Raw genomic sequence first — 57,671 nt, 5'->3', positions numbered from 1 at the left:
TTCGGCTGTATTCCGAACCTGATTTTCTGTCACGTCCTGAATTTACCGACCCTGAAATCCTGCGCACCAATTTAGCCTCGGTTATCCTGCAAATGACCTCATTGGGATTGGGGGATATCGCGGCCTTCCCATTTGTGGAAGCGCCGGATAAACGCAATATCCAAGATGGCGTGCGGCTGCTGGAAGAGTTGGGGGCAATACAAACGGCCAATAACGGTCATCAACAATTGACGCCATTGGGCCGTCAGCTCGCGCAATTACCGGTCGACCCCCGCCTGGCGCGAATGGTACTTGAAGCACAAAAAAGTGGCAGCGTGCGCGAGCTGATGATTATTACCTCGGCATTGTCAATTCAAGACCCTCGTGAACGCCCGATGGATAAACAGCAGGCCTCGGATGAAAAACATCGCCGTTTTGCTGATAAAGACTCTGATTTCCTTGCATTTGTTAACTTATGGGATTACCTGAAAGAACAACAAAAAGAATTGTCATCGGCACAGTTTCGCAAATTATGTCGCAGCGATTTTTTGAATTATCTGCGTGTCCGTGAATGGCAGGATATCTATACCCAATTGCGCCAGGTAGTCAAAGAACTGGGTATTCCAGTCAATAGTGTTCCTGCGGATTATCGCAGTGTGCATACCGCTATTCTGACTGGATTACTGTCCCATATTGGTCAGAAAGACGTAGATAAACAAGAATATACTGGCGCGCGAAATGCGCGGTTTGCCATCTTCCCTGGCTCTGGCTTATTCAAAAAACCGCCTAAATGGAGCATGGTAGCTGAATTAGTTGAAACCAGCCGCTTATGGGGCCGCATTGCTGCCCGCATTGAACCGGAATGGGTAGAACCCTTAGCGCAACATTTGGTTAAACACCATTATAGTGACCCGCATTGGGAGAAAGCGCAGGGGGCGGTCATGGCCAGCGAGAAAGTGACCTTATTCGGCTTACCGATAGTGGCTGAACGCAAAATTAACTATGGCCCTATTGACCCACCGCTGTGCCGTGAACTGTTTATCCGCCACGGCTTGGTGGAAGGGGATTGGCAGACGCGCCATGCATTCTTCCGAGCCAATTTAAAGTTACTGGCTGAAGTAGAAGAACTGGAGCACAAATCCCGTCGGCGCGACATTCTGGTGGATGACGAAACCCTGTTTAACTTCTACGATCAACGCATTGGTCGTGGGGTTATTTCTGCTCGTCATTTTGATAGCTGGTGGAAGAAAACCAGCCAAACTCAACCCGAATTGCTGAACTTTGAAAAAACCATGCTTATCAAGGATGGGGCCAACAAAGTTAACCCGCTGGATTACCCCAACTTTTGGTATCAGGGGGCACTAAAATTACGGCTTTCCTATCAATTTGAGCCGGGAACGGACGCCGATGGGGTCACGGTACATATTCCATTACCGATCCTTAATCAGATTCAGGAGCAGGGCTTTGACTGGCAGATCCCCGGGATCCGCCGGGAATTAGTCATCGCGCTAATCAAATCATTACCGAAACCTATTCGGCGCAATTTTGTTCCTGCCCCTAATTATGCAGAAGCTTTTCTGGCCCGTGTTACACCGCTGGAAACCGGCCTGCTAGAGGCATTAGAACGCGAACTCAGACGCATGACTGGCGTGACGGTGTCACGTGAAAGTTGGCAATTGGAACAAGTACCCGATCATCTGAAAATGACCTTCCGCGTGTTGGATGATAAAAATCGGACGCTATGTGAGGGCAAAGACCTTGCGGCCTTGAAGTTACAATTGCAAGAAAAAGTGCAGGAGACACTTTCTGCTGTGGCTGATGACGGCATCGAGCAAAATGGCTTACATATCTGGAGCTTTGGCACACTACCTGAATGCTATGAACAACGCCGTGGTGGCTATGAGGTCAAAGCCTATCCGGCACTGGTGGACGAAAAAGACAGTGTGGCAATCCGCTTATTCGAAACTGAAGCACAGCAACAACAGGCGATGTGGCAAGGCACCAGACGTTTACTCCTGCTGAATATTCCTTCTCCAATCAAGTATTTGCATGAGAAATTACCGAACAAATCTAAACTAGGCCTCTATTTCAATACTTATGGCAAAGTGATGGATTTGATTGATGATTGCATTGCTTGTGGGGTCGATAAACTGGTGGCGCAGTATGGCGGCCCGGTATGGCAAGAAGCCGATTTTGCCCGGCTACAAGAAAAAGTTCGTGCTGAGCTGAATGACACTGTCGTGACAATAGCCAAGCAAGTTGAACAAATTCTCACCACTGTTTTCAGCATTAATAAGCGGCTGAAAGGCCGGGTAGATATCTCGCAAGCATTAGCCCTGTCAGATATTAAAGCACAACTTGGTGGCCTGATTTACCGAGGTTTTGTCACCAATAATGGCTGGAAGCGTTTGCCCGATACGCTGCGTTATTTGCAAGCAATTGAACGCCGAATGGAAAAACTGGCGGTAGATCCACACCGTGATCGTGCTCAAATGCAACGAATTGAACATGTGCAACAAATGTGGAAGCAATGGCTCAATAAGTTACCGCCTAAACGGCAACAAGACGATGATGTCAAAGAAGTCCGTTGGATGATTGAGGAATTGCGTGTCAGTTTATTTGCCCAACAATTAGGGACGCCATACCCCATCTCAGACAAGCGTATTTTCCAAGCGATGGAACAACTTTCTTCCTGATGCATCTCACTGCGCACTTGAAGCCAACAGCGCTTTAAGTGCGGGTGTTACCCCGTACCCGCCCGCCTATATGCTGTTTTGAATTCAATATGTATATGATTAATAGCCTCTATTTTCATTTCTGATATGCAACTGCTGTCATATTTCAACTCAGATGCGAAGCTCTTCGCGAGTGGTAAATTAACGCTAAATTCAAGCGGTGGTGTTATTGCCCCACACCGCTATCTGCGGGTATATCTGTCCTGGCAATCAGCGGGCTTGTCCAAAGTTTGTCTGATTATGGGTCACCATGTTTGATTACATTTGGTGGGTTTGATAGAGTTTTTCCGGAGCAGGGATTGCTTATGTATGTCATTAGTTTGTTGAGGTTAGCCCAACGAGAGTTGTTTAAATTACCCGTGGGTATTCAGGCTGCGCTCATTAAAGCCATAGAAGAGTTAGAAGCTTATGGGCATGATTTAAGAGAGCCAGTGGTGCGGGATATCGGGCGGGGCCTAAAAGAGCTGCGGGTCAGTGCGAAAGAGGGCATTGGGCGTGGTTTTTTCTTTTACCAGGCTGAGCAGCAGGTTTACATCATTCATTTTTTACAAAAGAAGACGCAAAAAACCCCAAGACGGACACTGATGTTGGCGCATCAGCGAATAAAGGAACTCAAACGGAGATTGCAGTCATGAAGAAATATGATGATTTTGACATTATCCCCTTTTCTGAGGTTAAAGCAGCGGCGTTGCATCATCCTCAGGTAAACGAAGCGTATTCAGATATACAAATCCGCCAAGCCATGATGACTGAGTTGAAAGCGGCCCGCCAGCAATGTCACCTTACTCAGGAAGATGTTGCCCAACGGGCGGGGCTGAAAAAACAAAATATCAGTCGAATGGAGAAAGGCATTATCTCACCAAATCTCACTACCTTAAGCCGCTATGCCGCAGCACTGGGCGGCACATTTGTTTTTAAGTTTAATCAAGAGCCGCAAAGTGCCAACAAGGAATAATGCGCGGGTAAATATCCTGTTGGCAGACACCTTAATATATCACTGAAATCCAAGTGTTTTATTTGGATTTTTTGGCGGCCTTGTTCGCCAGTACTTTTAACCGCTCACTGATGGCTGTGACGGCCAACGCGCGATTATCTGCCAGGTACCTATCTTTCGCGGCGGGAGCTGAACTTTGAATGGCTATCAAAGACCAGTTGTCGCCATCTTTTAGCAGTAAGGGAGAACCACTGTCACCGGGCAATGTATCGCATTGGTGGGAAAGCACCCCTCGCTGTGCCCAACCAGTAATCAGGCAATCTTCATGGCGGTATAATGTGTCTAAATGATCAAGAGGATAACCTGCTTGAGTTATTTTTCGCTTAACCTGCTTGAGTGCTTGTGTCAGTTCATTTGCATTGCCGTTCCATAATGGTAATGGCTTGATCGGTAGAGGTTTAGTATTAGTTAACCGAATAAGTGCAAAATCATATGCAGCGGCGGCGGGGGGAACTATCCAGCCGTCGCCATCAGGTTTAAGTTTTTTACCTAATTTAGCATCGACCAGTGTTTCCAGGTGGGTAACTTGGTATTTCCAATGCCCCTCGTGAGAAATAAACCGCAAGGCAACCGCAGCATCAATTTTCCCCGGAGGCGACAGTACGCAATGACCCGCAGTTAATGCCAGGTGAGGGGTGATTAATGTTGCGGTACAGAGATTGCCACTGGCCGTTTCAACTTGTCCAATAGCTTGCCACGGCCATTCGCTACTATTGGTTATGGCCGTACGCTCATCTTCACCAAAGAATAGGGCGGTTTTATCCGCAATACTGATGTCTGCTTCTGGTGTGTCAGTGGCTGGCTGGGCAATAGCGGAGGAAAGAGGTAACAGACCTAAAAGAAATAATGAGGATAAACGCATAAATAGTTAGCCTTGCCTTTATTTTCCTACCAGGAGGTTGTCCAAAAGAACGTTTGATTAAATTGCTAACCATGAGTCCCACCTGAACTAACTATAGACAAAATTAGTCATAGGGTGAGTTGTCACTGATTGATTTTTCGATAAATTTTGAGCTGCATTCACCATTATTACTATAAATAAAAAAATAATGTGATCAGACCGCAAATGACTAATGTGGTTAACATGATTTCAAATAAATAACGGCGCAGCATTTTTAGCACTCCTGATAAAAAACACCCGGAAAACCGGGTGTTGAGTGAATCAGCTGTTACAGGTCTATCGTAGATAGCGGATGCAGAGAGCAAACATCCGCCGTCTTTAGCGCATTATGGCTATTTTGCGGCCGGAACGGCGGCAGGGACAGATTTACTGTGGGTCGCTTTTTTATGGTGTTTTTGGGTCGACTGAGCTTTTTGCACCGGTGCAGTCTTATTCATCTCTTTTGCCGCATCAGATTTCATCGGTTTCTTAGCTTTTTGGTGATGCATGGTTTTAGCAGGAGCGGCGTGGGCCATTGGCGCATTAGCCATTGGTGCGGCTGGCGGCGCAACAGTATCTGCGGCAAATGCGATAGAAGACATACCCAAGCTTGCTGCAACAATCAGAGCTAATACTGTTTTCATGATAAATTCCTCGGTGTTCTGTTACTAGATCGGCCCTGTTGGGTCGTTGTAATGAGAATAGAGGAAATAATTGGTGGCTTCCGTGAGTCATTGGTTTCGGCTTGTAACCGATTGTACATACAGGATTCGAGGGCCAGCAGAACAAGATAGAGTGCGCCTTATTTTATTCAGTGGCAGATTTTAAGCGAAATAATTCCCTATATTGCAATAACTCATCCACACGAACTGGGGCGAAATGCCCCAGACTGCCTTTTCTGTCCTTGCGACGTTGTCACAACGATGTGACTTTCGCCATTGCCTATCACCAGGCCACGCCCAAAAGAGGGCTCAGCCTGTTTGAAATAATAGATTTAACCTACAAAGTTACCTCGCCAAGTTTGCCTCACACTGAGTTATTACAAACTAAGGCAACCACGAATAAATCATCAATTTTAGTTACAACATACAGTGTGTTTTGTTATTAAAAATAGGTGCTCTATATCTGTATTTACACCTTTGAAATAACATTGTTATTAAAGCCTGCAGAAAATAGTGCCGCTTAAGGTGAGGGCAGTATCCGTAATTTTACCCCAGGGGCAGTGAAATATTACCAGTAATGTTGTTCTAAATGCGGGCGGGGAAATGCGTATTAAGCTGCTCGCCAGTGGCTTTCCTTATCAGTTTTCCGATTAAAAAACCGAGGCTACACTGTCAGGAATACCTCTGTAATATATTGATTTTTATTTATAATCCGGTTGCGGTTCTCTGGGGTTGGTTGTTTTTTTCGTGCAGGCTCCACTGTAACCGTACATTAAGGAGCCTGCATAGTGACGCAATCTGCCAGGGAGCAGATTGAAAATTTCGTGGTCTGAAAATGGCCTGTTTTACACAAATGCGCGGCTATTAGCTCATATTTCCCGTCAGTCGGCGGTGGAAATCGCTACTGCGCATATCTAAACCTTCAATAATTACCTCGGCACCATATCGCTGATAGCGATATTCAATACCATCCAAAGCGGCCACCGTGGAAGCATCCCAAATTTGGGCATGCGTCAGGTCAATGACAACCCGTTTGGGATCGTGCGCGTACTCAAAATGCTCGAAAAGGTCGTTACTGCTGGCAAAGAAAAGTGGCCCGCGCACGATATAACGTACTGATTCGCCATCATCACTTAACACTCGTTCAGCATTAATTACGTGAGCAATCCGGCGAGCAAAGAGAATCATAGCGACAATAACCCCCGCCAATACACCCAGTGCAAGGTTGCTGGTCCAAACGGTAATGGTGACCGTTAACACCATCACCAGAGTTTCAGACCAAGGCATGCGTTTAAGTGTCGCTGGTTGTAGGCTATGCCAATTCACTGTTTTCACGGCGACGACCATCATTATTCCAGCCAATACGACCATTGGTATTTGGGCAAGCACCTTGCTAAGGCCGGTAACCAGCAACAGTAATACCACTGCTGCGGCCACTGTAGAAACACGGCTACGTGCTTTGCCCAATTCTACGTTGACGATGGTTTGGCCTATCATGGCGCAACCTGCAATACCGCCATAGAATCCCGCCAGAATATTACCAACACCAAGCCCCCAGGACTCCCGGCGTTTGCTGGATGGGGTATCGGTAATGTCATCAACCAACTTTGCGGTTAGCAACGATTCCATCAAACCGACAAATGCGATGCTCAATGCGGTCGGCCATATGATGTGGAGTGTTTGCCAGTCAAGCGGTACAAGCAGAGGGGTAAAACCGGGCAAGCCGGCACTCATTGGCCCTTCATCGCCAACGTTTGGCAATCTATAGTCCATAAGAAGTGCCACAGCAGTGACCACGACAATGGCAATAAGTGGCGAAGGCACACTTTTGAGAATGCGCGGCAGCAGTAAAACCAGCATAAGTGTCACGATAAACATGACCCAGACCAAATTTGATTGCCCCCAGACATGTGGCACTTGGGCGAAAAATATGAGAATACCCAGCGCGTTGACGAAACCTATCATGACGGAGCGGGGGATATAACGCATCATGCGGGACAGGCCTGTTAGGCCGAAAAGTATTTGAACTATCCCCCCCATAACCACTGCGGGCAGGATATATTCTACGCCGTGGGCATGAACCATTGGCCCAATCACTAATGCCACTGAACCCGCCGCCGCTGAAACCATCGCAGGCCTGCCGCCAAGAATGGAGAGTGTAAAACACAGAACAATAGAGGCTATCAAACTCACTTTCGGGTCAACCCCGGCAATGACAGAAAATGAAATCACTTCAGGTATCAGTGCCAGTGCGGTGACCACCCCCGCGAGACATTCGCGGGTCATAAGTCCGGGTGATTTCAATACCTGTAAGACGCGCAATTCATCATCCGGCTTTGCGATGGTAGATAGCTTGGTGCTATTCATGTTTTTTTCAGTCTCTGTTGATCAGACTCAGATAATCTATAACTGAGTTTTTGGGTAATATATAAACGGTTAAGACCTTGGAAAGGGTTAAATGGGTTATCCAAACATCCTCATCCTGCGGGGCTGTAGCGGCATTAAAATCCTAAACGAACAAAACGGTAAGTGGGCGGCAAAAAAATACTGCCACTCAAGGCGAGGGCAGTATCCATAATTTTAATCCGCCTACAACGGAATATTACAAATAACGTTGTTCTAAATGCTGGCGGAAGAAACGTGGGTTTAGTGATTCGCCCGTGGCTTGGGTTATCAGTTCTGCGGTGGAATAATGGCTGCCATGTTGCCAAATAGTAGTCTGTAGCCAATTGAATAGGGCACTAAGGTCACCATTGGCAATATTCCTATCTAATTCTGGTATCTTGCTTCGGGCGGCGTGAAAGAGTTGGGCGGCATACATCGCACCTAATGTATAGGTCGGGAAATAACCAAATGCGCCATCCGTCCAATGAATATCTTGCATACAGCCGTTTTGGTAATTGCCTTCGGTATTCAGCCCAAGATACTGCTGCATTTTTTCATTCCACAAGGCGGGGATATCATCGACCTCGATTTCGCCATTAATTAAGGCTTTTTCAATCTCATAACGTAATATGACATGAGCAGGATAACTGACTTCATCAGCATCAACACGAATAAATCCGGTCTTAACGCGTTGGTTTAAGGCGATGAAATTCTGCATTTCAAAAGCGGGTTGCTCACCAAATTGCTCAACGACCAAGGGCAGGATGAGCGGGAGAAACTCTTTACTACGCGCTAATTGCATCTCGAATAATAAGCTTTGTGACTCATGAATTGCGGTTGAGCGCGCATGTGAGATGGGTTGCCCCAGCCATGCGCGAGGTAGATTTTGTTCATAACGCGCATGGCCGGTTTCATGCACTATCCCCATCAATGCACTGAGAAACTCCTGCTCATTATAACGGGTAGTGATACGAACATCTTGGGGCACACCGCCACAGAATGGATGCACACTGATATCTACTCGCCCGCCATCAAAATCAAAACCGAGCAGGTTCATGACCTGTAGCCCCAGTTGGCGCTGTTTTTCCAGGTCAAATGGCCCTTGTGGAACCAAACAGGCTTCACCGGCTTGTTTTGCTGTCACTTTTTGCAATAACTCAGGTAGCCACTGTTTCAGGTCACCAAAGATACTGTCCAGACTGGCACTGTTAGTGCCCGGCTCATATAAATTCAGTAAGGCGTCATAGCGCGATGTCCCGGCGGCCTGAGCACGAATTGCCGCTTCTTCGCGACTTAATTTGACCACTTCACGTAGATTTTCTGCAAAGCCATTCCAGTCATTTGCAATACGTTGCTGCCGCCAGGCATGCTCGCAACGAGCACCTGCCAGTGATTTAGCCTCAACCAGTGCTTCCGGCAATAACACGGCATTATGATAATGGCGGCGCATTTCGCGCAAATTTGCCTGTTCAATCTCATTGAGTGTTTCTGATTCGGCTTGCTGCAACCATTCACCAACCTGTGGATTTGTCAGGATCTGGTGTTGCAATACATTGAGCTCAGCCATTGCTTCTGAGCGAGCAACATTACCTTTTGCCGGCATCATGGTCTGCATATCCCATCCGGCAATGGCCGACAAATGCTCGAAGCGCGACAGGCGAGTGAAAGTGGTGCACAGGTTGTGATACGCGTTAGTCATAGAACACTCCATAAGTCTGATATATCAGTTTGTATTATTCATTTGGTTATTGTGTAGGGCTGTTGTGATCAGCAGACGGGGAGTCAAGATTTTTTACTGGCCAACAAAATCTGAAACTGGCGCCGCCCAATGAACTGGCATCAACAGAAATACTCCCTTGATAAGCCAAGGCGATAGACTGAACAATAGCCAATCCCAGGCCACAGCCGCCCGTGGCACGATCACGGCTTGGGTCCAGGCGAACAAAAGGCTCGAAAATCCGGGTTCGTTCCTCGAGTGGAATGCCTGGCCCGTCATCTTCGACTTGTAAACACGCATTATCGCCATCAAACCACAGCCCCACGCGCAGTCTTTTGTTGGAATAGCGCAGGGCATTATTGACCAGATTATCCAGCACGCGCTCCATCAGGCGCAGGTCAACCGCGCCAAAATCGCCACGATGAGGAATATCCAGCTCTATCTCGCGTTCACTATGGATAACCCGCATATCCATGACTTTGGTGGTTAACCAGCCGGGTAAATCAATGGGTTCCAAATTGAGAGAGACTTGCGGGCGATCCAGCCGAGCATAGGTTAATAGCTCATCAATTAAGGCTTCCAACTGGCCAATGTCATGATTTAATGCCAATTGTTCACTCTCGGTTAGATTATCACTCATGGCCAAACGATAACGTAAACGTACTAATGGGGTACGCAACTCATGAGCAATCCCATCAATAAGCAGCTTTTTACTGACAATTAGTGTGCTGATATTATCTGCCATCTGATTAAAGGCCACCCCCAAGCGACTTAAACTCGACGTGGGGTCAAAATGTGTTCGCTCATCAAGATGGCCAGCCCCCAGCCGTTGGGCGGCATTTTCTAACTTAAGCAAGTCTTTCCAGTGAGGGCGCATCCACAAAAATACCGGCAAAGCCAAAGACAGCCCAATCAGGATCAGTAAGGATAAGTCCAGTAAGCGCATTTGATGCAGATAAAACAGATAAGGTACCGGGCCGACGGCAAGCACATAGTGGCTGCGCGGGATGCGTTGCAGGAAAGTATATTCATCATCCAAAGCAATGATTTCACCGGCTCGCAGGCGTTTATTTAGCTGCTCACCGAGGTCACGTTTATCAAGGGGTTCAATATGTAATTGAAAAGAAAGATTTAAATCCAATGTGGCGATGGTTTTGTTCCAGTCTTTTAGCGGGATTTCACGTAGCTCACTGCGCATCAATGATAATGAGCTTTTCATCAAATCATCTAATGACTGGCGACCAGCGCGCTCAGCTGTGACTTTATAAACCAGCCCGACGAGCATCGCCATCACCATAAAACAGACGAAGAGCAATAAGAAAAACTGAATAAATAGCTTTCTCATTGCTGCACAAACTCCCAGGCATTGGGAGCAAAAAGGTAACCTTTATTTCGCACAGTTTTGATTCTAAAAGGTTCCAGCGTGTTGTCATAAAGTTTGCGGCGCAAACGTGAGATGGCCACATCTATGCTGCGATCCATCCCGTCATAACTGACACCCCGCAAGTTTTTTAACAGCGCCTCTCTGTCCATGATGATGCCGGCATGGGTTGCCAACTCCCACAGGAGATCAAAATCTGAGGTCGATAAAGTAATTTCTTCATCACTGAGATTGACCTGCCGATTGACGGGGTCAATACAGAGTAAACCGAAATGAATCGCGTTATGGCCAGTGAGTGGCGGGCTGATGGTTTCCTTGGCTTGCTGTTGATGGTGTTGACGTAGATGCGAACGTAAGCGAGCTAACAATACCGCTGGCGGCGTGGTTTTCAGAATATAGTCATTCGCCCCCATCTCTAGAGAGAGGATGTGGTTCATATCACTGTCCAAAGAGGTCAGCAGCACGATCGGGCCGTCGTAATGTGGCCGCAGATCTCGGCAAAGTGTCATCCCATCTTTTCCGGGCAACATGACATCGAGTAACACCAAATCTGGTTGTTGCTGCTCAATCACAGCTTGTGCCGTGTCGCCTCGGGGTTCTACCCAGACATCAATGTCATGCTTACCAAGATAGGCGGCAATCAGTTTTCCGACTTCCGGGTCGTCTTCAACAAAAACAATTTTGGTCATGTTTTTCAGTTTATAAAAGTGCCGAATTCCAGCATAGCGCGCTGTTGAGAGCAATGCTATGCACCTTACCTTATCTGCTTGTTATTAATGTTTTTGACTGATTGCTAGACAACCAGCAAATCATTATATTAATGAAAGTGATTGTATCGTCATCTCTGTTTAGTTGCGCCTATCGTTTATATCTCAATATCTATGATTAATGAATTGCTGTGTCGATCAACGGGGGACTGAGGGATGAGTGGCGAAGAGCTTAGTGTGCCTGCACACAATGAAAAAGTCTGTTTCGACTACACGGAGTTTTTGGCTGTTTCTTGTAAAAAGCAGTGGAGTTTTATTGAGGCGATTTATGGTGTTATGCCAATATTTGGTATGGTTGTAAGAAACCCAACTGAATGGGAACAAACGCCTCAAGAGCGGCTTACTGAGTTGGCACTGCAAGTATTATCAACCCAACTTAGTGATGAGATTAATATTATTCGGCTGATTCAGTTAGCAGCACAACAGGGGATAACGGCATTAGATATCCAGTTGCCTTATCCTTTGGAAGTGGCTCAGTTAGATGAGATTAAGCAAAAATTGCTGACAACCATGGCGTTAAGTCAGCAGGGCGAATGTTTATCTGTGACATTATCAGCAGCAGATTATGAGTTATCTTAACAGGAGACTCAAATGGATAGCCCGTCTACCCATTTGAGTCATTATTTTTTAGCACTAATGCATAATCAGCCAGGTTGCCGGCAAAGTAGCCACCAACACCAGACAGACCGCCGCACGTTCCACTGTATTGAGTAATCTAAGCCCGTCATGCCCTTTACGCGCATAAATAAACACCAATAATCCTGGGGCATATAATAGGACGGAGAGCAGCAAGTACAGCAATCCAGCGGCATAAATCAACCACAAGCCATATAAACAAGCCCCAGTAGCGGCAACAATCAACCGCCAGTCTTGACGTTTTAACGCCACTTTAAATAAGAAAGCACCAACCAGAAAGTAGGGTATCAGAATCATTTCTGAGGCAATGGTCAGCAAGGTATTGTAGTTACTGCCGGTTAGCCAGATAAGGATCAATGCGGCTTGTACTGCACAGTTAGTCAGCCACAGTGATTTTGCGGGCGCATTATGTTTATTTTGCTGGCGGAAAACTTTAGGGAACGCGCCGTGATTGGCCGCCAGCATTGGCACTTCAGCCGCCATAATTGTCCAGCTAAGATAAGCGCCACACACTGAAATAATTAACCCGGTGGCAATAATGACTTCACCCCAAGGCCCAATCATCTCAACCATAATGCCCGCCATAGACGGATTGCGCATTCCCGCTAATTCCGCGCGTGGCACCACACCGAGCGACAATAAAGTAATTAACAGATAGACGCAGAGCGCAGAAACCACTGCGAGCATGGTGGCTCGGCCGACATCTTTTTTATTACGTGCTCTGGCAGAAACCACCACCGCACCCTCGACACCAATAAAGACCCACAAGGTTATCAACATGGTGTCTTTGACTTGCTGCCACACCGGTGTATGCAGCGCGACCCCGGTAAAATCAAAGCTAAAAGTATCAAGGCTAAATGCCAGCCCTGCCAGCACAATAAAGCCGCCAATGGGTAACAGTTTTGCCAGTGTCGCGGCCAGATTAATACTGGCGGCCGTTTGCACCCCACGTAACACCAAAGCATGAACCGACCACAACAGGAAGGAGGCCCCCAGCAGGGCCTGCCAAGTATTGCCTTCACCAAAAATAATGTTGCCCGACTTATCAGTGAAAAAACTCAATGCAGCAAAAACAATCACCAGGTAAGAGACATTGGCAATGACGGCACACAACCAGTAACCCCAGGCAGAGAAAAAGCCGACGAGATCACCGAAACCCTCTTTGGCATAGGTGAATATTCCGCCATCCAGATCAGGGCGCAGCCGTGTCAGCAGCAACATGGCAAACGCAAGGAAAAGTATCCCCACGCCGGTAATGCTCCAGCCAATAAGCAATGCCGCCGGGCTGGCAACTTCGGCCATATTTTGCGGCAAACTGAAGACACCTGCACCCAGCATAGAGCTGAGAACCAACGCGGTTAGCGCGGTCAGGCCGAGTTTTCTTTCCAATTGTGGATCCTGGTTTTTTAAGTACGAATGAGTAGTTACTGGCCATTAGGCAGCATTATATGAGGTGAAATTATCGCTATCTAACAGATAATAACCCAAAATTTTTTGGGGATTTTACGGAGTGAAAAGCACAAGTGCAATGATTGGTTATGCGATTTGATTAAAAATTTATTCAATCCGAAGTAAGGCGTAGATAACAGTGGTGCACGAATAAAAAAAGGGCAGCTTATCGCTACCCTTAGGTTGATTTTCAAACAATTTTATTTGAACAAATCAGCGCTGACACTCAGGTTACCGCCACTTTTGTTCTGCCACTGGCGAGTGACGTGGTAGTACTTCGCCCCTTTAGCCGCTGCGCGTTTCGCCACTTCGTGGGAAACGTCTGTCATGCTGTTAAAGTGACCGGTAAAGCTAACAGAATCAAAAGGAACCATCTGTGCTGCTGTGGTGTTGTTCAATTCTTGAATCTGCGTGCCATCAGGTAAGGTTACGGTGTAACGCTTGCCGGTTGATGACTGAGTTTCAAAGAAACGACCCACATCAGCACTTGGTGTTGCAGAAGATGCCACGCCAGGAATTTCAACATTGGCCGCCGCCGCGCCGCCAGCCGCCAGTGCAGCACGGCCCGCATCTGAATCGGCAGGAATAACATCTGGGCTTTGTACCACACGTTTGGCGGCATCTTCTTTATAAATATATGCCGTCACAAACTGATTGCCGCCTTGGTTAGCATCGACCTGACGGATGATGAAGAAGGAGTAAGCGCCTTTTTCTTTTGCCGCCTGGGAAATGGCTTCACTGATATCAGGTTGGCTGCGGAAGAAACCACTGATAGAAACAGTGTCAAAAGGTTGCAGGGCATAGGCTTCTGCTTTTGGTAATTCTTTAATGCCGTTAAAGACACGGTACTTGGTCTCTTTATCCACTTCCGGTGCATCGTTATGATAAACATCGGCCGTTACACGCCAGTTGCCGCCATTATTGTTGCTATTGATATCTTGAATATAGAAGGAGTCGGCACCTAATTTATCAGCTCGGCGGGATACCGCATCAGCTGCTTCATTGATTGCATTAAACCGGCCAGTAATAGTAATGCGATCAAAGGGCTTGATGGCTGCTGCTTGCTCTGGTGCGAGTTCTTTAGCTGCTTGTGCAGTAGAAAGCGCGGTGAGTGATAGCAATGCCGATGCGATGATCGTGTATTTCAGCTTCATAAAAAATCCTTTCGCCTTGCGCATTAACGTTGATACGTGCGGAACAATTGATGTGTAACAGAATAGCAGATGATTATTACATGTAATAATGGCGAGTGTCTCCGCAATTTATATGACTTAGCATATCAATACTGAGGTTTGACTCATCAGTAGGGTACATTAAGAATCAGTATAAGCTTTAGTAATAAGAGTTTTAACGTCATAAGTGCTTGTTATTTACATTTTTCTAACCTGATGCCGCATTGTGACTGGGTTACATCATATTGAGAAAACAGGTTATTTTCGGACAAAGTTGCAGGACAAGCCGCTAGTAAATATTATTTTTATAGTGAATTATACAGAGTTCTTTCCACCTGCCAGTTTTAGTGCAAAAACTGTGTCTGAAGCGCACACAGATATGGATCATCGGTCACATTTTCAGTAGGTTATAGGGAGCTATAGCGAAGCAGGTTTTGCCAGCGACTAGGTAGCACTGAAACTATGTCCAAAATAATTGAAATTGTCGTTAGTGAGTATACCCAACAGATGCCGGGTTGCCGCTCACACCGCTGCAGCTTGCAACTGACGGGGATAACTCATGGTTTCAAATACGGTATATAGGCTCATCATCAAAGACAGGTAAAAGGGAATATTATGCGTATTGGTGTACCAAAAGAGCGGTTGGCCAATGAAGCCCGTGTTGCAGCAACGCCGAAAACGGTAGAACAATTGCTGAAATTAGGCTTCACCGTGGCAATTGAAAGCAAAGCAGGCCATTTGGCCAGTTTTGACGATGCGGCGTACCTGGAAGCAGGTGCCACCATTACGGATACCACTGATGTGTGGCAATCCGATCTCATCCTCAAAGTGAATGCCCCCCTTGAGGAAGAAATTGCGCTGATGCGCGCCGGGAGCACATTGGTCAGCTTTATTTGGCCAGCTCAAAACCCTGAGTTGTTGCAAAAACTGGCAGAGCGCCAGGTCACTGTGTTGGCAATGGACTCAGTCCCACGTATTTCTCGTGCGCAATCCATGGATGCCCTGAGCTCCATGGCCAACATTGCGGGTTATCGCGCAATTGTTGAAGCCGCACATGAATTTGGCCGCTTCTTCACCGGCCAAATCACGGCAGCGGGTAAAGTGCCACCGGCCAAAGTTGTGATTATTGGTGCCGGTGTTGCCGGGTTGGCTGCCATTGGTGCGGCAGGGAGCTTGGGTGCGATTGTTCGCGCGTTTGACACCCGTCCAGAAGTAAAAGAACAAGTCCAGAGTATGGGCGCTGAATTCCTCGAGTTAGATTTTGAAGAGGAAGCGGGCAGCGGTGATGGCTACGCGAAAGTGATGTCTGAAGCCTTTATCAAAGCCGAAATGGAGTTGTTTGCCGCGCAAGCCGCTGAAGTCGATATTATCGTCACTACCGCCTTGATCCCCGGCAAACCCGCGCCACTCTTGATAACCAAAGAGATGGTGGCATCAATGAAACCGGGCAGTGTGATTGTCGATCTGGCAGCACAGACGGGCGGTAACTGTGAACTGACAGTGGCTGATAAAATCACTGTTACCGATAATGGCGTGAAAATCATTGGTTATACTGATTTACCCAGCCGTTTACCGACTCAGTCATCCCAGCTTTATGGTACCAACCTGGTTAACTTGCTGAAATTACTCTGCAAAGAGAAAAACGGCGAGATTAACATTGATTTCGACGACACGGTTATTCGCGGTGTTACCGTGGTTAAAACCGGTGAAGTCACCTGGCCGGCCCCACCGATTCAAGTCTCAGCCCAACCACAGGCGGCTAAATCTGCGCCAATAGCCAAAGAAGAGGTCAAACCTTCATCTCCGTGGCCTAAATACATCATTATGGCGTTGGCTATTGTGCTGTTTGGTTGGTTGGCCAATGTCGCGCCGAAAGAGTTTTTATCACACTTTACGGTCTTTGCTTTGGCCTGTGTGGTGGGTTACTACGTCGTGTGGAATGTCAGTCATGCGCTGCATACTCCACTGATGTCAGTCACTAACGCCATTTCGGGCATTATCGTCGTGGGCGCATTGTTGCAGATTGGTCATGGCGGCTGGGTGAGTTTCTTATCCTTTATCGCCGTATTGATTGCCAGTATCAACATTTTTGGTGGTTTTACCGTCACCCAGCGCATGCTGAAAATGTTCCGTAAAAACTAGGTTGATAGAAAACCGAGCTTGCCGAAAGGGCAAGTGGGTAAAGCTGAGTTGATAAAAATGTTGATAAAAACAATGTCATACAAAAATAAAGGGGTAACTGATGTCTAGTGGTCTTGTTACAGCTGCGTACATAGTTGCTGCGATTTTATTTATTTTCAGTTTGGCTGGGCTGTCGCGCCACGAAACATCCAAACAAGGTAACACTTTCGGTGTCACCGGGATGGCCATCGCGTTGATCGCGACCATTCTGGGCCCAGATTCTGGCAATATTGCCTGGATTATCATTGCTATGGTTATTGGTGGGGCCATCGGTATTTATCTGGCGAAGAAAGTCGAAATGACTGAAATGCCAGAATTGGTCGCAATTCTGCATAGCTTTGTGGGGCTGGCAGCGGTTCTGGTTGGCTTTAACAGCTACCTGGATCACGGCCCAGTGGTCATGGATGCGGTGATGACCAACATCCACCTGACTGAAGTGTTCTTAGGTATCTTTATTGGTGCAGTGACATTTACTGGCTCTATTGTTGCTTTCGGTAAATTGCGCGGGATTATTTCATCCAAACCTTTAATGCTGCCACAGCGCCATAAGTTGAACTTGATTGCGCTGATTGTTTCATTCTTGCTGATGGTTATGTTCGTCAAAACTGATAGCGTGGCCGTACAAGTGGTCGCCCTGTTATTGATGACCATCATTGCGCTGGGCTTCGGCTGGCATTTGGTGGCATCCATTGGGGGTGCAGACATGCCGGTAGTGGTTTCAATGCTGAACTCTTACTCCGGTTGGGCCGCGGCAGCAGCAGGTTTCATGCTGAGCAACGACCTGTTGATCGTCACCGGTGCCTTGGTCGGTTCTTCAGGTGCAATTCTGTCATACATCATGTGTAAAGCCATGAACCGCTCATTTATCAGTGTGATTGCCGGCGGCTTTGGTACTGATGGTTCATCTACCGGTAATGCGGAAGAAATGGGCGAATACCGTGAAACCACCGCGGAAGAAGTGGCTGACTTGTTGAAAAACTCAAGCTCAGTCATCATCACCCCAGGTTATGGTATGGCGGTTGCACAAGCACAGTATCCAGTGGCGGAAATTACCGCAAAACTGCAAGCTCGTGGCATCAAAGTGCGCTTTGGTATTCACCCGGTAGCTGGGCGTTTACCTGGTCATATGAACGTGTTATTGGCTGAAGCCAAAGTCCCTTATGACATCGTGTTGGAAATGGACGAAATCAATGATGATTTCCCAAGCACGGACGTTGTATTGGTCATTGGTGCTAACGACACGGTAAACCCAGCCGCACTTGAAGATCCACGCAGCCCGATTGCCGGTATGCCGGTGCTGGAAGTGTGGAAAGCGCAAAGTGTTATCGCCTTTAAACGTTCAATGAACACCGGCTATGCTGGCGTACAAAACCCATTGTTCTTTAAAGACAATACTCAGATGTTGTTTGGCGATGCTAAAGATAGCGTAGAAGCAATTTTACGCGCGCTGTAATCATTAGCATGCTGTGAAAAGAGCCACCTCGGTGGCTCTTTTTTATGATGATAAATCAATATTATCAGTTACCAATCAATAGGGGATTGACCGATGGGTACTCCTGCGGCTTACACGGCGATGCCCCATTTGGCACATTTCCCCGCTTCAACCTTGCCAGCAAAACCTTGTCAGCAAGTTAAAGAGCCACCTTAGTGGCCCTTATTATGGACTCAATCGTAACATACCCGCGCAGTGGGTTATTCAACTGCCTCTGGGTCTTCATTACATTCAATCGGGCAGGTAAATCCTTCGGGTTTAATCGCCAATAAATCACATTTAAGATGGTCGATCACATGTTCTGTCGTATTACCGATAAACGCGGCAGATAGCCCGGTACGGCCCAACGTTCCCAGCACCACCACCCCAGCGCGTAAATGTTCAGCCAGATCAGGGATCACCTCTTCAGGTAACCCTTTCTCCACATGAGTGAATTTTTCATCAATGCCAAACTGCTGGCGCAAGGCTTTCATTGCCACCAAATGCTGACCACGAATAGCATCGTTATAGATGCTCGGGTCAAAATCTGGCAATTCAATAGCGATATTGATAGGCGTTACCGGATAGGCGCTAATCAAATGTACCTGAGTTTGGTTGACATGCTCGGCCAGTTCTCGGGTTTCTTTGACTAAACGTAAATTCAGTGGGTCATGCAGGGGGTCTTCACTGGAAAGGTTGACGGCCACCAGCGCGGTGCCACCTTCCGGCCAAGGTTGGTCTTTCACCATCCAGACCGGGCAGGGACATTTACGTAATAAATGCCAATCAGTCGGAGTGAAAATAATAGATTCCAAACGATCGTGTTGATGGGCCATTTTCAGCAGTAAATCATGCTTGAATTTCAGCACTTCCTGAATAATGGCTTCATAAGGCCGATTGTGCCATACCACTTTAATTTCAATCGGGACGCCAGCTTCAATATAAAACCGACATTGCTCGCTTATCCATGCCGAACGTTGGCTGATAACCCCTTTACGCATTGCGGTGCGCTCATCGGGAGAGAGCAGGGTAGTCATGTCATATGACAGATCGTAAATAGCTAAAAATGCCTTAATGGTGCCGCCATTACGCTGAACAAGATAAACAGCACGTCTTAATGCAGGTTGATCATCCTGATTGGGGTCAATAGCAACCAGAATATTCTGATACTTTGCCATAGAGTCTCCTTACAACCGTGAATTAACAGTATGTTAGTTAAAGAGTAAACCATGAAAGTGAAAGAAGACAGGTGGTGAGCGAACCAGACAAACAAATATCCTTCACCTTTAAAGTTGCAGGCGCGTTCTCCGCTTGCCTGCAACTTGAAGTCTGTTGGATCTTATGGGGCAAATTTTTGATTTAGAGACTCGGTTTTGGGTTACCCGCCAACAGCCCCAGCGCTTCCGTATTTTCAATCGTGATGTATTTGCCTTTCACACTCAGAATTTCACTCTTCTGGAAGCGGCCCAATAAGCGGCTGATGGTCTCTACTGTCAAACCTAAGTAGTTACCGATATCACCGCGCGTCATGGTCAGACGAAACTCACGTTGAGAAAAACCACGTTGGGCAAAGCGGCGTGAAAGATTATAGATAAAGGCGGCCAGACGCTCTTCTGCATTCTTTTTGGAAAGCAGTAAAATCATGTCTTGATCACCTTTGATCTCGCCACTCATCAAGCGCATCATTTGCTGGCGCAAATTTGGCATTTTACCGGATAAGTCATCCAGTGTATCAAATGGAATTTCACAAACCATTGATGTTTCCAGCGCCTGCGCAAAACTTGGGTGCTGCAGATTACAGATAGCATCAAACCCGACTAAATCGCCCGCCAGATGGAACCCGGTAATTTGTTCATCACCTTCTTCGGTAATGGTATAACTCTTAATGGTCCCGGAACGGATGGCATACAGGGATTTTAGCTCATCACCCGCTTTAAACAGCGCCTGTCCTTTCTGGATAGGTTTTTTCCTTTCAATGATATTGTCGAGCTGATCCAGCTCATTTTCATTTAAGGTAAACGGAATACAGAGCTGGCTAATACTGCAATCCTGACAATGAATTGCACAACCACCAGACTGAATACGTCGGATTACACGTTTTTCCGGGATCATCGGGTATTCCCATTAATATTGATATGCGTCAATTTTAACATCTTTTTTTGCATCTGATAAGAGTAACAATAGTTAGTGGGCTAAAAGATAACCCTCGTGCATTAATAACCAACGTTTTCTTTCTACACCACCGGCATAACCCGTCAAGGCACCTTGCTGCCCAATCACGCGGTGGCAAGGGACCACAATAGAAATAGGGTTCAGGCCATTGGCCATCCCAACGGCCCGTGAAGCGGTCGGGCGATTAATTCTTTTGGCTAATTCGCCATAGGTAATTGTTGTCCCGCAGGGGATTTTTCGCAGTTGATCCCACACCTGACGTTGAAAATCAGTACCGGCTGTTTTAACCGGCAAATTATCAATAACACTGAGTTCACCGGCAAAATAACGTTGCATACTGTCGCTCAACCCACCGGGATTACGTTTTTCGACCAACGTAAAGCTATCCACACCATAATGATTGCGGAGCAACTTCATCAGCCGCTCATAATGATCAGTCCAATCAATGGCGCGCAGTCGATGTTCTTCATCGGCAATCAGCAGCAGTTCCCCTTGAGGGGTTACCATGCGATCAATTAAAAACGTTTCCATAAATCTCCGTTTCCTTGAAGCCTTTGGTTGACGAGAATAAGGTTGATGAAAAATTTCGCGGTAATTATGACATGAAAAATAGCATCAAGAGATATCTAACCGGCCAGAAAGACTAAACCGATGCTTAATTGCGGCAGTCATCGCATAACCGCAATGCATCTGGCACAGGCCTGGGGGGCAGCGCGGTTATTAACATGCCGCAAAATAAGTGACGCAGTATTCATTAGTGCGAAAAATAGCCGTTTTATCCTCATTATTAGGTTGGGTTTATGACTCGCGATGATTAATATGAAGTTATTCAGTTCCGAGTCCGTCGGGGCGACTGCACCTATTAGCTCGCTGGGCGCTTATGTGGCCAGGAGCCATGCGGCACATTTCCCCTCGTCAGCAGTCTGTTATTATGCGTTTTTTTCGCCATTTTTCATTTATCACTCGCTATTTATGACACAACAATAAGGTGGGTCATCACATGGAATCCAAACCGGTGCGTATCCTCATCAGTGCCTGTCTAATGGGAAAACCTGTCCGCTATAACGGCACGGCGCTGGCGGTGGGTGATGAAATAGTTCAGCGCTGGCAGGATGAGGGCCGACTGGTGTTGGTATGCCCTGAATTAGCAGCAGGAATGCCGGTGCCGTGCCCTCCGGCCGAAATTCAGCAAGGTAATGGCGAGGCGGTATTACAAGGTCAGGCGCGGGTCATTGAACAATGGGGCAACGACGTCAGCCGCGAATTTCTCCAGGGCGCTTATCACGCCTTAGAAATGGCGAAAAAGCATCAATGCCAAGTGGCTATTCTGACTGAAGGCAGCCCATCCTGTGGCAGCAGCTATATTTATGATGGCCACTTTAGTGGCACTCAACGTACCGGCCAAGGTGTGACCACGGCCTTATTACGCCGCCACGGAATTACCGTATTCAGCCATCATCAACTTGAACAGGCGGATGATTTTTTGCGAAGCCGTTCGCAAAATAGTTCGAAGGCTGAACAAATGTCATAAAAGCTCGATATACTGTATGCATGTACAGTAACCCTGTGGCATCGTCTCTTTAGTCACTTAATTTTTATTAGAACCATTAAGTCGAGGTAGCGATATGACATTTAAAATAGTTGAGAAGCACCCGCAGCAGATCCTGAGTATTCGGTTAGTTGGCCCTTACCATGAAACTATCCCGCAAGGTTTTAAGCAACTTTCCGCCCTCTATACTGAGCACCACATTCCAGGTAAAGACTGGTTAGCTCTTTACTGGGACAACCCAGAGACCAATCCTCCGGCGCAATTGCGGGCTGATGTTTCCTTATCGGTGGCACCTGATTATGTCTTACCAGAGGAACTCCGCGACCAACTGCAATTACAGGTAATCCCAGGTGGCCTGTACGCGGTATACCACACTCGTGTCACAGATGATGATTATGCCAAAGCGTGGAGCGAACTCTATCACCGGCATCTGCCGCAAAGTGGCTATCAACCGGCCGAAGGCGCATGTTATGAGGTCTACCTCAATGATGGCACGGTGGATGGCTATTTTGATATCGAAATTTATCAATCAGTCACGCCAGTATAATAATGTTTAACACTGGCCGGGCTGACCCGTTCGGCCAGTGATAGCTAGGCGGATGTTAGCCAATCTAGTTCTCATCCTTGGGGGAGGGCCGGGGATAGGCACCGCCACCATGCTTTCCAGACCGCAATCACTTATTTCTCCCGGCGATGCATAAAGACTCCCCCCGCAAGGGTATTGCGGGCTTCCCCTTTATTTAATCCCGGTTTAATCCCGTCTGCACTCATCGAACGCTGGGCTGGATCGCGCAACGAGGCCAGTATAAATATACTCCGCTCGAAGAGGCCAATGTGCCTTAAGGCTTTTGCAAGACCATGTTCTTTGCAACAAGCTGCAATTTGTAGCCTTCAGACCACCTTGAACTAATTATAAGAAATCGTAAAACTGATATCGGCATTAGCACTGCCATCAGTCACTTCTCCCGTTGACATATAGGCAGCGTAAAAGGCCAATGTCGTTTTTCCATTCACGGTCACACTTTTTCCTGATGTCTTTGAGTTTATAGGAATAATAGTTGTTTTATCGTTATCATAAAGCGCTATCCCTACATTATTAGCCCCACCCGACTGCACCGCAATCAGTTGAGTATTCTGCGAGTTCATCTCACCTTCGAACATTACCTGAACGCCATTATAGTTCGCTGGGCAATTATCAAGCGTGATCTCAAAGGGTTTCAGTGGTGTTGTTTTCCCCACGTTATCCAGAAATTTAGTGCTATACGTGCCTAAATCCACTTTCTGGTTATTACCCGAGGTCACGATGCATGAACCATTCTTGATAGTCCCGCTGATATTAAATATCACATCCGCAGCCTGTGTTGCAGATATTGTCATCAGTGGCAGCAAAAAGAGGCTTCGCCATAATTGGATCATCATATTTTCCTCCGAAAGATCATTATTGATAGGAAAAAGTGACCGTGGCTGCCGCATTGGCATCACCGGGTGTGACTGTTTCTTCAGTACGAATATATTTAAACCGCAGTGGTATAGACACAGCCTGCCCACTACTGGAGGTTTTGCTGCCAACTTGAAATTGGTTCAGGTTACCTTTGGATGATGTGTCCAGTCCCAAAGGCTTAGCGGTGGCTTGGTTATTATAAAAAACCTGTACCCCCACCCCTGTAGCGGTAGAGTCTGGCGAAAGCTGAATAATGTTAGAGGTGTTACTGGAATTCGAGGCATCAGAAATGGTCATCCACGGCACGACTCCCGAGTCACAACTCAGTTCGACATTAGTACTAAAATCACCAAAATTCTTGCTGATGGCGGGAAGATCATTCGTCATAAAGGCGCCTAAAGGAATTGGCACGTTTTTAGCAGTATTAACTTCACAAGAAAGTGCAGCAACAATAATGGCCGTTGTATTCACTCTTATTGATGATGACTGGACAAGCGCATTATTTAAATAACAATTGAAGTTTGCAATTTTCTGTCCTGTGAAAGTATTGGTTCCGTTAGGTAAAAAGCCCGGTATTTTAACAAATGCAAAGCGAATATTTGCCCCTAAATTATTAACCGGCTCAGTTTTACTGCCAAAAGGATACACTACCACCTCTGCCGAGGTTAATGGTGCCCAAGCCGGGGCCGCAGTGTCTTTCGCCCCCATAACCCAGCCAATGCCATCAATATTACTGGAAAAAATAGTATAAGTTACTCCATCCAGTACCGTTGTATAACCTGATTGTTGTGATGCTGAAACAATAACACCTTTGTTCTTTTGCTTTTGCGTTTCTGAAAGTGGGCAAAATTGAACGGAGTCCGTTGCATTCCATGTCCCAGTTAATAAAGTAAGATCGGTAACAGCATCAGCTGGATTTTGATAGTTTATTGCTTGAACTGATAAATTAGCGTCAAGGCTATATGCTGGAGAAATAAAAACGGCTGGAATAAGTAACGATATAAGTATTTTTTTCATGATGTTTATCTCAATTCGACATGAGTGGCTTATGTAAAATTAAATTTATTTAATTGTGCATTCGGATATTATCTGCAATACAGAGATATCCTTATTTTTTGGCAAAGAGAAATCTGCTTCACACTGTTGTTCAGGCCGCTTCCCCCATATTACGAGCAAGCGACCTTTATCTGGCAGCCCATTAAGATAAACTTCACTATTATCCCCCACGATCCCGCTGCTCACATTTGATGAGTCTAATTTATCCTCTGTCATCAATGTCGCAATGGCACCAAAAGGAACGGTAGTACCTCGTAAATTAAGTTTGATCAACGCACGCCAGCCCACTTGAGTCTTAAAATCCGCCCACACAATTGCACCGCGCGTAGGGACAACGCTAGCACTGCTATTAACGAGATCAACATTATCTCTGAGGCTATCTACACCCAGCTGGATTCGGTTACGTTGATAAGGTGTTAAATAAGGAACCACAGCATAGCCTTTCGCATCCGTTGATACTCCGGAGGCATTCTGAACCACAACATCATCTGCCTCTGGCGCCCGGACAATGGCGAGCGTCTCGCCTAAGGTCTGCGCTAGGGTCACGCCATCGCCATGAAGCACTACACCGCCTTGCACGCCATAGTTCAGGCGTTGTGAATCACCGCTATAGCTATAGCCACTGTTAACCGTACCATTGCGGCCTTTGTAAGCGACCGCAGCATTAGCGCTGCCGTTTTCTCCTTTATTACCGTAACTTTGCTGAACGTTGTAACTCAATGCGTTTTCCATCGCATTACCGCTAACACCCACTTGCATATTTGTGGCGCCGTTGTTAACGCTACTCATGCTAGTATTAACGCGGCTGTTTGGTAAAAATGCGTCGAACGGAACGCTGAAATTAAATGCAAATATCTGGTTAGAACGCTGGTTTCCGGGCCTGCTACTATAGGTATAGTTCACACCATAGGTAACAGAGTTCCAACTAGTGTTATAACCAGCTCCTATTGTTTTTTCTTTACCGGAATAATTCCAAAAATCTTGCTGGTAACCATTTAAATAAATCGAACCATAATTATTTAACGATTGGCTAATATTAACCTGCATACGAGATCGTTTATTAGTCCGAGCCTGAGGTTGATAGTAATCATTCGCCTCGGAGAAATCATAATATCCCTCAGTCGAGTAGCGATAGCCGGCCAATGTAATAGCTGTGCCACTACTTAGTAAATTTTTTGCATATTGAAAGCGGTAAGACTGCCCTTGATATTGGGATTGTTTTTCCTCGCCTAATTTAGTATTGGACTGGGTAACATCCACAGAAAATGCTCCCGCGTCCCCCAAATTCAACCCCGCGCCTAAGGCCAACGCATAGTAATCATTAGAGTATAAGCCGCCACCATACAGTGTCGTATTCCATGGAAGGCCATATATCAGCGTTGACTGGACAAAGTTCGGCTCTTTGGTTGTGGGGAAGCTTGCCCGATACTTGCCGCTACTTAACGAATATTTAAGCTGCCCATCGCGTTGCATGATAGGTACAGATGAAAATGGTGTAACGAAAGTCTGCGTACTGCCGTCCAATTCTTCAACTGTTACATTCAGGTTGCCGCTGGCAGAGGTCGGGTAGAGATCGGTAATTTCAAATGGCCCAGCAGGGACATAGGTCTGATAAATAATAGAACCGCTTTGCCTGATGGTGACTTTAGCATTGCTTTGGGCAATACCTCTCACCACCGGCGCGAATCCACGCAAGCTATATGGCAACATACTTTCATCGGAAGCCAGCCGTGCGCCTGTAAACTGAAAGCTTTCAAATATATCACCAGGAGAGTTGGTGATACCCAGAGTCATCTGGCTTCTTAAAAACGCAACATCCCGTTCTAAGTAAGTACTGATAGTGTCCCAATGCTGTTTGCCTTCATTGCTTGAGTAAACAGAATAATTGCGTAGGCGCCAAGCCGCTATATTCAAGCCACTGCGGAGAGTTAAAAACTCGGCATGTTGATCTTCTTGCGTATCCTGCCAAGTTTTAGAACCCGTAAAGCCATAACTTAAGGTAAAAGCAGGTATGCCTTGATCCCATAAATCTGGGGAAACATAGCCACGCGCCGTTGTTTTCATCGCAGCTTGAGGAATATTAATCAACAATTTCTGCTGAGAAAAATCAAATTGCGTGGTTGAACCATGGATATAATTTGATATATCAGTAGTAGATGACTCATCAGCAAGAGCAATTAGCTCAGATGATGAATTCGGGTTCACCCCCCATTCAATCAGCTGTTGCTTGGTGACCTCGGGAAGTAGTTGTCCATTGTTTCCAGCAATAAAGTTAATGCTGTTTAATCCAATAAAGTCATTATTGATATAAATATCTACCTTGTATTCACCAGGAAGCTGCCCTTGAGGTTGTGAAAATACAGATAAAGTGTCAACATCAGCAATGTCTTGCATGCCTCTTTTGTCGAGCGCGTTAGGATTAAAATAATCTTCTGCCTGAGCCATCTTACTCAATGTGCCTGAAATAAATATGGCAGAAATAAGCATAGAAAATGACAAGCTGTTGTTTTTTGATAAGCACAAATAAGAAAGTTTTCTGTTGTAATGGGTATTTTTCATAATGGCTCGTGACTGATTAACAAAGCGATCACTTCACTTTTAATGGTTTACTGAAAAACAAATGGCAAGACTAAACAAGACGCCAGAGACTGTGTTACCGGGCTTGCGTGGCTAGTGCACTTTCGCCGCCAAAGTCATTTATTGCGGACCAACTCACCTTCAACTCGTTAGAATTTACTTTCGCGGGCATATCCCACTGCTGTTCACTTAGGGGAGCAATCATTCCAGGATTAGGAATTTTAGTACCATTTACATTTAACTCATTTAAGGAAATATAAAATGGGGTTGGATTATGAGCAGATAGCTTATTTCCAGAAAGATTAAAACTAACCTCTTTATAGGCAACTGCGGCATCTTGGCTATTTAGTGACGCTGGGCGATAAAAAAGTTTAATTCGGCTATTGACCGAAATGTTCAGTTCATTTTTTGCGTTTGGGCTAGATGTAGGAATAGCTTTAATATTTAACCAATAAACAGACTCCCGGTTATCAGGCAAGTCTTTGGTTTTTACAATACGCAGCGCATTGGTTGCATCTGCATTTAAACGAAATAGGGGGGGCGTAATAACAAATGGGATGTCATTATTCTGTTGGTTGCTGTTGGTATTCAGCCATGATTGAATCAGATATGGGGTATTATCCGGGTTACGAATAGAAATTGAACTCTCCTTTTTATCTCCCTGATAAATGACACGAGTTCCACCAATAATTATCCCGGCGTAACTATCAAAGGCAATAAGGACTAACAAAAAAGATAAAAAAGAATTACGGTATTTACTTGGCATGTCATCAACTCTCTTAATAATTATAATAAGCCAAACCATTATGTGGCTTATTATAATTATGATTATATTTGTTATTTATTACTCGTAGGCGATGTCCATGGTGACGTCTGCATTTGCCGCACCCTGACCAACAATGGCATCGGTAGTCATATAGCTGGCGTAAACCGTGTACTGGCCTGATTGCTCGCTCAATGGAATAGACAGGCTACGGCTATTTGGCGTAATAATGTCAGCATTGTTTGTAGAGCTGTAAAGCGCGATACCGACATTGGTCGCGGTGTCGGCACCCGTTTGGGTAGCAAACAGGCTTGGATTCTTAGCGTCGCTTGCACCATTGAACTGAATGTTCGCTTTTGTCATCTTTGGACAGCCTGACAAGTTGATGGTGATGGGTTTCAGGTCAGTGGTCGCGCCAACATTATCTTTAAAATTTGCGGCGGTCCAAGTATCCAATGAAACTTTGACCGAGCTGGTAGCACTCGTAGTGGTACCCGCAATCTTAATTTCGCAAGGTGTATCTGTAAATGCGCCAGTAAATTGAATCGTACCATCAGCAGCAAAAACGGAATTGGTCAGAGCGAATAGTGATGCGGCAATTAATGTCTTGTTCATGTATTAAGAATCCATATGTGAGCTTGTTTTTTTCTATAAAGTAAACCGTTAATGAATAAATGATTGATGCACGTCATTTATGTGTGAATTAAACAGCAATGAGGTATTGAAAAAAATAGGGTGGTTACTTTTGGTTATGTAGGAAAGTTCTTATTTGGATGGATAGCACGGTCGCGCTACTGCTGGCGGTGGGGGCCATGCTGATAATGAGAGGTCTGCTGGCAGAGAGGGGAATCATCTGGAAAGATGAGGATAATGATAATGAATGAATTGTCACTGCAATAAAAACCTGATTGTCATAAAAGCGTCATTCGGCTGCTCTAGTATCCGCTGTAACCAATTAATACAAATTGTATTACTGTTTTACAACAAGGAACTCTACCCATGCAGAACCGCATATCTACTTTGTCCAGCATAGCGTTATCTACCCTGATGTTAAGCAGCTCACTGTTCACCCTTAATGCGGTTGCTGCCGCCACGGGTTTACATGATCGCAGCGCCCAAGGTGATGTGACACAATTTGGTGGTGCTCGCCGCTTGGAAGGCGACCAAACTCAGGCGCTTCGTGACTCGTTATCCAATAAAACGGTAAAAAATGTCATTTTACTGATTGGCGATGGCATGGGGGATTCAGAAATCACTTCCGCGCGTAACTATGCGATGGGGGCCGGTGGCGCGTTTAAAGGCATTGATGCGCTGCCATTGACCGGGCAATACACTCACTATTCATTAGATAAAAAAACGCAAAAACCCAATTATGTCACTGACTCAGCAGCATCCGCGACCGCCTGGTCTTCAGGTGTGAAAACCTATAATGGTGCACTGGGGGTCGATGTATTTGGCAAAGATCACGCCACCTTGCTGGAACTGGCGAAAAAAGCCGGTAAAGCGACCGGTAACGTTTCAACCGCGGAATTGCAAGATGCAACGCCAGCGGCGCAGTTTGCTCATGTCACTGGGCGTAAATGCTACGGCCCAGAAGAAACCAGTGAAAAATGTGGTACCAATGCATTGGAAAATGGCGGGCGCGGTTCAATTACTGAGCAAATGATTAATGGGCGCGCCGATGTCACCTTAGGTGGCGGCTCCGCCTCCTTTAGCCAGTTGGCCAAAGCGGGTGAGTGGAAAGACAAATCCTTGCATGACCAAGCATTAGCTCGGGGCTATGTGATAGTTTCAAATCTTGATGAGCTGAATGCCATCAAACAAGCAGACCAACAAAAACCGCTATTAGGATTATTCAGCCCAGGTAATATGCCGGTGCGCTGGCAGGGGCCGAAAGCCTCTTATCACGGCAATATAGATAAACCACCGGTCGTTTGTGAAAATAATGCCGAGCGAACCAAAGACATTCCAACCTTGGCGGTGATGACGGAAAAAGCCATCGACTTGCTAAAAACCAATAAAAACGGCTTCTTCTTGCAAGTTGAGGGGGCATCGATTGATAAACAAGACCACTCGGCAAATCCTTGCGGCCAGTTTGGCGAAACGGTTGATCTGGATGAAGCGGTGCAAAAAGCATTGGAATTTGCCCGTGCTGAGGGGAACACCTTAGTTATCGTGACGGCGGATCATGCGCATTCTAGCCAAATTATTGAAGTCGATGCGAAAGCACCCGGTTTGACACAAGCCTTAACCACCAAAGACGGCGCAGTCATGGCTATCAGCTATGGCAACTCTGAAGATGACTCCCAAGGCCATACCGGTTCGCAATTACGGATAGCGGCTTACGGCCCACATGCCGCCAATGTGGTTGGTCTAACTGACCAAACTGACCTGTTCTTCACCCTGCGCGATGCGATGGCAATTAAATAACCCTATTGATTAAATAACCCTCGCGACGTAAAAACGTTAGCTTATGAGATACCCCCATCCCGGCCAGCCATGTCCGGGATTTTTCATTTCTGTCATCTGTGGCTTTATCCACCGCCTAAATTATTCGGCTAGAAAACCTCGCCACCTTCAATTGTTATAATAATAACATTCAAACTCGCAGGGTTAAGCCAAAACCCGATTTAACGGCCTTTCAATGCTGGGATCTTTGTCACATACATAACATTTATAGCCTGTTAATGTTACTGCAATAACATTGAATGATAAAAATAGCCTAGAGGAATAACAATGGATATTGCAGTTATTGGGTCGAACATGGTTGATTTAATCAGCTACATTGATGAAATGCCACAGATTGGGGAAACACTGGAAGCACCGGATTTTGAAATCGGCTGCGGCGGCAAAGGGGCTAATCAGGCGGTCGCGGCGGCCAGACTCGGCGCTAATGTGATGATGGTAACCCGTGTGGGCGATGATCTTTTTGCCGAAAATACCATTCGTAACCTACAACACGCCGGGATTGATACTCAATATGTGAAAGCGGTGGCGGGGACCTCCAGCGGTGTAGCGCCTATTTTTGTCGATAAGTCATCACAAAACCGCATTCTAATCATTAAAGGCGCAAATAATCATCTGCTACCCGCAGATATAGATGCTGCTGCCGATGCCTTAAAAGCCTGTCAGTTAATTATCTTGCAACTTGAGATCCCGCTGGAAACTGTCTACGCCGCGATTGATTTCGCGCGTCAGCACCAAATCAAAGTCATTCTTAACCCAGCGCCAGCCTCTAAAGCTCTCGACATTGGCTATGCCTGCCAGTGTGAATTCTTTATGCCCAATGAAACCGAACTGGCTATTTTGACCGGCATGCCAGTGGACAGTCTGGACAATATCTATCGGGCCGGGCGTAGTTTGTTGGATAAAGGCCTGCACAACCTGATTATTACTTTGGGGCACCGTGGCTCGTTATGGATGCATGGCGAAGAAATTCACCATGTGCCGCCTGTCAGTGTTCACGCCATTGATACCAGTGGTGCCGGTGATGCCTTTATTGGTTGTTTTGCTCACGAATATGTTCAACACGGAAATATATTAAAAGCGATGGAAATCGCCTCCGCATTTGCAGCATACAGTGTCACTGGCAAAGGAACGCAACGTTCTTACCCTGACGCGTCGCAATTTATTGATTTTTTAAAGACCCTACACCAAGGAAAATAAAATGCGCCTTAATACCGTTCAACTGCCAGATGGCTATTTAAATAAAACACCACTATTCCAATTTATTTTGCTTTCCTGCTTATTCCCTCTCTGGGGATGTGCAGCCAGTCTGAATGATATTTTAATTACTCAATTTAAGAGTGTTTTTGCACTCAGTGATTTTGCTAGCGCCTTGGTACAAAGTGCTTTTTATGGGGGTTATTTCCTGATTGCGATCCCTGCATCATTGGTCATTAAAAAAAGTAGCTATAAAGTGGCCATCTTAATTGGATTAACACTTTATATTGCTGGCTGTACCTTATTTTATCCGGCATCCCATATGGCAACCTATACCATGTTCCTGGCCGCTATTTTTGCGATTGCCATTGGTCTAAGTTTCCTGGAAACCGCCGCGAATACTTATAGCTCAATGATTGGCCATAAAGACTATGCCACATTGCGCCTTAACATCAGCCAGACGTTTTATCCCATCGGCGCGTTGATGGGTATTGTGTTAGGGAAATATCTGGTATTCCAGGAAGGCGATAGTTTAGCAACGCAAATGGCCACCATGACGCCAGAGCAGATCCATGAATTTCGCCTTAACATGTTAGAGCACACTTTAGAACCTTATAAATACCTGATCTTTGTTTTGTTATTGGTTATGTTGCTCTTTATTATTACTCGCTATCCTAACTGTAAACCACAAAGTGAAAGTGGCAAAAAAGCGACTCAACCTTCTTTAAAAGAAACCCTGAAATACCTGTCCGGTAATAACCGCTTCAAAAAAGGGATTGTAGCGCAGTTCCTCTATGTGGGTATGCAAGTTGCGGTGTGGTCATTTACTATTCGTCTGGCCTTAAATCTTGGTGCATCTAACGAACGAGATGCTTCAAACTTTATGATCTACAGCTTTATTTGTTTCTTTATTGGTAAGTTTATCGCTAACTTCCTGATGACCCGTTTTAAAGCTGAAAAAGTATTAATTGCCTACTCCATTTTAGGGGTATTAACCCTGCTTTATGTCGTCTGCGTACCTGACTTTACCGCCGTATATGCCGCCGTATTTGTGAGTGTATTGTTTGGGCCGTGCTGGGCCACTATTTATGCGGGCACCTTGGATACTGTAGACAATAAATATACCGAAGTGGCTGGGGCGATTATTGTAATGTCTATTGTTGGTGCTGCGGTCGTGCCGGCCTTACAGGGCCTGGCCTCTGACCATTTGGGTTCAATGCAGCAGGCTTTCTTTGTCTCATTGTTGTGCTTCGCCTACGTCGGTTTCTATTTCTGGGGGGAACTGCGCAATAAACAACGGACAAATGCGGCAACATTGGCAAATAATGAATCCTAGTCAAACGGGAGTAAGAATAAATGACTGCTAAAATAATGCTGTTCCGTGAGCAATTCAGCCCTCATGAACAAGAAATTTATCACAGCGATAACTTTACAGTGACCAGCTTTAAATATGCTTCAGGGATTGAAGCATTAAAAATCACCAACTCCCGTGGTTATGTAACGCTTTTACCTTATTACGGGCAAATGATTTGGGATGCAGTATTTGATGGTCACAATCTAAAGATGGATAACATGTTTTCTCAGCCAAGACGGGGAGAAAATATTGTCGATACTTACGGTTGTTTTGCTTTCCATTCTGGTCTGCGGCGCAACGGTTGCCCATCACCTGAAGATGATCATGTGCTGCATGGTGAAATGCCTTGTGCGGAAATGGACAACGCCTGGTTAGTTATCGAGGGTGACCAGTTGGCTCTGACGGGCAGTGTGGAATATGTGAAGGGGTTTGGTGATCATTATTGCGCTCAACCGTTAGTCAGACTAACGGCGGGCAGTGCGCAATTCGATATTGAAATGAATGTCACCAACCTGGCCAGCATTCCAATGCCGCTCCAATATATGTGTCATATGAATTACACCTATATACCCGGTGCCACTTTCCGTCAAAATTTACCGGGTTCAGCATTAAAACTCCGTGAAACGGTTCCTGGTCACGTTAATCCTACGCCGCAATGGTTGCAATATACCCAGCAATTGCGCGAACGCCCGACAGGATTAACCGAATTAAATGAACCCGAGTTTTATGATCCGGAAATTGTATTCTTTGCTGATGACTTATCGCAATATGTCGATAAAGCTGAATTCTTTATGTTAGCCCCTCAAGGGCATCGTTTTGTGACCCGCTTTTCAACGGCGCAGTTTAATTATGGAACGCGTTGGATACTGTATAATGGCGATCAGAAAGTGGCCGCGTTTATTTTACCGGCAACCTGTCGTCCTGAAGGGTATTTAGCGGCGAAAGAAAAGGGCACATTACAGATGTTATCACCGGGAGAAACGCGTCATTTTAGCGTGACAACTGGCGTGGTATAAATAAGCTGTTTTCCGTATGGCGGGCAAGGATGCCCGCACATATCACCCAAGATAGACTGGCGAATATAAATTAAATACGGCCATAAAAGGTCATTCTGGCAGTTTCAGATAACGAAATATCTGGCTGCGCATTATACGCCAGCACCACCAACAGGCGGGTCACCTCTCCCTGTGTGGGTGTCACGCGATGTATGGCATTTCGGCCACGAAATAACACTAAGTCACCTGGCTCAATCTGGAGTGTTTTGGGTGTAATTTGGTGGTTTAATAGTTTTTCTACCCCAGAATAATTCATCTCGCCTTTATCTGCGTCTCTCATCTCCTCAATATATTCAAAAACGCCGCCCGCCTGAGGTTTTTGGACTAATAAGGTAATGGCAAAGGAAGAGTTATCAAAATGCCAACCTAACTCTTGGCCTTGGCTGGCATAGTGTAAATTAATAGAAGAAAGCGAATCCGCATAGGCATAAAGTTGTTCTTCAGCTAATACCTGACACAGAAAATCTTGAAAATCTGTTGCGGTATATAAACTGCGCAAAGCTGAATCTGGCGGGATTTCTTCGTCCGTAATACAGCCTTTTGATGAAGTCACCAACCGATTTCGCGGGTGATCCGCAGCAAAACCGGGATCAGATGGCCTCAAATAAACATTGTGTTGATTTGCGGCATAATAAGCCAAATGCTGATGCTCGATACCGTCCTGTTTAATGCTGTTCAGCGCCTGTGGTAATAAGAAATCGGATAAGACTAACGCCCCATAGCGGGTTAAGGTGTCTTTGCACTGCGCAATGAATGCCGGATCATTGATTGGATTGGCGCTCATATTAATGATGTCAGCGAGTTTCTGCATATAACCCCACAGTAATGTGAAATGTTGTTTGGTTTCTATACCTAACTGTATAGGATTAGTTGTAACCGTGATAACAACAAAAGGTTACTGATAGGTTAAATTTGGCTATCGACAGCGGCATAACCTGTCATAGGTCTTTTATCACTCCCTCATCAATAGAAGGTCGCGAATAATGAAAAGTCTGAAAGCCGTTCGCTTGCCTAAATTGACCGCTATTTTAGCCTTTGAAACGGCCGCCAAGACCGGCAGTTTGGCCAGCGCGGCGGTGCAATTATCACTGACCCCCGCCGCGATTAGTCAGCAAATTCGCCAATTAGAGCAGCATTTGGCCATTCAACTGTTCACCCGGTCAACATCAGGCGTTGAACTGACACCACAAGGCAGCGCTTATCTGGCTTATGTGCAACAAGCATTTGAAACATTACGTATGGCACAACAAAGCATGGCGCGCGATAAAGGTGAGTTATCCCTGAATATCTTCGCGTTACCCGCGCTGGCCAGCCGCTGGCTTAATCCAAATCTGAAACAATGGCTGACCCAATATCCCGATACCGACATTCGGATTCATGCTACTCATGCACCCGTGGATTTCAATCGTACTGCGGCTGATTTTTATTTGGCCTTTGGTGATGAGCATTATCCTCAACAAGAGAAAGTGCGGTTATTTCAAGATTGGGTGTTTCCGGTGGCCAGCCCTGAGTTATTAACCCGCCCTTGGTCTGAGGGTAAAAAGCAGATTAATTACCCCATGATTCAGGTCGATTGGGGTAAAGAAGGGCAGTTTTTACCTGATTGGCATGAGTGGTTGTTGTCTGCGAAGTGGCTGCAATGCACACCTAATCGTGGCCCTATCTACAACTTAACGTCAATGGCTATTGATGCCGCACTGGCGGGTAATGGCATTTTGCTGGGGCAGCAACAGTTGATTAAAAAAGAATTAGCGGATGGGCGGTTAATTCAATTATCTAAACACCAACTGCCCGTGACTAAACCTTATTATTTAATTTATCCTAAGCGAACGTTGGACAAACCGAGAGCCGCGGAATTTATCCAGTGGATGCTGAGTCTTTGCTAGCTGAATGCATAATCAACTGGCATAATCAATATATTGCATGCTTGGATTCGTGGCATCGCCAGATCGCTAGTATTTAAAATAAAACACTGACTTATTATTAACCTATAAATTGCACTTAAGTCTAATTTACAGGACCTCTGTGCTTTTTTTTGCCGTGTTTTATTTATGTAACAGTTAGGTGAAAAAAGCATTATTTATTAAAAATTGCCATTAAAGGCAGAATAAAAATTACTATTTTAAGATAGGGGCATATAAACCATCGTGGCTAAGACAAAATCTACCGGTACCGGCTGGGTTGTCCTACTGATAGTGGCTTTAGGGCTATTTACCGGTATCCCAAGAGAGGCATGGATTGCACTGAGCGCCGCTATCATATGCCTGTTTTTTGTTTGGCGAAATCTCAAAGATGCCAAGTTCCGAACTCGCACACCTATCAACCCGGATGGGCCAAAGACGGCGACGATACCGGATCTGGGGGATTATGATATTGCGTCATTGCCCTTAGAACCAGAGCTGCCGACCACATCGGATGAATCGGATACAAATACCGTCGTTGAAGAAGAAAAAAAACTAAAATCCCAACGACTGGACATCTCGCGCGGTTCGTTAGCCCGTGCCTCCTGGCTTCGCCCCGGTGAATTGGCCGTGGTGGCGGGAATAACTCTGCCCGATGGCATGATTTACGTCGGTAATAAATACAAAAGCAACCGTACTGGTGCCGAGCCGGCGTTTATTAATCCATCGATGGATGTTGCGACAGAAGAAATAGATATTTCATTACCTTTGATTGATAATTCGCCGGATTACTCAACTTGCTCACCAGAGGCGAGGAGGGGATATTTACAGTGGTTATCCGATGGGCGTAAGTCGCCAACTGCAAATATTGGTTATGTTTTTTTATTCTTTTATGGTTTAGAACACCGAGTGCTGATTGATGCCGCAATAGATCCGGTGGCAAAAAAAGAACTCCCTATTATTGAAGCTGAAATTACCCGCCTGCTAAATATATACGGTAAAGATAATACTTTTAATCATTACGCACAGAACTTACTCGTTTATATCTCCAGAGTGAATATAGATGAGAAACTTTATCTTTCTCCACCGCCCCTGGTGCGCGAAGCCTCTACCGAACTGCCCCTGGCGTTACTGGTTGGGTTAGGGCAATTGGCACTTGACCAGAAACCGTTACCGGCGGAATGGGCACAGGCTTGGGGCGAAGCCTCGCCAGAAATCAACCAACATATTTCGATGGTGCATTGCGCGGATGCTTTTTCCACACTGTTCCAGCAACGTTATCAAGAGCAGTATGGCGAAGGTTTTCTGTTACCGGTGAATAAAACTAAATTACAAATATTTTATCGCCCAGCATCTGAAGGCTTGATGGGACAAGAGTTTTTCCAGCAGATAGCCGACCTGCCCAATGTTGCCGTGTGTAAAACGCACCGCGATAAGCTGCGAGCGCTGTTTGAAGCCTGCCAGCAAGATCTTGATATTTATAACCGTTTTGCCAGCATCCATCCTAAAAAGAAAATGTCGTTGGAAGGGCAGTTATTAATGCCAATGATATTATGGTCTGATGCATTAAAAACTGAACTCGAGAGCATCAAAGCTCGTGTGGGTTATGGTTTGCTGATGGTCACCTTGGCTGAGCTGTTTCAACAACTTAGCGCCGCCTGCGGCACCAAACCGTTAGAACGTTTGTCTCGCAGCCATGTGATGGCCTTGACCTATGCATTGGCGGCGTTGCAAATTGGCATTGAACCTGATGTTCGGGCAGATAACCGCACGCCTGTGCTGCAAGATACCGTGGCGCTTTTTCCTATTGAATCGCTGGTTGCTGAATTAGAGACATTTGATATATATCGCGTGACTATGCTGGCGGTGGAACTTGCTTGTGCTGCGGTGACGATTGATGGGCGTATCGGTGAACCTGAATCCATGATATTGACCCGACATATTGATGCCTGGGGTTTTCTGAGTCCGGGCCAACGTATGCGATTAAAAGCCTATCTCCAGCCGGGCATTCGCAAAACGAATACGTTGTTGGCGCTAAAGAATAATCTCGAACCGCTGTCATTGGAGAATCGCCGCATTATTGCCCGCTTCCTGGCCCATTTAATGCAAGTTGAGGGAACAATAACACCACCAGAAGTGAAGTTTCTTGAGCGGGTATATCAACGTTTTTCTTTGGACAGTAAAGGGGTTTATGCCGATCTTGATAGTCGGGCGACGCCGATGACCTTGAGCTTGCCATCGTCGAACACTGAAACTATTACTGATACCGACCGCGTTAATCTGCTGAAAAAAGAAAGTCAGGAATTGGTAAAATTACTCGAGAATCTGTTTATCTCTGAGACTATTCCGCCAGCGGAACCGAGTGAAATTAATCCACAATCGATGACCGCTATCACGGCTAATTTGACTGACAGTGTTGCCACATTCTTGAAGTTGCTCATTTCCCGTGATACGTGGGAGCGGGAGAAATTAATGGATATTGCCTCAGATATGGAAGTTAAACTTGATGACGCCTTGATTGAAATTAACCGAAAAGTCTTAGCCGCGTTTGAATTACCGCTCATCACCGGTGAAGCAACCTTGATGATAAACCGCGATATTTCAGCGGCACTGCTGCTCTAATCGGCACTAAATATAGAGCCTGAATAAGAAAAGTGGCAGTCAGCGTGTTTATCACTTTAAGCCTGAGGGGACAGATGTATTGAGCCGCGCCACAATACTCGCTACCATAGCGCGCCTAATAACGTCAGAGAGACAAGTGTAATGAAATACCAATGGATACTGTTTGATGCGGATGAGACGCTATTTCACTTTGATGCTTATCAAGGGTTAAAACTGATGTTCTCGCGCTTTAATGTAGATTTCTCCATACAAGATTTCGAACATTATCAATTGGTTAATCAGCCGCTATGGGTCGAATATCAAGACGGAAAAATATCGGCCGCTGAATTACAAAATACCCGTTTCGCAATGTGGGCTGAAAAGTTGGGTGTTGCAGCAACGCGCCTGAACGCGGAATTTTTAACCGCCATGGCGGATATTTGTTCATTATTACCTGGGGCGCAGGAGTTACTTGATGCCTTGAGCGGTAAAGTTAATATGGGCATTATTACTAATGGTTTTACGGCATTGCAAACTATTCGCCTGGAACGTACCGGATTAAAAAATGTTTTTTCTCCGCTGATTATTTCTGAGCAAGTGGGGGCAGCTAAGCCCGATGTTGCTATATTCGAATATGCGTTCAATTTAATGAATAACCCGGCGAAAGAAAATATTTTAATGGTGGGTGATAACCTCCATTCGGATATTCAGGGTGGCATCAATGCCGGGATTGATACCTGTTGGTTAAATACTCATGGGGCGCAAGCAGACAATAATATTACCCCGCGCTATCAAGTCAGTTCTCTGGCGGAATTACAAAAATTATTGCTGGCATAACCACATTATGTTGTCTTTAAAAAGGCCGTTAACGAGATATTATCGCTAACGGCCTTTTTATTGCCTTAATAGTCTATTTATGGTCATAGCACCAGGTGTATAAAAATAGGATTATGTGTATAAAAAATGTCTATAAAACAATGCCGCTTGCACAAGAAAATAACCTTGTTACCCCTGATGTGGCATCAGTGATGGGGTGCCGACAACAGCGGATTTCTTGCTCTGAAGTGCTTGCTCATCCTGGCTAATACTGCCGCTATTGGCGGCCCAAACCCCTTCGGGTGTTTTGGTCACCGCCTGATGTCGTGCATTTAAGTCTTGCCCTACAGCGGCGATATGAGTGCTTTCAGTTGTACCACTATTATCAGCCCAGGGGATTTGTGGATCCGCCGCACGGGCAATATTGGCGCTGGATAACGCAATGATGGCCATGGCCAGAGCATATTTGATTTGAGTGTTCATATTATACCGGCTTATTTTGTAGCAAATACGTTGTCTGCCCTAGGGCAGAGCCCTCTCACTCAGGCGAATAATTGTCGGGGGAGATAGTCATCAAGCTTATGCGGGAATTGAGCACTTTATTTAGCAACACGTGCGAAATATTACGCCAGTGTATTTTCAAATGTAATTAATATTGGCGCAGTGTAATGTAATATGTGGCGTTTTAAGGCTTATTACAGGGTGTGCTGTGGATTTTATGCTGCGTTATTAATTCTGTATTCAGTAATAGAGACGGCTAGCACTGAAATAATCAGTAGCACCCTCATGGGGCTTTGCTGTGGTGTACTATTGATATCGCCACCGGTAATACCAGTGGCTAATTCAAGGTTTTATTGCGCTGGAAATATCACCGCTGGTTGGCGATTAAATCTTCAACCTGGTCAAAAATAGGCATTTCTGGGCCAAAGCGTTGCACCTGCAACACGTCTTCTAATTTCTCCAACTGGCTTATCATCTGTAACAGGCGTTGATCATCCAAGACCTGCAACCAAATGCGGCTTTCTTCACCGCCCGCCAAGGGCAGACATAAAATCCCTTCTACGTTGAATGCGCGCCGGGCAAATAAACCGCAGATGTGAGACATGACACCGGCGTGGTTGCGAACCCGGAGCAATAGCGTTACCTGAGCTGTTGTTTTTTGCGTGGTAATCTGTTGATTTTTCATGTTATTCACCTCCAATCATATCAATATTTGCCGCACCTGGTGGCACCATTGGATACACTTTTTCATCCACATCAATCAGCGCATGAATCAGTACCGGGCCTGGGCGATGTAATGCCTCATGCAAGGCCGCATAGGGGTCGCTGGCGGTATTGAGGTCACAAGTTGAGAAGCCAAAGCCTTCGGCAATATGAATAAAATTGGTGCGATAAGGATAATCAGCGGCAAAAATGCGCTTGCCAAAAAACAGGTCTTGTTGCTGATGTACCAGGCCTAATGATTGGTTATTCATCAAAATAATTTTAACGTTCAGTTGCTCTTGTGCCGCCGTCGCCATCTCTTGGATATTCATCATCAAGCTGCCGTCCCCGGAAAAACACACCACTTTAGCCTCGGGTTTAGCCAATGCGGCACCAATGGCGGCAGGCAGACCAAAGCCCATCGTACCTAAGCCGCCGGAGGTTAACCATTGGCGCGGACGGTGCAACGGATAGGCCTGTGCCACCCACATCTGATGCTGGCCGACATCAGTGGTAATAATGGTGTCGTCATCCAGCGCGGCGGCGGCGGCACGAATCAAACCATAGTGGCACAGTGGATCACCGCTGTTGGGCTGATTGAAGGGGAATTCGCGTTGCATATCACTGACGGTCGCTCGCCATTCGCTGCGGGGTTGCGCATCAATCAATGGCAATAAATGGGTTAATACCTGTTTAATATCCGCATTCATCGCCAAATGTGGCCGGCGGATCTTACCCAGCTCTGCGGGGTCAATATCAATATGAATAATGCTGGCATCAGGGCAAAACTGCTCGGCTTTGCCGATGGCACGATCATCAAATCGGGCACCGAGCACTATCAATAAATCCGCTTGTTGCATAATTAAATTGGTCGAGCGCGCCGCATGCATCCCTAACATCCCTAATGATAATGGGTGGTCAACCGGCATAGTGCCGAGCGCCATTAATGTCATGGTGGTCGGTAAAGCGGCTTGCTCCGCTAATTGTATCGCTTGCTGATGGGCATCAGAGCTGACGATGCCACCGCCCAAATACAGTACCGGACGCGCCGCACCATTAATCATTTGGGCGGCTTGCGCGATAGCAACGGGATCAATCGGGCAGGGGGCATCGGCAACGCCCGGCTCAGGCAGGCTATCAAGTTCAATGACCGCCGTCTGCACATCTTTGGGAATATCAATCCACACCGGGCCGGGACGGCCTGATTGCGCAATCCGAAATGCGGCCGGGATCACCTGTGTGAGTTCGCTGATGTCGCGCACCAGATAATTATGCTTAGTGATGGGGATTGATATGCCATAGGTATCAACCTCTTGAAAAGCATCCGTGCCAATCATGGATGATGACACCTGGCCGGTAATACAAACCAGTGGAATTGAGTCAAGTTTGGCATCCGCAATGGCCGTCACCAAATTGGTGGCCCCCGGGCCGCTGGAGGCCAGACAAACTGCAGTTTGCCCGCTCGCTCTGGCCATGCCCTGCGCCATAAAACCCGCACCTTGTTCATGTCGCGCCAATACATGGCGAATAATGCGACTTTGCCCCAGCGCATCATACAGCGGGAGCGCCGCACCGCCGGGGATACCGGCAACCGTGGTAATGCCTTGCTGCTCTAACAAACGAACTATTAATTGGGCGCCTGTATAACGCATGGTTATATCCTTTATCAGGGCCGGTGACTAACAGAGTGGGGCAAAAAGAAACCCCGCTCGGCTGGCGCCGGCGGGGTTTGGGAATCTTGCTGGATTCGTTACCCGTTACGGCGCGCTGCCGACCACCACCACCACGAGCACGACCACCACTGCATCAACAGATGCAGTATTTAGCAGTTCGTTTAGTCGGGCAAAATGGGCAGTGGAGTTGTTCACCGGGTATCTCATCTATCAGTGTAATAAGCTTTAAAAGATAAACACGAATCGCCAGCGGGCACAAGAGATTGAAACAATAAGAAGATAAAAATCCACTATGGATCACAAAAAAATGCATTTATCACTGAGTTACTTACAAGTAAGTCAAGCTTAATTAATTGAAAAACAACAATATTTCCTGATGGCAATTTGACTGGCATGGGTTTATCTGGGGCTGATGTTCGCCGCCTGATTCACTAATTTTATTTATTGCCATCGAAATAATTGTCCTAGAAATAAATTTCTAACATAGTGGGCGCTTGACGTCATACTGAGAAGCGGCAGAAGGAACTTATGCATAAACTGTTATCTGTATCTTTGGTCGTCATCGCCATCGGCGCCGGGTGTGGGGCGGACAGTAACCGGCATAAAAATATCGATATTGATAATGACACTGCAAAATATATTACGCACATTATTGATTCCCAGAAAGATGCCGCCAATAGTGGCCATCTTGGTAATATCATCAATAATGTATCAGCGGACTTTTTAGGAACGCCTTATAAAGCCAATATGTTAATTGGCTCCTCAACTCAGTCCGAAAAATTGGTTATAAATCTAAACGGACTGGATTGTTTCACTTATCTTGACTATGTTAATGCACTGAGTAAGTCTACTGAGACGAATAACTTTGTTAAACAGCTTATTAACACGCGTTATATTAACAGTGATATAAGTTATAAAAATAGAAAACATTTTTTCACTGATTGGTCGCAGAGATATCCATTAAATGCGCGCGATGTTACCGCAGAAATAAGCCCACACAGTGTTGCTGTTACTAAGCACTTGAATCAAAGAGAGAATGGTTCTGAATTCATCCCAACGCTGGGCGTAACCACGCGGGATGTCGTGTATATTCCAGCGGCGTTTGTCGATAGGCAAGTTGTGCATAATTTGAAAACAGGCGATTAGATTGGTATTTATACCCATATTAAAGGGTTGGATGTGACACATGCAGGTATTTTTATTATGCCCCCAAAAGGGGCGATATTTCGTCATGCTTCGTCACTAAAAAATAATAGCGGCGTTGTTGATTTACCCTTTATTGATTATGTAAAAAATACGCCTGGCATTATTGTTCTCAGAGCCTTGTAAGCTGTCTTGGCTCTGCTGCACCAATTGAATGTGAGTTAATGAAAATAAGGATGTAATAATTGACATATATTAAATAATGTTAATGCCAAAAGGAGTTTATTATGTATCAAGTTGATTATAATAGTTATCGTTCAATTGAAGGCTTTAATCTCCGCGTTAATTCTTTAGTCATCCATTGCACCGCCGAGAATTTTGTTGATTCAATGGCTTCGCTGACGGGGGATAGCGTCAGTGTTCAATATTTGGTGCCAGATATTACTGACGAGAGTTATATTCAAGCCGGATTTAAAAGCATGCAAATATTTAATCTCGTGGATGAAAATGCCCGGGCCTGGCATGCTGGAGAAAGTGGCTGGGCAGGGCGCACTGGAATTAACGACACCTCGATTGGTATTGAAATTGTCAATTTAGCGACTGAAAATAGCGGTATTTTTCATTTCCCTCCCTATCCGGCAGAGCAAATCACCGCAGTCAAACAACTCGCCACTAATATTTTACAACGTTATCCCGATATCACCCCGGTCAATGTGGTGGCGCATTCTGACATAGCCCCCACCCGTAATAGTGACCCTGGCCCTGAGTTCCCTTGGCAAGATTTATATGATGAGGGCGTCGGTGCTTGGTTTGATGATGATATTAAAGAAAAATACACTCAACAGTTTGTTGCTAAGGGGGTGCCAACAAGAGATGAACTTCTGGCCCGTTTTAGCACCTATGGCTATGATATTACCTTTGCCAACAGTGAGTCGGGTTATAAACAGTTGGTGCGGGCATTGCAATTACACTTTAGACCGGATAATTACAACGGCTATATAGATATTGAAACCGCCGCCATCCTATATGCGTTGGTGGAGAAATACTTTCATCCCCTTTAGCCATTCGCGTTAACAGGTTTACTAGTTAACAGGTCTATTAGTTAACAGGTCTATTGATTAACAGGTATGGTGATTAACCATTCTAGCGATTAATAGGCCATTATCAGCAGCTCACTCCGCGAGATAACCGGGAGTGAGTGGGGCAGCCAACACCCTGTATTTTATAACAGGGTTGTTTATGCGTTAATTATTAATCTACGTTAATTATTAATCTACGTTAATTATTAATCTGCATTAATTAACATGACAATGGCAGCCAATTGTTCGCGCAGTGGCGCACTGATTTCTGTGCGCGCTGAATAGCCCTCATTGTGAATTATCATTTCACCTAAGCCCACTAACCAATCATAAATATAAAACGCGGTGTTATTAGTTGGCGTCACTGTCAGTTTGGTTAAACGCTGCGATACCCCCAGAGGGGATGTTGATTTAGGCGGCTGAGCAAAAATCTTATAACCTCGATTAATGCGGCTATCAGGGCGCAAACTCTCGCTGATTTGCAAGAAACCAAGCCAGGCAACAAAATCGCCTAACACGGTCAGGGCGCGGGATACCTGGCGGTCAGCTTTAGTTTCACGGTGCAAGCCCACGGGTTCATTATCGGTCAGCAGAGTGACTAACTGCCCGGCGATATCCAGACGGATACTGGCGGTAATGAGCTCCGCGACCAACAGCTCAAGGATCGGTTTATTGATGCCCAACAAGGCGATCAGTGGGCCATTTTCTGGCAGTCGTCGCAGGTGGTTAATCCAATATTGCAGCACAAGGGCGGCATAATCCGCGTCATAATCCTGCCCAACCGCGGCGGCGGTTATCGTCGGCTGTTCCAGTGTTACAGGCTGGTCGCTGAATAAATCGATATCAATACCAATACTGAAAGGTTCGGTATGGGTAGGGGCCGACTTTAATTCAGCAGGACACTGTGGCGGCTGTAAATACAAACCACGCAATTCATCACGCGAGGGCAATAAATGCTCGAGCAGTTCACCGTGCAGACCGGTGCGGGTTTGCAATGCTTTCAACAAGGTTTCCGCAATATGCTGTTTTTGTTGCGATTCACTGATAGCAGACGGCGACCAACCGGCGAATACATTAGCTGTCAGCTCGCGTTGCAGCTCACAACGTTGCTCGTTAATGCGCGCGTTTTTACTCTCGCGGCGAATTTCTTGTGCCAGATAGGTCAGCATGCGTTCCACCCCCCGGCTGTCCAGCGCCAACATCGTGCCCCAACTGTCTCCGGGATGACCGACATAACGCTGCACCGCCTCGTCATGATTTTTTGCCCCCGGTGCAGCTATGCGCTGATCAAAGGGCGTGACCACCCAGATAAGCCCTGGGTTTTTGTCCGCACGCACTTGGCTATTTTCGCCTTGCGACTGCTTAACCCAATAATCAAGTGCGTTACCGACGGCTGTCACCTCGGCGCGTTTATCCGCGGCATTACACACCAATAACAGGTTGATTTGTTGTTTCTCGGTGTAGCGTTCAAGCAAATAGGCCGTTTTAGCCCGCGACAGCACACCGGACAGCGGATAGGCCGTCGTGGGCTGATTTATCGCGTTATTGAGCGCCGTGGTCATCTCGGGGAAGTAGCATAAATCAACCGCATTAACCCCATGCTCGGCGGCGGGCTGACATAGCGGGAGCTGTAATTCCACTGACAACAAGGTTAACTCTGCCAGTGACAGTGTCACTGGATCACCAATAATCGGGCCTTGTACCGGCAACACCTGGAGATAACTGTCAGTCGCTGTGTTGAGATAATCCAGTGTGGCCGCATTCATGATGCCCTCCGCGGGGAGCAGAATTTCGTCCACTAACACACTGAGGGGGGCCAGTAATTGTGGCGCACCGCCCAGATGCTGCAAAGTGTAAGCAAAATGGCGGTAAGCCTCGGTCAGCGGTTGAGATTCCGCCCACAGCAGAGAGAATAAACCCGCACGATCGTCAATACTTAAATAAGGAGCCAGCTCAATGGCAACCGGCCAAAAATGAGTTTCCAAGGCTTTTTGCCGTGGGCCATCATGGCGCGCCAGATAATCCCACAGGCTAATCACCTCATCGCGGGTTACCCCGGCGATGGCGGCGGGTTGTTTGCGCATCCGCAGTTGTTGTAACTGCTCACGAAGTTGCTGTTCATCGCGCTGATTTTCTTGCATTGTCTGCGCGCGATTTTGTGGCAGGGAAGCACTGGCCACTATCTTGACGATATCCATTTCACTGAGCAGCGAAAGCAGCACCGGGTGGCTTTCATGCTGGGATATTGCCGGGTTGCTGTTCGCTGACTGGCTAAAGCGGGTAACCAAACCGCTGGCTTGATAGCCCGGTTTCACCTGCTGCCAAAAATCGAGGGTTTTCCCGCCGATTTCAATGTCCAACCGCCCTTGTGGCGAGGCCAGCAGGGCCGCTAATAGATGTTGTTTACCGGCGGCGGATTGGCCGAAAAAGCCAATACTCATGGCAGTTAAAGAAGCTGCCGCTAAATTTTCTGCTTGATTGCGGTGGCGGCCCAACTTGATGAGCAGTTGGTCGGCTTCCATATCCAAACGCGTGGCGTGTTGGCGCGCGGTGTTAATCCACCCCATGGCTTGCTCAATACCTTGAGCCACCTGCTGAAGCTGGCGATGACACTGTTGGTTGCTTAATGATTTCATTTTCTAAATACACTCCCACTATCAATCCAATAATGGGTTGATGCTGAACCGGTGCTGCCTAAGGTGTTTAGTTTGAGCCGCAGATGATGTAACGGTATACGGCTGCCATCTTGCAGCACCGCATCAGCTAGCTCAAAATCTTCTGGGCCACGGTGTTTATCTCGCGCTTTTGCCAGTTTCAGCCGGACATGCAAGCGGCTGTCGCCGGCAACTTTACGTGCCAGTTCTGGGTCAACAATGGATAAGCTATACAGCGGCGACGCTGGCCAGCGCTCATTATCCAGCTGACGGAAACCCAGGCACAAAGCGCCTCTTACCTGAAAACGGCTGTCCGACGGCAGGGAACAATCGGCACTATCAAGGTCGAGGTCGCGGTAGTAAACATTCTCTTCCGTTAGCACATCACTGTTATCCAACATGCCCAGATAACGGAGGGTCGAGTAAGGTTGGAAATCACCGGCCTTAAAGTAAAAACCCGCTAAGCGCAAATCGAGGGCCAACAAACACAACATGGCCCCCACTGCCGCAGTGGATTTAGGGTTATCAATCCGCCCCTGTTTATTAAACGGATACCAATCACTGGTATGGTATCCATCCAGCGAAAGAATACGGTTGTTGGGCAGCGGTTGCAGATGGCGAAACAGGGCTTGAATACCGGGGAAGCGCGACGGCCGCCCGGTTAATAACAGCACATCGCAACTGTAGAGTGACACCACCTCAGACAGCGAACGCAAATTTTGCGTAATGCTCATCCGGTTAGATAAAAACTCGCCGTGCAATTTACTTAATTTCAGCACCAGCGGCACCTGCAAAACATCGAACACCCCAGCATCGGCGGGCAACTCGCGCTGTATTTCGGTGTTGATATACGCCAGCACTTTCGCCGTTGGAAGCGGTGATAATAGCTCACCAAAAGTGGCATCTATTTCTGCATTGGTTTCCAGCGGGTTAAAACTTTCATAAGCTTCAAGTATCGCGCGTCCTACTGGCATAAATATCTGTAATGTGGCTTGCTGGCGCAGTGCGGATTGCCCGTCCATGCGACCATCATTACCGAACAATTTATCCATCAAGGTCTCAGGATGAGCCACTGCGATTTTCTTCAACTGTTGTTGTAAGGCCGGCAAAATATACAGCTGAATAACATCCAATAATATATCGTCACCGGCGACTTTAAAGCCTTCGCGAAACAGTAAACGCGGGCTTATTTTGACATTATTCCCCATGCCATCATCCAAATCATACTGGGTAATAGCCAGGTCAGTGGTGCCGCCGCCAATATCTATTGAGGCAATCCGTAAGGTTTTTCCTGCTGTTTCTCCGGCATTCAACTGCTTATCTGGCCGGGCCTGACTGGCAAAAAATGCCGCCGTGCGGCCGCCGAAATTAACCTGCGTTTCGTTATACAGATACACCAGTTGGCCACAAGTGGCCTCATCCCATTCCATTTGAACACTCGGCACCGGGACTACACTGTTAGCACGGTCTTGCTCAGAGACAAAATTATCATCTGCCGGATGCCATCCCATTGCTTTCCACACCAGCGCAATGGCTTCATTCATACGGCTGCGGAATATTTCGCGCTCGGGTTTTGGCATGGCGGAGGGCAACGTCAAAATAATCGAGCGCAACTGCCGTGGGGCATGGGCATGGGTCATTTTCAACCGCTGTGCGGCACTGTTCATCTGCATCAGTGCTTGAGCCAGTAGCTCCGATAACATAAATGTCATCAATGAACTGCGGCTATAATGCGGCGAAAATACCGGCAGGCGTTGATCCACCGGTAGGCCATACAGCGGTTGGCCCTCATCATTCACTAAATAGGTCAGTGGCGGAGCCATTGCCAGGGGCTCATGTGGCTGTGCAGCAGGTGTTGCATTGAATCGCCAGCCGGGAGCATAAGCTTCTTCATCCCATAAATAGCGGCGCGGGCCGGAAATTCCGGTAGAACCTTCGGTGCCCTGACGGTGAAGGGCCATCCGGTTGGCTTCGTTGCCCACCCGGGTGATGGCGGGCCAAATAAAGGCATCATCACGGCCGCTTTCCATTGAAAAATTCTGCTTACCGAACTTAGCCGCCGCAAATTCAACCCGGCTGGAAAATAATTCGTTATACAGATAATGGGGTTCGCTTAAATCACGGATCTGCAATTCATAAGTTTGTTTTAGGCCATTACTTTCATCAGCATGGTCTTCCACCAAAATACCGCAGGTATGTGAATTGCCGACATCCAAAATAAGGTCAACATTGACGGCCGGTTCTTGCAAGGTGTGGGTATTGATTTTTATTTCCGGCAGCCCGACTTGGCTGCCCAGTAATTCCAGCAAATTAAGATAGTGGGCTTGGTATTCAAATTCACGCAGTGACGCACTAATATGTCGCGCGGTGCGTTCTTCTTGCTCAGTCGCCTGCTGAATAAAAACTTCACGCAGCCAACCGTCCACCCAAGTTAAATCCAGAAACTCGGCTAACTCTTCATTGTGGTAGGCCAGGGCAAAACTTGAGCCGCTATTGATATCATGTACATTAGGGGCCAAATATTCATTCTCATGGCCTTCTGGATAGACTGTGGTATCAAAAGCGACGGTTATCCGTAAGGTATTTCCCTCTTGATCCGGGCTATCCAACACTAAAATTTGCACTCTGGCCCAGTTATCCGGCCCCCGGGTGAAATTGCGTGGGGGAGTAAACCGCAAGACGGGCAGTGGCAGCCAAATTTTATTGAGCAGCTTCAGCGATTGTTCCAGCGGAAAGCTAAATTCGGGTTTAACAATCTCAGGGGCCGCGCCCGGTACCATCAGCGCATATTTATCATTGTGTGCATGGTAATTTAATCGCAACAGCGGGCCATTGGCACTTTTGCGGACAAATTTATTCGGCCGTTCACTCTCTAATTCAGGCTTTAAGGCGAAGTCCAAAAACTGGATACCACTATTCTGAATAAGCGTAACTTTTTGTTTATAGTCAGTGATTGTTGCCAGCATAATATTATTTAGTCTCCGGCTTCATCGTCATTGGAAGAGTCGTATTCGCATCATAACGGCCTTTGCATTCTGCAATACCGTTAGCGCCTTGCTTACAGACTATCTCTGGCATTTGATATTTTGACCCATCACTGCACTGCGCCTTATAGCGGCTATTAATCACTAAATTGCCTGACTTCATTACTCCGGCGGTAATATTCGCGCGGCAAGTGACATTATCGCCGTGGGTTATTTTTACCGTGCCTTTGCCATTCTTAATCTGATATTTCAAGCTGGGTGCTTTTCCGGTGTGGGCGGTTTTAATGTCCGGGCTGACGCGCCACTGGCCATTAAGGAAGGCCGTGGAACCGACTTTGAGCGCATCGGAAGGTAATATCAGCACATTTTTCAGCTGGGTTGCGGTTACTTCAGGGGCTGCGACCGGCGCACTAATCACCGGCGCCGGGGTGATGCTGATGGCATTATCCAGCGGCAATTGCGGTGCCAAAGCGGGCAGCCTAATTTTTACGTCAGGGGCGACAGCGGCAGTGTCTTGCGCGGCCGTGGCCGTGTCGTCCGTGGCCGGGGATGTCACCTCAACCGCCGCCGTGGCCTGTTCCGGCATGCCACCACTAAATTGCACAATTAAGGCAATAATGACGGCTAACACCGGCAGTAACCCACTGAATTTAAGCCAGCGGCGGACTTGTTTGGCTGGCGCAGAGGGCGGCGTTGGCAAGGCGGCGACCGGCGGTTGCTCAGGTTCAGCACTGCTGGCAACAGGAACCGCCGTGGGCATTACCGGCACGGGTTCGGCTTGAGGCGCGCTAATGGCAGCCGGCGGCACCGCATTGAAAGTTGTGAATGTGGGCTCAATGGCTTCAGCGGTTTCGCGTAAACAATCCAGTGGGTCGCTGCGCGATTTTTTATCCTGACTGACAAAGCCCCAGAAAGTCACTACCGGCTTGCCAGCCACGATATAAACGTAGCTTTGATCCGGAAATTGCAGGGTTTTCGTCAACAAAACACCAAATAAGCGCTGGGCGGCGTTGTCTGATTGTTGTGCTCGCTGACACATCTCGCGGCTACTTTTCAGGCAAGCGGATAACTGCTTAATGGCGGCCAGGCGCTCAGTGGTGCTGGCTGCCAGCCATGAGGTGACTTTTCCTTCCACTGGTGCATACCAGTCAATACGGTCACCTTGTTCATTGAGCTGGGGAATGGCGAGGCAATCAGCAATCTGCTGCTGTTGTTTCAGGCGTAATGCTTCTCTTATCTGTAGCGCCGCCGCATAAACCGGCTGCCCGTTTTCGCCCAACGCCAGAACATCGTCCAAACTACCACTGCGTAAAAATAATTTTGCCACGCCAAAGAGACCTGTGTAATGAAACCCAAGGCAGAAAATAATGTGTTATCTGCGACAGCCTCTACTTTACGGCACGAAGAAAGAACCAAACGGCAGAATAAGTGGCAAAATACCCCGCTGTTTGTGGAAAAAACGGTAAGCTTTAACCAAAGTCACTGGAACCTGCATTGCAAGGAGATATCTTGAATCAATCACAAGCTAACATGCATCTTTCGGCCCAGGAGGCGATAGACCGGCTGGAAACCTTATATACGTCGGCCCTTGCGGCTTTACGTGATGCTATCAGTGCCTATATTGCTGAGGGGGTCTTGCCGGATGTTGGCGAGAGAGCCAAAGGCCTCTTTTCATATCCACAATTAAGTGTCAGTTGGGATGGCCGATTTCGTGAAAACCAACGCACACGGGCATACGGGCGGTTCTCGCGCACCGGCCAGTACAGCACCACCATTACTCGGCCCGCATTATTCAGAGAATATTTGACCGAGCAACTGACCTTACTGGAAGTTGAATACGGCGCGACATTTGAAGTGACACCGTCACAACAAGAGATGCCTTATCCCTTTGTGATTGATGGTTCTGACCTGATCCTTGACCGCTCGATGACCGCCGGGCTGGCGCACAACTTCCCAACGACCGATCTGGCGAAAATCGGCGATGCCATCACCGATGGCGTTGACACCTTAACGGCAGATTTCCCCCTGTCACATTTTGATGCGCTGCGTACTGATTTCTCACTGGCACGGCTTAAACATTACACCGGCACACCGGTAGAACATATTCAGCCCTATATTCTTTTCACCAATTACAGCCGTTATGTTGATGAATTTGTTCGTTGGGCTTGTGAGCAGATCCTCGACCCCGCCAGCCCTTATAAAGCCTTATCCTGCGCCGGGGGCAGTTATATCACGGCCGAAAATGCTGACCCTGAAACCACGATTTCCGATCTGACGTGGAAAAAGTTTCAGATGCCGGCATATCATTTAATCGCCGAAAGTGGCTGTGGCATTACGTTGGTGAATATTGGGGTCGGCCCATCTAACGCCAAAACCATTTGTGACCATCTGGCGGTATTGCGGCCTCACGCCTGGTTGATGATAGGGCACTGCGGGGGGCTGCGTGAAAGCCAAGCCATTGGTGATTATGTCTTGGCCCATGCTTACTTACGTGATGACCATGTTTTAGATGCGGTACTGCCACCCGATATTCCTATTCCGAGCATCGCCGAAGTGCAACGCGCCTTATATGACGCCACCAAAGCGGTGAGTGGCATGCCGGGTGTTGAAGTCAAACAGCGGTTGCGTACCGGCACCGTGGTGACCTCCGATGACCGCAACTGGGAACTGCGTTTCTCTGCTTCCGCGCTGCGTTTCAGCTTAAGCCGTGCGGTCGCGGTGGATATGGAAAGTGCCACCATCGCGGCGCAAGGTTATCGTTTCCGCGTGCCTTATGGCACCTTGCTGTGTGTCTCGGATAAACCTTTGCACGGGGAAATCAAGCTACCAGGGCAGGCCAACCATTTCTATGAAGGAGCGATTTCAGAGCATTTGCAGATTGGCATTCGGGCGATAGATTTGCTGCGGGCAGAAGGCGACCAGCTGCATTCTCGCAAATTACGCACCTTTAATGAGCCGCCATTCCGTTAACTCTCATCACCATTAGGCAGGGGGGAAAACCCCTGTCTAACGGCGAACGCCAGTACCAATACTGATACTCGAAATACCACTCGATCCCCCGCTGACTCCCACATGGCCGGTGTTGGCACAGGCCATCAGCAATAAAGTGATGAGCAAGATGCTTAACTTTTTCATTTAGTTTCCTTAAGTTCGCGAGCCGGCGCACTCACTCGACGGTGATCCGCCTTGCTGGGCGTCAATGTCTTTATCAGAGCCAATGTCTTTATCAGTGCTAATAGCTTAATGAGAGTCAATCGCCTCACCAGTGTCAATAGGATGGCGCGAAAATAGGTGGTGACAGAAAGCGCCGGCTTTTCATTTCACAGCTGAATAGGTCGCAATCATCGTCAGATACAGCGCAAATGTATAGCCGCAATAGAGAGATTCAACCTGATTGGTAACCCTATCTGTTTAATAATCAGAGCATTACTTTCGCCGCTATCCATCAAGAGAATCTCCTATGCACTTTACTCAAGCCATTGCCAGACTGCCTGCTGACACCTGCGCGAGCGGTCAAACCACCTCGCAACTGGGCGCGCCAGATATTGCGGCCACCGGTCGTCAGTTCTTAGCCTATGTGGATACCTTGCTGCGCCTGGGTCTGAAAGTGACGATTTTACCCGCAGCACCTGCCTTCCCCGATGCCCACTTTGTGGAAGATACGGCGGTGGTAATGCCGGAGCTGGCGGTGATAACCCACCCCGGCGCCCCCAGCCGCCAAGGGGAGGTGGAGACCATCGCGCCGCTGTTTACCGACCGCCCTGTATTTCGTATGAGTGAACGCGCTCATCTTGATGGTGGTGATGTCTTGTTGGTCGATAAACAGTTTTTCATCGGGCTGACGTCTCGCACCGACGCCGCGGGCATCGGTGAGTTTACGGCGGCGGTCACCCCTTATGGCTATCAGGTCACCGCCATTGAGGTGAGTGCCGGATTGCACTTGAAATCCATTGTTAACTATGTCGGTCGCAACACCTTATTACTGACAGCCGATTATCAGCACCACCCGGCCTTCGCCGGTTTTAATACCCTCGTTATCCCCGCAGCGGAGTCTTACGCCGGTAATACCTTATGGATCAATGATACGCTGATTACGCCGCAAGGTTATCCTGTTACCTTGGCACACCTTGCAACGCTGGGAATGCCGATTTTGCAACTGGATACCAGCGAATTTAAAAAAATGGATGGCGGCTTAACCTGTCTTTCGCTGCGTTTTTAATCCGGGCTGTTGTTATTGTTATTGTTGTTTCTCTTGCCTGCCAACACTGAGATCTTAACTATGAAAAAAACGCTAATTGCACTACTGACCGGTTTGATACTGGCAACACCGGTGGCAGCCCAAACCATTGACACCATCAGCTTTGGTGTGGATGGGGGCTATCCGCCGTTTGACGTGCTAGCCCCAAGCGGCGAGATAACCGGCTTTGATATTGATATCGCCAATGCCTTATGTGACAACCTGCATGCCAAATGTGTGTTCGTCAAACAGCCATTTGAAAGCATGATTGCGGCCCTGAATGCCCGTAAATTTGATGCTATTGTCGCGTCACTCAGCATTACCGACGAGCGCAAAAAAGAGGTTGATTTTACTGACCGTTATTACCGCAGCTCGGCACAGTTAGTGGCGCGCAAAGGCAGCCCATTACTGCCGGAGGTGGCCAGTTTGCAAGGGAAAACTGTCGGGGTGCAAACCGGTTCTATTCATGAAGCTTATGCCAAAAAACACTGGGGCGGGCAGGGTGTGAAAATCGTCTCTTACGCCAATCAGGATAATGTGTATTTGGATCTGCTGTCCGGGCGTATTAACGCCTCACTGCAAGATAACATTCAGGCGGCAAGCAGCTTTATTGATACCCCTCGTGGGCAGAAATTTGCTTTTGCTGGCCCGGTAATTCAGGACGAAACCATTTCTTCTGATGTCGGCATCGCGGTCGGTAAAGACAATCCGGCTTTACGCGATGCGCTGAATGGGGCAATTAAAGCCATCCGTGCCGACGGAACCTATGACGCCATTCAAAAGAAATATTTTAGCTTTGATATTTACGGCAACTGAGTGTTGTCGTCTGGGTTAGCCGAATATGTTGCTAGCCACACCGGGCGGGGGGCGAAACCGTCCGGTGGTTATTTTTCAGCATCGGGAGGCCAATAATGGTAACAGACTATTTGCCGTTACTGGCACAAGGGGCGGGGTTATCACTCTGTGTGATGCTGCTGTCACTGGCCGTGGCGCTTGCCCTCGGGCTTATTAATGCGGTTATCAAGCTGTTCGGCCCGCGCTGGCTGCGCTGGTTAGCCACCGGCTACACCACCTTGGTACGCGGGGTTCCTGAGCTGGTGATTATGTTGTTGCTGTTTTTTGGCGGCGAAATGCTGGTTAACGGCTTTCTCGGCCTGTTGGGTGTCGGGCCGGTGCGGTTTAATACCTTTATTTCTGGGGTGTTGGCGATTGGCATTGTTTTTGGTGCCTATTATACCGAAACCTTCCGTGGCGCATTTCAAACCGTGGATCGCGGCCAGTTAGAAGCCGCCGTTGCTTATGGCATGCGGCCAGCTCAGGTTTTTCGGCGCATTATGCTGCCGCAAATGCTCAGTTTTGCCATCCCCGGCATTAATAATAATTGGCTGGGATTGATGAAAGCCTCGGCGCTGGTCTCTATTCTGGGGTTAGAAGATATGGTGTGGCTGGCAGAACAAGCCGGGCGCGCGACCCAAAAACCTTTCTTGTTCTATTTCCTGGTGGCGATTATCTATATGGTCATTACCGCGCTGTCCAGTTGGGGCTTTAGTGTACTGGCCCGGCGCTATGCGCTTTCCACTTCCACGGCGAGGGCGCGCTGATGAATCTGCCCACCTTTCTGGCCGCAGTGCCGACCTTTCTCTACAGCGACGGTTCGGAAATCACCGGCTTGGCGATGACCGCCAAATTATTTCTCTTGTCCGTATTCCCCGGTTTGCTCCTGGCGCTGATCATGGCGGTCGGGCAAGCTTTCGGCCCACGACCACTGGCCTGGCTTATCCGCAGTGTGACCTATTTCTTTCGCAGCACACCGCTTTATCTGCAATTAATGCTGATTTACTACGGCCTGTCACAATTTGAAATTGTGCAACTGGGCTGGCAGGACGACCAACCCTTCTGGCTGTTATTTCGCGATGCCACTTTCTGTGCGGTGCTGGCGTTGGTGCTCAATACCAGTGCTTATGTCGCGGAGTTATTGGCGGGGATGATGGTCACCTTCCCACGTCAGGAATGGGTGGCGGGCGAAGCCTTTGGCATGACCCAATGGCAAATTATTCGCCGCTTGGTGTTACCCGCCACCTTGCGCCGCGGCATTCCGGCGCTGAATAACGAAATGGTCTTTTTACTGCATGCCACTTCACTGGCCAGCACCGTCACCTTGCTGGATATCACTGGCGTGGCCAGGGCATTTTACGCCGCGACCTATTCGCCCTTTATTCCCTTTTTAATGGCCGCCGCACTGTATTTGTTATGTACTTTTATCCTTATTTTCTTGTTTTCACGGGCGGAAAAACGCTGGTTAGCCTTTGCCCGCCACGATTAATATTGACCGCATTACGCGCGTTTGATGGCTTGTAGCTCAGTAATAGTGACGATTTTATCAATGCGGAATTTCTTGCTGGTCAGCCAGGCATCCGCCAGTAAGCGGTAATGTTCCATATTGCGACAACCAATACGCAACAGAAAATCGAAACTGCCGCCGACCAACCAGCAATCCAGCACCTCCGGAGTTTTGCGCACTTCCTGCTCAAAGGCGGACTGCGAATGGCCGTGGTCAGCTAAGGCAATTTGCGCTTGAATAACAAAGGCATGCTCGGGTTCCGGCAGCTCAATAATGGCGCTGTAGCCGCGAATAATACCGGCGCGTTCCAATAGCCGAACCCGCTCCAGACAAGGGCGGGCGGTCAAATTGACCTGTTCAGACAGCTTCTGATAAGAGATACGGCCATCCTGGCTCAGGATTTCAAGGATTTTTTTATCAATTCGGTCGAGCCGGGCTTTCTTTTCCACAGATAGGGCGTCCAATGAAAATCAATCACCATAAGTTACCTGAACATGCCCTCAGTGGGCAGCGCCAATTAACCAGTTTCCACTTTGGCCAGCCGGGGATAGGCGAAAAATTTTATCTCCAGGCGGGCCTGCACGCCGATGAACTGCCCGGCATGCTGGTGTTACATTATCTTAAAAGATTACTGAGTCAGGCGGAACGGCGTGGCGAGATCCGCAGTGAAATAATTATTGTGCCCATCGCCAACCCAGTAGGACTGGCTCAAGTGCTGCTCAACACCGGCATTGGCCGTTTTGATTTGGTTAGCGGGCGCAATTTTAATCGTCATTTTCCTGACCTGGCGTCAGCGGTGCTAGCACGGCTAAAACCCTGTGCCGCAGAGGCTAGCCCGCAGCAACTGCGCCAACAGATACGCCATGCCATGATTGCGGCGCTGCATGAATTACCGGTGCTCAGTGAAGTGGATGCATTACGCCAGCATTTGCTGAGCCTGGCCTGTGATGCCGATGTGGTGCTGGATTTACATTGTGATGACCGCGCAATCTTACATTTA

Annotated in this window: 50 protein-coding genes and 1 pseudogene (1 of these 51 running past the window's edge); 23 read left to right on the top strand and 28 right to left on the bottom strand. The window is 47.2% G+C overall.

The annotated features are described in order from the left end of the window. The 3 genes from hrpA to YROHD0001_RS0117050 all read left to right on the top strand — a co-directional run. On the top strand, positions 1-2,675 hold the 3' portion of the coding sequence (gene hrpA, locus YROHD0001_RS16810; protein WP_004712894.1) for an ATP-dependent RNA helicase HrpA. It extends 1,213 nt beyond the left edge of the window; only the last 2,675 of its 3,888 coding nucleotides appear in the window; its start codon lies beyond the left edge, outside the window; the stop codon is at positions 2,673-2,675. A 344-nt stretch (positions 2,676-3,019) separates the two neighbouring features. After that, positions 3,020-3,349 (top strand): type II toxin-antitoxin system RelE/ParE family toxin, encoded by a 330-nt coding sequence (locus YROHD0001_RS16815; protein WP_032815845.1) that lies wholly within the window; start codon positions 3,020-3,022, stop codon positions 3,347-3,349. Then, positions 3,346-3,669 (top strand): helix-turn-helix domain-containing protein, encoded by a 324-nt coding sequence (locus tag YROHD0001_RS0117050; protein WP_032815844.1) that lies wholly within the window; start codon positions 3,346-3,348, stop codon positions 3,667-3,669. The genes YROHD0001_RS16815 and YROHD0001_RS0117050 overlap by 4 nt, the downstream gene beginning before the upstream one ends. A 58-nt stretch (positions 3,670-3,727) precedes the next feature. On the opposite strand, the gene YROHD0001_RS16820 is transcribed toward YROHD0001_RS0117050, so the two are convergent. The 7 genes from YROHD0001_RS16820 to rstA all read right to left on the bottom strand — a co-directional run bounded on the left by YROHD0001_RS16820 (position 3,728) and on the right by rstA (position 11,422). Beyond that, positions 3,728-4,570, bottom strand: coding sequence for a trypsin-like serine peptidase (locus YROHD0001_RS16820; RefSeq protein ID WP_004712890.1), 843 nt, complete (start codon positions 4,568-4,570; stop codon positions 3,728-3,730). Between the two features lie 170 nt (positions 4,571-4,740). Beyond that, positions 4,741-4,821 carry a small membrane protein YdgU gene (gene ydgU, locus YROHD0001_RS21020; RefSeq protein ID WP_455570249.1) on the bottom strand — a complete coding sequence of 27 codons (81 nt, stop codon included), beginning with the start codon at positions 4,819-4,821 and terminating at the stop codon, positions 4,741-4,743. A 120-nt stretch (positions 4,822-4,941) separates the two neighbouring features. Continuing rightward, positions 4,942-5,232 carry an acid resistance repetitive basic protein Asr gene (asr, locus tag YROHD0001_RS16825; protein WP_004712889.1) on the bottom strand — a complete coding sequence of 97 codons (291 nt, stop codon included), beginning with the start codon at positions 5,230-5,232 and terminating at the stop codon, positions 4,942-4,944. An 882-nt stretch (positions 5,233-6,114) separates the two neighbouring features. Next, a complete protein-coding gene (locus YROHD0001_RS16830; RefSeq protein ID WP_004712888.1) occupies positions 6,115-7,617 on the bottom strand; it encodes a SulP family inorganic anion transporter in 1,503 nt (500 codons plus the stop codon). 235 nt (positions 7,618-7,852) lie between these two features. Beyond that, positions 7,853-9,334 carry a carboxypeptidase M32 gene (locus YROHD0001_RS16835; RefSeq protein WP_004712886.1) on the bottom strand — a complete coding sequence of 494 codons (1,482 nt, stop codon included), beginning with the start codon at positions 9,332-9,334 and terminating at the stop codon, positions 7,853-7,855. Positions 9,335-9,380: 46 nt separating this feature from the next. Continuing rightward, positions 9,381-10,697 (bottom strand): two-component system sensor histidine kinase RstB, encoded by a 1,317-nt coding sequence (gene rstB, locus YROHD0001_RS16840; RefSeq protein WP_032815843.1) that lies wholly within the window; start codon positions 10,695-10,697, stop codon positions 9,381-9,383. Continuing rightward, entirely contained in the window at positions 10,694-11,422 is a 729-nt protein-coding gene (rstA, locus tag YROHD0001_RS16845) for a two-component system response regulator RstA (protein WP_032815842.1), read from the bottom strand. Before rstA ends, rstB begins: the two co-directional genes overlap by 4 nt. 234 nt (positions 11,423-11,656) lie before the next feature. Between rstA and YROHD0001_RS16850 the strand changes: the two genes are divergently transcribed. Next, a complete protein-coding gene (locus tag YROHD0001_RS16850) occupies positions 11,657-12,079 on the top strand; it encodes a hypothetical protein (RefSeq protein WP_004712883.1) in 423 nt (140 codons plus the stop codon). 54 nt (positions 12,080-12,133) lie between these two features. On the opposite strand, the gene YROHD0001_RS16855 is transcribed toward YROHD0001_RS16850, so the two are convergent. Then, the gene (locus YROHD0001_RS16855; protein ID WP_004712882.1) at positions 12,134-13,525 is read right to left on the bottom strand and encodes an amino acid permease; all 1,392 of its coding nucleotides are present in this window, start codon (positions 13,523-13,525) and stop codon (positions 12,134-12,136) included. Positions 13,526-13,785: 260 nt separating this feature from the next. Continuing rightward, positions 13,786-14,739 (bottom strand): DUF1471 family protein YdgH, encoded by a 954-nt coding sequence (gene ydgH, locus YROHD0001_RS16860; protein WP_032815841.1) that lies wholly within the window; start codon positions 14,737-14,739, stop codon positions 13,786-13,788. 633 nt (positions 14,740-15,372) lie between these two features. Between ydgH and pntA the strand changes: the two genes are divergently transcribed. Together pntA and pntB are read left to right on the top strand one after the other, a co-directional pair. Continuing rightward, positions 15,373-16,899: a Re/Si-specific NAD(P)(+) transhydrogenase subunit alpha gene (gene pntA / locus YROHD0001_RS16865; RefSeq protein WP_004712880.1), complete on the top strand. Its 1,527-nt coding sequence runs from the start codon at positions 15,373-15,375 to the stop codon at positions 16,897-16,899. A gap of 100 nt (positions 16,900-16,999) precedes the next feature. After that, positions 17,000-18,391: a Re/Si-specific NAD(P)(+) transhydrogenase subunit beta gene (pntB, locus tag YROHD0001_RS16870; protein ID WP_032815838.1), complete on the top strand. Its 1,392-nt coding sequence runs from the start codon at positions 17,000-17,002 to the stop codon at positions 18,389-18,391. Between the two features lie 239 nt (positions 18,392-18,630). On the opposite strand, the gene uspE is transcribed toward pntB, so the two are convergent. The 3 genes from uspE to ogt form a co-directional block, all read right to left on the bottom strand. Next, complete coding sequence (gene uspE, locus YROHD0001_RS16875) at positions 18,631-19,587, bottom strand: universal stress protein UspE (protein ID WP_004712878.1); 957 nt, start codon at positions 19,585-19,587, stop codon at positions 18,631-18,633. 181 nt (positions 19,588-19,768) lie between these two features. Next, a complete protein-coding gene (gene fnr, locus YROHD0001_RS16880) occupies positions 19,769-20,521 on the bottom strand; it encodes a fumarate/nitrate reduction transcriptional regulator Fnr (protein ID WP_004712877.1) in 753 nt (250 codons plus the stop codon). 72 nt (positions 20,522-20,593) lie between these two features. Further along, positions 20,594-21,112 carry a methylated-DNA--[protein]-cysteine S-methyltransferase gene (gene ogt / locus YROHD0001_RS16885; protein ID WP_004712876.1) on the bottom strand — a complete coding sequence of 173 codons (519 nt, stop codon included), beginning with the start codon at positions 21,110-21,112 and terminating at the stop codon, positions 20,594-20,596. A 469-nt stretch (positions 21,113-21,581) separates the two neighbouring features. Here ogt and YROHD0001_RS16890 point away from each other — a divergent pair, with 469 nt between their 5' ends. Then, a complete protein-coding gene (locus YROHD0001_RS16890) occupies positions 21,582-22,112 on the top strand; it encodes a 2-thiouracil desulfurase family protein (protein WP_004712874.1) in 531 nt (176 codons plus the stop codon). Positions 22,113-22,206: 94 nt separating this feature from the next. After that, positions 22,207-22,677 carry a DNA gyrase inhibitor SbmC gene (gene sbmC, locus YROHD0001_RS16895; protein ID WP_004712873.1) on the top strand — a complete coding sequence of 157 codons (471 nt, stop codon included), beginning with the start codon at positions 22,207-22,209 and terminating at the stop codon, positions 22,675-22,677. A 131-nt stretch (positions 22,678-22,808) separates the two neighbouring features. Here the strand turns inward: sbmC and YROHD0001_RS20920 are convergent, their stop codons facing one another. From YROHD0001_RS20920 to YROHD0001_RS16920, 6 genes are all read right to left on the bottom strand, one after another. Continuing rightward, positions 22,809-23,012, bottom strand: coding sequence for a Tn3 family transposase (locus YROHD0001_RS20920; protein ID WP_144404266.1), 204 nt, complete (start codon positions 23,010-23,012; stop codon positions 22,809-22,811). A 24-nt stretch (positions 23,013-23,036) separates the two neighbouring features. Continuing rightward, positions 23,037-23,549, bottom strand: a complete 513-nt coding sequence (locus YROHD0001_RS16900) for a fimbrial protein (RefSeq protein ID WP_004712871.1) — start codon at positions 23,547-23,549, stop codon at positions 23,037-23,039. Between the two features lie 19 nt (positions 23,550-23,568). Beyond that, positions 23,569-24,588: a fimbrial protein gene (locus YROHD0001_RS16905; RefSeq protein WP_004712870.1), complete on the bottom strand. Its 1,020-nt coding sequence runs from the start codon at positions 24,586-24,588 to the stop codon at positions 23,569-23,571. 45 nt (positions 24,589-24,633) lie between these two features. Next, a complete protein-coding gene (locus YROHD0001_RS16910; RefSeq protein ID WP_004712869.1) occupies positions 24,634-27,186 on the bottom strand; it encodes a fimbria/pilus outer membrane usher protein in 2,553 nt (850 codons plus the stop codon). Positions 27,187-27,280: 94 nt separating this feature from the next. After that, positions 27,281-27,970, bottom strand: coding sequence for a fimbrial biogenesis chaperone (locus YROHD0001_RS16915; RefSeq protein ID WP_032815837.1), 690 nt, complete (start codon positions 27,968-27,970; stop codon positions 27,281-27,283). A gap of 78 nt (positions 27,971-28,048) precedes the next feature. Further along, positions 28,049-28,582, bottom strand: a complete 534-nt coding sequence (locus YROHD0001_RS16920) for a fimbrial protein (RefSeq protein ID WP_004712867.1) — start codon at positions 28,580-28,582, stop codon at positions 28,049-28,051. Between the two features lie 384 nt (positions 28,583-28,966). Between YROHD0001_RS16920 and phoA the strand changes: the two genes are divergently transcribed. From phoA to YROHD0001_RS16940, 4 genes are all read left to right on the top strand, one after another. After that, complete coding sequence (gene phoA, locus YROHD0001_RS16925; RefSeq protein ID WP_032815835.1) at positions 28,967-30,397, top strand: alkaline phosphatase; 1,431 nt, start codon at positions 28,967-28,969, stop codon at positions 30,395-30,397. Between the two features lie 306 nt (positions 30,398-30,703). After that, a complete protein-coding gene (gene rbsK, locus YROHD0001_RS16930) occupies positions 30,704-31,633 on the top strand; it encodes a ribokinase (RefSeq protein WP_004712865.1) in 930 nt (309 codons plus the stop codon). A gap of 1 nt (position 31,634) precedes the next feature. After that, entirely contained in the window at positions 31,635-32,966 is a 1,332-nt protein-coding gene (gene fucP / locus YROHD0001_RS16935) for an L-fucose:H+ symporter permease (RefSeq protein WP_004712863.1), read from the top strand. A 20-nt stretch (positions 32,967-32,986) separates the two neighbouring features. Continuing rightward, positions 32,987-34,000 (top strand): aldose 1-epimerase family protein, encoded by a 1,014-nt coding sequence (locus YROHD0001_RS16940; protein ID WP_004712862.1) that lies wholly within the window; start codon positions 32,987-32,989, stop codon positions 33,998-34,000. Between the two features lie 70 nt (positions 34,001-34,070). Here YROHD0001_RS16940 and YROHD0001_RS16945 read toward each other — a convergent pair whose 3' ends face one another. Continuing rightward, the gene (locus tag YROHD0001_RS16945) at positions 34,071-34,850 is read right to left on the bottom strand and encodes a HalD/BesD family halogenase (RefSeq protein WP_004712861.1); all 780 of its coding nucleotides are present in this window, start codon (positions 34,848-34,850) and stop codon (positions 34,071-34,073) included. Between the two features lie 172 nt (positions 34,851-35,022). Between YROHD0001_RS16945 and YROHD0001_RS16950 the strand changes: the two genes are divergently transcribed. The 3 genes from YROHD0001_RS16950 (at position 35,023) to yjjG (ending at position 39,378) form a co-directional block, all read left to right on the top strand. Next, complete coding sequence (locus YROHD0001_RS16950) at positions 35,023-35,925, top strand: LysR substrate-binding domain-containing protein (RefSeq protein WP_004712860.1); 903 nt, start codon at positions 35,023-35,025, stop codon at positions 35,923-35,925. A 261-nt stretch (positions 35,926-36,186) separates the two neighbouring features. Next, positions 36,187-38,562, top strand: coding sequence for a tellurite resistance TerB family protein (locus tag YROHD0001_RS16955; RefSeq protein WP_004712859.1), 2,376 nt, complete (start codon positions 36,187-36,189; stop codon positions 38,560-38,562). 141 nt (positions 38,563-38,703) lie between these two features. Further along, positions 38,704-39,378, top strand: coding sequence for a pyrimidine 5'-nucleotidase (yjjG, locus tag YROHD0001_RS16960; RefSeq protein WP_004712858.1), 675 nt, complete (start codon positions 38,704-38,706; stop codon positions 39,376-39,378). A gap of 168 nt (positions 39,379-39,546) precedes the next feature. On the opposite strand, the gene YROHD0001_RS16965 is transcribed toward yjjG, so the two are convergent. From YROHD0001_RS16965 to ivbL, 4 genes are all read right to left on the bottom strand, one after another. Next, positions 39,547-39,810, bottom strand: coding sequence for a hypothetical protein (locus tag YROHD0001_RS16965; RefSeq protein WP_390620190.1), 264 nt, complete (start codon positions 39,808-39,810; stop codon positions 39,547-39,549). A gap of 415 nt (positions 39,811-40,225) precedes the next feature. Beyond that, entirely contained in the window at positions 40,226-40,543 is a 318-nt protein-coding gene (gene ilvN, locus YROHD0001_RS16970) for an acetolactate synthase small subunit (protein WP_004712855.1), read from the bottom strand. A gap of 1 nt (position 40,544) precedes the next feature. Next, positions 40,545-42,212: an acetolactate synthase large subunit gene (ilvB, locus tag YROHD0001_RS16975; RefSeq protein ID WP_032815833.1), complete on the bottom strand. Its 1,668-nt coding sequence runs from the start codon at positions 42,210-42,212 to the stop codon at positions 40,545-40,547. A gap of 105 nt (positions 42,213-42,317) precedes the next feature. Then, positions 42,318-42,440, bottom strand: a complete 123-nt coding sequence (ivbL, locus tag YROHD0001_RS16980) for an ilvB operon leader peptide IvbL (protein WP_004712853.1) — start codon at positions 42,438-42,440, stop codon at positions 42,318-42,320. Between the two features lie 321 nt (positions 42,441-42,761). Here ivbL and YROHD0001_RS19225 point away from each other — a divergent pair. Then, positions 42,762-43,562 (top strand): annotated as a pseudogene (locus YROHD0001_RS19225) (DUF1460 domain-containing protein). Between the two features lie 101 nt (positions 43,563-43,663). Then, positions 43,664-44,437 (top strand): N-acetylmuramoyl-L-alanine amidase, encoded by a 774-nt coding sequence (locus YROHD0001_RS16985; protein WP_004712849.1) that lies wholly within the window; start codon positions 43,664-43,666, stop codon positions 44,435-44,437. 224 nt (positions 44,438-44,661) lie between these two features. Here the strand turns inward: YROHD0001_RS16985 and YROHD0001_RS16990 are convergent, their stop codons facing one another. From YROHD0001_RS16990 to YROHD0001_RS17000, 3 genes are read right to left on the bottom strand one after another with little or no spacing between them, the layout of a single operon-like run. Then, positions 44,662-47,091, bottom strand: coding sequence for a virulence factor SrfC family protein (locus tag YROHD0001_RS16990; RefSeq protein WP_032815831.1), 2,430 nt, complete (start codon positions 47,089-47,091; stop codon positions 44,662-44,664). Continuing rightward, a complete protein-coding gene (locus tag YROHD0001_RS16995; protein WP_004712845.1) occupies positions 47,088-50,075 on the bottom strand; it encodes a virulence factor SrfB in 2,988 nt (995 codons plus the stop codon). The genes YROHD0001_RS16990 and YROHD0001_RS16995 overlap by 4 nt, the downstream gene beginning before the upstream one ends. A 4-nt stretch (positions 50,076-50,079) precedes the next feature. Next, entirely contained in the window at positions 50,080-51,420 is a 1,341-nt protein-coding gene (locus YROHD0001_RS17000; protein ID WP_004712844.1) for an SrfA family protein, read from the bottom strand. Positions 51,421-51,602: 182 nt separating this feature from the next. Here YROHD0001_RS17000 and YROHD0001_RS17005 point away from each other — a divergent pair, with 182 nt between their 5' ends. Continuing rightward, positions 51,603-53,063 (top strand): AMP nucleosidase, encoded by a 1,461-nt coding sequence (locus YROHD0001_RS17005; protein ID WP_071817859.1) that lies wholly within the window; start codon positions 51,603-51,605, stop codon positions 53,061-53,063. Between the two features lie 36 nt (positions 53,064-53,099). Here the strand turns inward: YROHD0001_RS17005 and YROHD0001_RS20805 are convergent, their stop codons facing one another. Continuing rightward, on the bottom strand, positions 53,100-53,228 hold the full coding sequence (locus YROHD0001_RS20805; RefSeq protein ID WP_004712841.1) for a hypothetical protein: 129 nt from the start codon (positions 53,226-53,228) through the stop codon (positions 53,100-53,102). 325 nt (positions 53,229-53,553) lie between these two features. Here YROHD0001_RS20805 and YROHD0001_RS17010 point away from each other — a divergent pair, with 325 nt between their 5' ends. The 4 genes from YROHD0001_RS17010 to YROHD0001_RS17020 all read left to right on the top strand — a co-directional run bounded on the left by YROHD0001_RS17010 (position 53,554) and on the right by YROHD0001_RS17020 (position 56,653). After that, positions 53,554-54,312 (top strand): dimethylarginine dimethylaminohydrolase family protein, encoded by a 759-nt coding sequence (locus tag YROHD0001_RS17010; protein ID WP_004712840.1) that lies wholly within the window; start codon positions 53,554-53,556, stop codon positions 54,310-54,312. Positions 54,313-54,372: 60 nt separating this feature from the next. Then, on the top strand, positions 54,373-55,146 hold the full coding sequence (locus tag YROHD0001_RS17015) for an ABC transporter substrate-binding protein (protein WP_004712838.1): 774 nt from the start codon (positions 54,373-54,375) through the stop codon (positions 55,144-55,146). A 95-nt stretch (positions 55,147-55,241) separates the two neighbouring features. Next, entirely contained in the window at positions 55,242-55,931 is a 690-nt protein-coding gene (locus tag YROHD0001_RS0117035; protein ID WP_032815829.1) for an ABC transporter permease, read from the top strand. After that, a complete protein-coding gene (locus tag YROHD0001_RS17020) occupies positions 55,931-56,653 on the top strand; it encodes an ABC transporter permease (protein WP_004712837.1) in 723 nt (240 codons plus the stop codon). The genes YROHD0001_RS0117035 and YROHD0001_RS17020 overlap by 1 nt, the downstream gene beginning before the upstream one ends. An 11-nt stretch (positions 56,654-56,664) precedes the next feature. Here YROHD0001_RS17020 and YROHD0001_RS17025 read toward each other — a convergent pair whose 3' ends face one another. After that, the gene (locus YROHD0001_RS17025; RefSeq protein WP_004712836.1) at positions 56,665-57,120 is read right to left on the bottom strand and encodes an Lrp/AsnC family transcriptional regulator; all 456 of its coding nucleotides are present in this window, start codon (positions 57,118-57,120) and stop codon (positions 56,665-56,667) included. A 14-nt stretch (positions 57,121-57,134) separates the two neighbouring features. On the opposite strand from YROHD0001_RS17025, the gene YROHD0001_RS17030 reads away from it, so the two are divergent. Then, positions 57,135-57,671: M14 family zinc carboxypeptidase (locus YROHD0001_RS17030; protein WP_004712835.1), on the top strand; the 537-nt coding region annotated here is incomplete at its 3' end.

Origin of the sequence: Yersinia rohdei ATCC 43380 (assembly GCF_000173775.1) — a bacterium.
GTDB lineage: Bacteria > Pseudomonadota > Gammaproteobacteria > Enterobacterales > Enterobacteriaceae > Yersinia > Yersinia rohdei.
Note: the sequence above shows the minus strand (reverse complement) of the source record. Positions and strands in the feature narration are given on the sequence as shown.

Bases quoted from the DNA above. Each gene is read 5' to 3' on its own strand.
- YROHD0001_RS0117050 (WP_032815844.1), top strand. From the start codon at position 3,346: ATGAAGAAATATGATGATTTTGACATTATCCCCTTTTCTGAGGTTAAA.
- asr (WP_004712889.1), bottom strand. From the start codon at position 5,232: ATGAAAACAGTATTAGCTCTGATTGTTGCAGCAAGCTTGGGTATGTCT.
- ilvB (WP_032815833.1), bottom strand. From the start codon at position 42,212: ATGCGTTATACAGGCGCCCAATTAATAGTTCGTTTGTTAGAGCAGCAA.
- YROHD0001_RS0117035 (WP_032815829.1), top strand. From the start codon at position 55,242: ATGGTAACAGACTATTTGCCGTTACTGGCACAAGGGGCGGGGTTATCA.
- YROHD0001_RS16900 (WP_004712871.1), bottom strand. From the start codon at position 23,549: ATGATGATCCAATTATGGCGAAGCCTCTTTTTGCTGCCACTGATGACA.
- YROHD0001_RS16940 (WP_004712862.1), top strand. From the start codon at position 32,987: ATGACTGCTAAAATAATGCTGTTCCGTGAGCAATTCAGCCCTCATGAA.
- YROHD0001_RS17015 (WP_004712838.1), top strand. From the start codon at position 54,373: ATGAAAAAAACGCTAATTGCACTACTGACCGGTTTGATACTGGCAACA.
- YROHD0001_RS17010 (WP_004712840.1), top strand. From the start codon at position 53,554: ATGCACTTTACTCAAGCCATTGCCAGACTGCCTGCTGACACCTGCGCG.
- YROHD0001_RS16910 (WP_004712869.1), bottom strand. From the start codon at position 27,186: ATGAAAAATACCCATTACAACAGAAAACTTTCTTATTTGTGCTTATCA.
- YROHD0001_RS16920 (WP_004712867.1), bottom strand. From the start codon at position 28,582: ATGAACAAGACATTAATTGCCGCATCACTATTCGCTCTGACCAATTCC.
- rbsK (WP_004712865.1), top strand. From the start codon at position 30,704: ATGGATATTGCAGTTATTGGGTCGAACATGGTTGATTTAATCAGCTAC.
- YROHD0001_RS16965 (WP_390620190.1), bottom strand. From the start codon at position 39,810: ATGGCCATCATTGCGTTATCCAGCGCCAATATTGCCCGTGCGGCGGAT.
- YROHD0001_RS16820 (WP_004712890.1), bottom strand. From the start codon at position 4,570: ATGCGTTTATCCTCATTATTTCTTTTAGGTCTGTTACCTCTTTCCTCC.
- rstB (WP_032815843.1), bottom strand. From the start codon at position 10,697: ATGAGAAAGCTATTTATTCAGTTTTTCTTATTGCTCTTCGTCTGTTTT.
- yjjG (WP_004712858.1), top strand. From the start codon at position 38,704: ATGAAATACCAATGGATACTGTTTGATGCGGATGAGACGCTATTTCAC.
- uspE (WP_004712878.1), bottom strand. From the start codon at position 19,587: ATGGCAAAGTATCAGAATATTCTGGTTGCTATTGACCCCAATCAGGAT.
- ydgU (WP_455570249.1), bottom strand. From the start codon at position 4,821: ATGCTGCGCCGTTATTTATTTGAAATCATGTTAACCACATTAGTCATT.
- YROHD0001_RS16835 (WP_004712886.1), bottom strand. From the start codon at position 9,334: ATGACTAACGCGTATCACAACCTGTGCACCACTTTCACTCGCCTGTCG.
- YROHD0001_RS16990 (WP_032815831.1), bottom strand. From the start codon at position 47,091: ATGAAATCATTAAGCAACCAACAGTGTCATCGCCAGCTTCAGCAGGTG.
- YROHD0001_RS16850 (WP_004712883.1), top strand. From the start codon at position 11,657: ATGAGTGGCGAAGAGCTTAGTGTGCCTGCACACAATGAAAAAGTCTGT.
- YROHD0001_RS16815 (WP_032815845.1), top strand. From the start codon at position 3,020: ATGTATGTCATTAGTTTGTTGAGGTTAGCCCAACGAGAGTTGTTTAAA.
- YROHD0001_RS16945 (WP_004712861.1), bottom strand. From the start codon at position 34,850: ATGCAGAAACTCGCTGACATCATTAATATGAGCGCCAATCCAATCAAT.
- YROHD0001_RS16905 (WP_004712870.1), bottom strand. From the start codon at position 24,588: ATGAAAAAAATACTTATATCGTTACTTATTCCAGCCGTTTTTATTTCT.
- YROHD0001_RS16985 (WP_004712849.1), top strand. From the start codon at position 43,664: ATGTATCAAGTTGATTATAATAGTTATCGTTCAATTGAAGGCTTTAAT.
- ydgH (WP_032815841.1), bottom strand. From the start codon at position 14,739: ATGAAGCTGAAATACACGATCATCGCATCGGCATTGCTATCACTCACC.
- ivbL (WP_004712853.1), bottom strand. From the start codon at position 42,440: ATGAGATACCCGGTGAACAACTCCACTGCCCATTTTGCCCGACTAAAC.
- fucP (WP_004712863.1), top strand. From the start codon at position 31,635: ATGCGCCTTAATACCGTTCAACTGCCAGATGGCTATTTAAATAAAACA.
- YROHD0001_RS16915 (WP_032815837.1), bottom strand. From the start codon at position 27,970: ATGCCAAGTAAATACCGTAATTCTTTTTTATCTTTTTTGTTAGTCCTT.
- ogt (WP_004712876.1), bottom strand. From the start codon at position 21,112: ATGGAAACGTTTTTAATTGATCGCATGGTAACCCCTCAAGGGGAACTG.
- phoA (WP_032815835.1), top strand. From the start codon at position 28,967: ATGCAGAACCGCATATCTACTTTGTCCAGCATAGCGTTATCTACCCTG.
- YROHD0001_RS16830 (WP_004712888.1), bottom strand. From the start codon at position 7,617: ATGAATAGCACCAAGCTATCTACCATCGCAAAGCCGGATGATGAATTG.
- ilvN (WP_004712855.1), bottom strand. From the start codon at position 40,543: ATGAAAAATCAACAGATTACCACGCAAAAAACAACAGCTCAGGTAACG.
- sbmC (WP_004712873.1), top strand. From the start codon at position 22,207: ATGACATTTAAAATAGTTGAGAAGCACCCGCAGCAGATCCTGAGTATT.
- YROHD0001_RS16950 (WP_004712860.1), top strand. From the start codon at position 35,023: ATGAAAAGTCTGAAAGCCGTTCGCTTGCCTAAATTGACCGCTATTTTA.
- YROHD0001_RS16995 (WP_004712845.1), bottom strand. From the start codon at position 50,075: ATGCTGGCAACAATCACTGACTATAAACAAAAAGTTACGCTTATTCAG.
- pntA (WP_004712880.1), top strand. From the start codon at position 15,373: ATGCGTATTGGTGTACCAAAAGAGCGGTTGGCCAATGAAGCCCGTGTT.
- YROHD0001_RS20805 (WP_004712841.1), bottom strand. From the start codon at position 53,228: ATGAAAAAGTTAAGCATCTTGCTCATCACTTTATTGCTGATGGCCTGT.
- fnr (WP_004712877.1), bottom strand. From the start codon at position 20,521: ATGATCCCGGAAAAACGTGTAATCCGACGTATTCAGTCTGGTGGTTGT.
- YROHD0001_RS16890 (WP_004712874.1), top strand. From the start codon at position 21,582: ATGGAATCCAAACCGGTGCGTATCCTCATCAGTGCCTGTCTAATGGGA.
- pntB (WP_032815838.1), top strand. From the start codon at position 17,000: ATGTCTAGTGGTCTTGTTACAGCTGCGTACATAGTTGCTGCGATTTTA.
- YROHD0001_RS17020 (WP_004712837.1), top strand. From the start codon at position 55,931: ATGAATCTGCCCACCTTTCTGGCCGCAGTGCCGACCTTTCTCTACAGC.
- rstA (WP_032815842.1), bottom strand. From the start codon at position 11,422: ATGACCAAAATTGTTTTTGTTGAAGACGACCCGGAAGTCGGAAAACTG.